The sequence below is a fragment of the Pseudomonas sp. RW10S2 genome (assembly GCF_014268985.1).
Classification (GTDB): Bacteria; Pseudomonadota; Gammaproteobacteria; order Pseudomonadales; family Pseudomonadaceae; genus Aquipseudomonas; species Aquipseudomonas wayambapalatensis.
The window spans coordinates 1-57,671 of record NZ_JABWRO010000002.1; the positions used below are offsets into that span (position 1 = coordinate 1).

Annotated in this window: 45 protein-coding genes, 4 tRNA genes and 1 pseudogene (1 of these 50 running past the window's edge); 18 read left to right on the forward strand and 32 right to left on the reverse strand. The window is 64.2% G+C overall.

Going from position 1 to position 57,671, the window contains the following annotated elements; all coding sequences use genetic code 11:
• Positions 1–60: 60 nt before the first annotated feature.
• Together xdhC and guaD are read left to right on the forward strand one after the other, a co-directional pair.
• On the forward strand, positions 61–906 hold the full coding sequence (xdhC, locus tag HU729_RS00800) for a xanthine dehydrogenase accessory protein XdhC (RefSeq protein ID WP_186707887.1): 846 nt from the start codon (positions 61–63) through the stop codon (positions 904–906).
• 10 nt (positions 907–916) lie between these two features.
• The gene (guaD, locus tag HU729_RS00805; RefSeq protein WP_054893626.1) at positions 917–2,221 is read left to right on the forward strand and encodes a guanine deaminase; all 1,305 of its coding nucleotides are present in this window, start codon (positions 917–919) and stop codon (positions 2,219–2,221) included.
• A 201-nt stretch (positions 2,222–2,422) separates the two neighbouring features.
• Here the strand turns inward: guaD and HU729_RS00810 are convergent, their stop codons facing one another.
• Positions 2,423–3,178 carry a GntR family transcriptional regulator gene (locus HU729_RS00810; RefSeq protein WP_186707889.1) on the reverse strand — a complete coding sequence of 252 codons (756 nt, stop codon included), beginning with the start codon at positions 3,176–3,178 and terminating at the stop codon, positions 2,423–2,425.
• A gap of 383 nt (positions 3,179–3,561) precedes the next feature.
• Here HU729_RS00810 and HU729_RS00815 point away from each other — a divergent pair, with 383 nt between their 5' ends.
• The 12 genes and pseudogenes from HU729_RS00815 to HU729_RS00870 form a co-directional block, all read left to right on the forward strand.
• Positions 3,562–4,881: an NCS2 family permease gene (locus HU729_RS00815; protein ID WP_189662270.1), complete on the forward strand. Its 1,320-nt coding sequence runs from the start codon at positions 3,562–3,564 to the stop codon at positions 4,879–4,881.
• Positions 4,882–5,040: 159 nt separating this feature from the next.
• A complete protein-coding gene (locus tag HU729_RS00820) occupies positions 5,041–6,000 on the forward strand; it encodes a MoxR family ATPase (RefSeq protein ID WP_186666748.1) in 960 nt (319 codons plus the stop codon).
• A 5-nt stretch (positions 6,001–6,005) separates the two neighbouring features.
• Positions 6,006–6,947: a DUF58 domain-containing protein gene (locus HU729_RS00825; RefSeq protein ID WP_186666749.1), complete on the forward strand. Its 942-nt coding sequence runs from the start codon at positions 6,006–6,008 to the stop codon at positions 6,945–6,947.
• Positions 6,944–7,438 (forward strand): DUF4381 domain-containing protein, encoded by a 495-nt coding sequence (locus HU729_RS00830; RefSeq protein ID WP_063543917.1) that lies wholly within the window; start codon positions 6,944–6,946, stop codon positions 7,436–7,438. Before HU729_RS00825 ends, HU729_RS00830 begins: the two co-directional genes overlap by 4 nt.
• The gene (locus HU729_RS00835; protein WP_186666750.1) at positions 7,431–8,507 is read left to right on the forward strand and encodes a VWA domain-containing protein; all 1,077 of its coding nucleotides are present in this window, start codon (positions 7,431–7,433) and stop codon (positions 8,505–8,507) included. Before HU729_RS00830 ends, HU729_RS00835 begins: the two co-directional genes overlap by 8 nt.
• A complete protein-coding gene (locus HU729_RS00840; protein ID WP_186707892.1) occupies positions 8,504–10,228 on the forward strand; it encodes a VWA domain-containing protein in 1,725 nt (574 codons plus the stop codon). Before HU729_RS00835 ends, HU729_RS00840 begins: the two co-directional genes overlap by 4 nt.
• On the forward strand, positions 10,225–11,850 hold the full coding sequence (locus HU729_RS00845; protein ID WP_186707894.1) for a BatD family protein: 1,626 nt from the start codon (positions 10,225–10,227) through the stop codon (positions 11,848–11,850). The genes HU729_RS00840 and HU729_RS00845 overlap by 4 nt, the downstream gene beginning before the upstream one ends.
• A gap of 446 nt (positions 11,851–12,296) precedes the next feature.
• Complete coding sequence (locus HU729_RS00850) at positions 12,297–13,532, forward strand: exonuclease SbcCD subunit D C-terminal domain-containing protein (RefSeq protein ID WP_186707896.1); 1,236 nt, start codon at positions 12,297–12,299, stop codon at positions 13,530–13,532.
• Positions 13,529–17,173: an AAA family ATPase gene (locus HU729_RS00855; protein ID WP_186707898.1), complete on the forward strand. Its 3,645-nt coding sequence runs from the start codon at positions 13,529–13,531 to the stop codon at positions 17,171–17,173. Before HU729_RS00850 ends, HU729_RS00855 begins: the two co-directional genes overlap by 4 nt.
• On the forward strand, positions 17,170–17,763 hold the full coding sequence (locus HU729_RS00860; protein ID WP_186707900.1) for a glutathione S-transferase N-terminal domain-containing protein: 594 nt from the start codon (positions 17,170–17,172) through the stop codon (positions 17,761–17,763). The genes HU729_RS00855 and HU729_RS00860 overlap by 4 nt, the downstream gene beginning before the upstream one ends.
• A gap of 203 nt (positions 17,764–17,966) precedes the next feature.
• Positions 17,967–18,704, forward strand: a complete 738-nt coding sequence (locus HU729_RS00865) for a hypothetical protein (RefSeq protein WP_186707902.1) — start codon at positions 17,967–17,969, stop codon at positions 18,702–18,704.
• A 45-nt stretch (positions 18,705–18,749) separates the two neighbouring features.
• Positions 18,750–18,890, forward strand: a pseudogene (locus tag HU729_RS00870) (glutathione S-transferase); the annotation flags it as partial.
• Positions 18,891–19,016: 126 nt separating this feature from the next.
• On the opposite strand, the gene HU729_RS00875 reads toward HU729_RS00870, so the two are convergent.
• From HU729_RS00875 to HU729_RS00925, 11 genes are all read right to left on the reverse strand, one after another.
• Positions 19,017–19,196: a hypothetical protein gene (locus HU729_RS00875; RefSeq protein ID WP_186666757.1), complete on the reverse strand. Its 180-nt coding sequence runs from the start codon at positions 19,194–19,196 to the stop codon at positions 19,017–19,019.
• A gap of 121 nt (positions 19,197–19,317) precedes the next feature.
• The gene (locus tag HU729_RS00880) at positions 19,318–20,448 is read right to left on the reverse strand and encodes a lactonase family protein (protein ID WP_186707904.1); all 1,131 of its coding nucleotides are present in this window, start codon (positions 20,446–20,448) and stop codon (positions 19,318–19,320) included.
• The gene (locus tag HU729_RS00885) at positions 20,414–20,704 is read right to left on the reverse strand and encodes a DUF5629 family protein (protein ID WP_186666759.1); all 291 of its coding nucleotides are present in this window, start codon (positions 20,702–20,704) and stop codon (positions 20,414–20,416) included. Before HU729_RS00885 ends, HU729_RS00880 begins: the two co-directional genes overlap by 35 nt.
• Before the next feature lie 126 nt (positions 20,705–20,830).
• Positions 20,831–23,227, reverse strand: coding sequence for an RND family transporter (locus HU729_RS00890; RefSeq protein WP_186666760.1), 2,397 nt, complete (start codon positions 23,225–23,227; stop codon positions 20,831–20,833).
• Positions 23,224–24,246, reverse strand: a complete 1,023-nt coding sequence (locus HU729_RS00895; RefSeq protein ID WP_186707906.1) for a YCF48-related protein — start codon at positions 24,244–24,246, stop codon at positions 23,224–23,226. Before HU729_RS00895 ends, HU729_RS00890 begins: the two co-directional genes overlap by 4 nt.
• A gap of 234 nt (positions 24,247–24,480) precedes the next feature.
• Positions 24,481–27,141: an aminopeptidase N gene (pepN, locus tag HU729_RS00900; protein WP_186707907.1), complete on the reverse strand. Its 2,661-nt coding sequence runs from the start codon at positions 27,139–27,141 to the stop codon at positions 24,481–24,483.
• Between the two features lie 13 nt (positions 27,142–27,154).
• Positions 27,155–27,985: a DUF2797 domain-containing protein gene (locus HU729_RS00905; RefSeq protein ID WP_186666763.1), complete on the reverse strand. Its 831-nt coding sequence runs from the start codon at positions 27,983–27,985 to the stop codon at positions 27,155–27,157.
• Positions 27,982–28,242: a DUF1315 family protein gene (locus HU729_RS00910; protein ID WP_065861159.1), complete on the reverse strand. Its 261-nt coding sequence runs from the start codon at positions 28,240–28,242 to the stop codon at positions 27,982–27,984. Before HU729_RS00910 ends, HU729_RS00905 begins: the two co-directional genes overlap by 4 nt.
• Before the next feature lie 14 nt (positions 28,243–28,256).
• A complete protein-coding gene (locus HU729_RS00915) occupies positions 28,257–29,135 on the reverse strand; it encodes a rhomboid family intramembrane serine protease (protein WP_186707909.1) in 879 nt (292 codons plus the stop codon).
• Positions 29,132–30,103, reverse strand: a complete 972-nt coding sequence (locus tag HU729_RS00920; RefSeq protein ID WP_186666765.1) for a metallophosphoesterase — start codon at positions 30,101–30,103, stop codon at positions 29,132–29,134. Before HU729_RS00920 ends, HU729_RS00915 begins: the two co-directional genes overlap by 4 nt.
• Complete coding sequence (locus tag HU729_RS00925; protein ID WP_054893119.1) at positions 30,103–30,993, reverse strand: NAD(+) kinase; 891 nt, start codon at positions 30,991–30,993, stop codon at positions 30,103–30,105. Before HU729_RS00925 ends, HU729_RS00920 begins: the two co-directional genes overlap by 1 nt.
• Here HU729_RS00925 and HU729_RS00930 point away from each other — a divergent pair.
• Both HU729_RS00930 and HU729_RS00935 read left to right on the forward strand, forming a co-directional pair.
• The gene (locus HU729_RS00930; protein WP_238348275.1) at positions 30,992–32,026 is read left to right on the forward strand and encodes a DUF1853 family protein; all 1,035 of its coding nucleotides are present in this window, start codon (positions 30,992–30,994) and stop codon (positions 32,024–32,026) included. The two genes, HU729_RS00925 and HU729_RS00930, sit on opposite strands and share 2 nt — an antisense overlap.
• Before the next feature lie 151 nt (positions 32,027–32,177).
• Complete coding sequence (locus HU729_RS00935) at positions 32,178–32,723, forward strand: cytochrome b (protein WP_186707911.1); 546 nt, start codon at positions 32,178–32,180, stop codon at positions 32,721–32,723.
• Here the strand turns inward: HU729_RS00935 and HU729_RS00940 are convergent.
• The 3 genes from HU729_RS00940 to HU729_RS00950 all read right to left on the reverse strand — a co-directional run bounded on the left by HU729_RS00940 (position 32,714) and on the right by HU729_RS00950 (position 39,695).
• Positions 32,714–33,613 carry a pyridoxal-phosphate dependent enzyme gene (locus tag HU729_RS00940; RefSeq protein WP_186667003.1) on the reverse strand — a complete coding sequence of 300 codons (900 nt, stop codon included), beginning with the start codon at positions 33,611–33,613 and terminating at the stop codon, positions 32,714–32,716. The two genes, HU729_RS00935 and HU729_RS00940, sit on opposite strands and share 10 nt — an antisense overlap.
• Positions 33,614–33,647: 34 nt before the next feature.
• Positions 33,648–37,589: a DUF6543 domain-containing protein gene (locus HU729_RS00945; RefSeq protein WP_186707913.1), complete on the reverse strand. Its 3,942-nt coding sequence runs from the start codon at positions 37,587–37,589 to the stop codon at positions 33,648–33,650.
• 69 nt (positions 37,590–37,658) lie between these two features.
• Entirely contained in the window at positions 37,659–39,695 is a 2,037-nt protein-coding gene (locus HU729_RS00950; protein WP_186707915.1) for an NADPH-dependent 2,4-dienoyl-CoA reductase, read from the reverse strand.
• Positions 39,696–39,881: 186 nt separating this feature from the next.
• Between HU729_RS00950 and HU729_RS00955 the strand changes: the two genes are divergently transcribed.
• Entirely contained in the window at positions 39,882–41,000 is a 1,119-nt protein-coding gene (locus tag HU729_RS00955; RefSeq protein WP_186666769.1) for a nitrilase-related carbon-nitrogen hydrolase, read from the forward strand.
• A gap of 4 nt (positions 41,001–41,004) precedes the next feature.
• Positions 41,005–42,045: an AraC family transcriptional regulator gene (locus tag HU729_RS00960; protein ID WP_186707917.1), complete on the forward strand. Its 1,041-nt coding sequence runs from the start codon at positions 41,005–41,007 to the stop codon at positions 42,043–42,045.
• A gap of 411 nt (positions 42,046–42,456) precedes the next feature.
• Here HU729_RS00960 and HU729_RS00965 read toward each other — a convergent pair whose 3' ends face one another.
• The 17 genes from HU729_RS00965 to asd form a co-directional block, all read right to left on the reverse strand.
• Positions 42,457–43,335: a DUF2242 domain-containing protein gene (locus tag HU729_RS00965; protein ID WP_186666771.1), complete on the reverse strand. Its 879-nt coding sequence runs from the start codon at positions 43,333–43,335 to the stop codon at positions 42,457–42,459.
• A 257-nt stretch (positions 43,336–43,592) separates the two neighbouring features.
• Positions 43,593–43,669: transfer RNA gene (locus tag HU729_RS00970), tRNA-Asp, on the reverse strand.
• Positions 43,670–43,808: 139 nt separating this feature from the next.
• Positions 43,809–43,885: transfer RNA gene (locus HU729_RS00975), tRNA-Asp, on the reverse strand.
• Between the two features lie 99 nt (positions 43,886–43,984).
• A tRNA-Asp gene (locus HU729_RS00980) sits at positions 43,985–44,061 on the reverse strand.
• A gap of 79 nt (positions 44,062–44,140) precedes the next feature.
• Positions 44,141–44,216, reverse strand: a tRNA-Val gene (locus HU729_RS00985).
• 167 nt (positions 44,217–44,383) lie between these two features.
• Entirely contained in the window at positions 44,384–45,157 is a 774-nt protein-coding gene (locus HU729_RS00990; RefSeq protein WP_186707919.1) for an SDR family oxidoreductase, read from the reverse strand.
• Positions 45,154–46,365 carry an O-succinylhomoserine sulfhydrylase gene (locus tag HU729_RS00995; protein ID WP_186707921.1) on the reverse strand — a complete coding sequence of 404 codons (1,212 nt, stop codon included), beginning with the start codon at positions 46,363–46,365 and terminating at the stop codon, positions 45,154–45,156. The genes HU729_RS00990 and HU729_RS00995 overlap by 4 nt, the downstream gene beginning before the upstream one ends.
• A 25-nt stretch (positions 46,366–46,390) precedes the next feature.
• Positions 46,391–47,896, reverse strand: a complete 1,506-nt coding sequence (gene purF, locus HU729_RS01000; protein WP_186707923.1) for an amidophosphoribosyltransferase — start codon at positions 47,894–47,896, stop codon at positions 46,391–46,393.
• 42 nt (positions 47,897–47,938) lie between these two features.
• Entirely contained in the window at positions 47,939–48,493 is a 555-nt protein-coding gene (locus tag HU729_RS01005) for a CvpA family protein (RefSeq protein ID WP_186666775.1), read from the reverse strand.
• A 196-nt stretch (positions 48,494–48,689) separates the two neighbouring features.
• Positions 48,690–49,367, reverse strand: coding sequence for an SPOR domain-containing protein (locus tag HU729_RS01010; RefSeq protein WP_186707925.1), 678 nt, complete (start codon positions 49,365–49,367; stop codon positions 48,690–48,692).
• Positions 49,351–50,658, reverse strand: a complete 1,308-nt coding sequence (gene folC, locus HU729_RS01015; RefSeq protein ID WP_186707927.1) for a bifunctional tetrahydrofolate synthase/dihydrofolate synthase — start codon at positions 50,656–50,658, stop codon at positions 49,351–49,353. Before folC ends, HU729_RS01010 begins: the two co-directional genes overlap by 17 nt.
• The gene (gene accD, locus HU729_RS01020; RefSeq protein WP_186707929.1) at positions 50,658–51,551 is read right to left on the reverse strand and encodes an acetyl-CoA carboxylase, carboxyltransferase subunit beta; all 894 of its coding nucleotides are present in this window, start codon (positions 51,549–51,551) and stop codon (positions 50,658–50,660) included. Before accD ends, folC begins: the two co-directional genes overlap by 1 nt.
• Before the next feature lie 252 nt (positions 51,552–51,803).
• The gene (locus HU729_RS01025) at positions 51,804–52,424 is read right to left on the reverse strand and encodes a phosphoribosylanthranilate isomerase (RefSeq protein ID WP_186666778.1); all 621 of its coding nucleotides are present in this window, start codon (positions 52,422–52,424) and stop codon (positions 51,804–51,806) included.
• 60 nt (positions 52,425–52,484) lie between these two features.
• The gene (gene truA / locus HU729_RS01030) at positions 52,485–53,333 is read right to left on the reverse strand and encodes a tRNA pseudouridine(38-40) synthase TruA (protein WP_346655279.1); all 849 of its coding nucleotides are present in this window, start codon (positions 53,331–53,333) and stop codon (positions 52,485–52,487) included.
• A gap of 101 nt (positions 53,334–53,434) precedes the next feature.
• A complete protein-coding gene (locus HU729_RS01035; RefSeq protein ID WP_186707933.1) occupies positions 53,435–56,095 on the reverse strand; it encodes a FimV/HubP family polar landmark protein in 2,661 nt (886 codons plus the stop codon).
• Between the two features lie 72 nt (positions 56,096–56,167).
• Positions 56,168–57,172, reverse strand: coding sequence for an aspartate-semialdehyde dehydrogenase (locus HU729_RS01040; protein ID WP_186707935.1), 1,005 nt, complete (start codon positions 57,170–57,172; stop codon positions 56,168–56,170).
• 108 nt (positions 57,173–57,280) lie between these two features.
• Positions 57,281–57,671: the final stretch of an aspartate-semialdehyde dehydrogenase gene (asd, locus tag HU729_RS01045; protein ID WP_186666781.1), read on the reverse strand. It continues 722 nt past the right edge of the window; the window shows 391 of its 1,113 coding nt (coding positions 723–1,113); its start codon lies beyond the right edge, outside the window — the gene reads right to left on this strand; its stop codon occupies positions 57,281–57,283.

The following is a 57,671-nucleotide window of genomic DNA, read 5'->3' on the forward strand; positions in this document are numbered from 1 at the left end:
CCTCTTCGCGGGCAAGCCCGCTCCTACAGGGTCCTCAGCATGGTTTAGAGAGGCTACATCATGCACCAATGGATCAATGCCCTCGCCGACCATCAGTCCCGCGGCGAACCCTGCATCCTGGTGACCATCATCGAGGAGCGCGGCTCCACGCCACGCAACGCGGGGTCGAAGATGGTGGTCAGCGCCAGCAGCCTGTTCGACACCATCGGTGGCGGACACCTGGAGTTCAAGGCCCTGCACATCGCCCGGCAGATGCTCGCCGAGCAGCGCAGCACACCGCATCTGGAGCGCTTCAGCCTGGGCGCGAGCCTGGGCCAGTGCTGCGGCGGCGTCACGGTGCTGTTGTTCGAACCCATGTCGCCGGTGCAGGCGCAGGTCGCGGTGTTCGGCGCGGGCCATGTCGGCCGGGCTCTGGTACCCTTGCTCGCCGCGCTGCCCTGCCGGGTGCGCTGGATCGATTCGCGCGAGCAGGAATTCCCACCGCTTGTCCCCCACGGGGTGACCAAGGTGGTCAGCGAAGAGCCGGTCGACGAAGTGGCCGAACTGCCGCCAGGCAGCTACTGCATCGTCATGACCCACAATCACCAGCTCGACCTGGAGCTGACCGCCGCCATCCTCAAGCGCAACGACTTCACCTGGTTCGGCCTGATCGGCTCGAAGACCAAACGGGTCAAGTTCGAACACCGCCTGCGCGAGCGCGGCTACGACGATGCCGTGCTGGCACGCATGCGCTGCCCCATGGGCCTGCCGGAGGTCAAGGGCAAGCTGCCCATCGAGATCGCGGTGTCCATTGCCGGCGAAATCATCGCCACCTACAACGCCTGCTTCGGCCAGCATGACGCTGGCGCCAATGCAGGCCCCATTGCCCAGTTGCTGCCGCCCTCCCGGCGCAGCCAAGCCATTTGACGAGCGCTTTATGACCGCAACCCGCAAAGCCTACCGAGCCGCCATCCTGCACAGCATTGCCGACCCTGCCGAGGTTGGCCTGGAGGCCTCCCACGAATACTACGAAGACGGCCTGCTGGTGGTCGACGAAGGCCGCATCAGCGCCCTGGGACACGCCACCGACCTGCTGCCGACCCTCGACGCCGATATCGAAGTGGTGCACTACCAGGACGCCCTGATCACCCCAGGCTTCATCGACACCCATATCCATTTCCCGCAGACCGGCATGATCGGCTCCTACGGCGAGCAACTGCTGGACTGGCTGAACACCTACACCTTCCCTTGCGAAAAGCAGTTCGCCGACAAGGCTCATGCCGACAAGGTGGCGAAGATCTTCCTGCAGGAACTGCTGCGCAACGGCACCACCACCGCGCTGGTGTTCGGCAGCGTGCACCCGGAGTCGGTCAACGCCCTGTTCGAGGAGGCCGAGCGCCTGGACCTGCGCCTGATCGCCGGCAAGGTGATGATGGACCGCAACGCCCCCGACTACCTGACCGACACCGCCGAATCGAGCTACAGCGAGAGCAAGGCGCTGATCCAGCGCTGGCATGGCAAGGCTCGCCTGCACTATGCGGTGACGCCGCGCTTCGCGCCCACCAGCACGCCTGAACAGCTGGCCATGGCCGGACAATTGCTCAAGGAACATCCGGGCGTGTACCTGCACACCCACCTGTCGGAGAACCTCAAGGAGATCGACTGGGTCAAGGAGCTGTTCCCCGAACGCAAGGGCTACCTGGACGTCTACGACCACTTCGAACTGCTGGGCGAGCGCTCGGTGTTCGCCCACGGCGTGCACCTGTGCGACGAGGAATGCCAGCGCCTGGCCGAGACCGGCTCGGCCGTGGCCTTCTGCCCGACGTCCAACCTGTTCCTGGGCAGCGGCCTGTTCAACCTGCCCCAGGCCGAGCGTTTCAAGGTCAATGTCGGGCTGGGCACCGACGTGGGTGCCGGAACCAGTTTCTCGCTGCTCAACACACTGAACGAGGCGTACAAGGTGATGCAGCTGCAGGGCGCGCGCCTGCACCCGTACAAGTCGCTGTACCTGGCCACCCTCGGTGGAGCCCGCGCCCTGCGCCTGGACGACCGCATCGGCAGCCTGCGCGCCGGCAACGATGCCGATTTCGTGGTGCTCGACTACAAGGCCACGCCGCTGCTGGACTACCGCATCCAGCAATCCAACAGCATCGAGGAGACCTTGTTCGTGCTGACCACCCTGGGCGATGACCGTACCGTGCGCGAGACCTTCGCCGCGGGGCGCTCGGTACATCGGCGCTGATGCACAAAGGGCCGCTGCGCGGCCCATCGCGGGACGAGCCCGCTCCTACAGAGAAAGCACCGGGCCCGAGGGATGTGCTGTACCTGAACTGCCGCAAAGGTTGGATTCATGTCCAACTTGGCAGCAGTCCATACCTGTGGGAGCGGGCTGGTCCCGCGATGGGCTGCACAGCAGCCCTCGGTCATTCATTCAGGCAAACGATCAACCCTTGGCGGCAGCCTTGGGTTTTTTCAGCAGGTGCGAGAACACCGCATGCAGGTCGTCCGATGCGCTGTCTTCGTCAAGGTTGAGCTTGCTGTCGATATGATCCATGTGATGCATCATCAGGCTCACCGCCTGCTCGGCATCCCGCGCCTCGATGGCGTCGATCAGTTGCATGTGCTCGTCGTACGAGCAATGCGAGCGGTTGCCGCTTTCGTACTGGGCGATGATCAACGACGTTTGCGACACCAGGCTGCGCTGGAAGCTGACCAGCGGCGCATTGCCGGCCGCCTCGGCCAGCTTGAGGTGGAACTCGCCGGAAAGGCGGATGCCAGCGCCACGGTCGCCACGCGAGAAGCTGTCGCGCTCATCGCGGACCATCTGGCGCAGCTCGTTGAGTTGCTCGTCGGTGGCATGCTGCACCGCAAGCTCGGTGATGGCGCGCTCGACCATGCGCCGGGAGAAGAACACCTGGCGCGCCTCCTCCACGGTGGGGCTGGCCACGACCGCGCCACGGTTGGGGCGCAGCAGCACCACGCTTTCATGGGCCAGACGCGACAAGGCGCGACGGATGATGGTGCGGCTGACGCCGAAGATCTCGCCCAGCGCTTCCTCACTCAACTTGGTGCCCGGCGCCAGGCGCTGTTCGAGGATGGCCTCGAAAATGTGCGCATAGACGATGTCGTCCTGGGTACCGCTGCGGCCGGCCTTGGCTGTGCGCGCAGGTTTCTTCAGAGGTTGCAGCTGTTCGTTCATGGGCACTCGAGCACAAGGGATCGGCCAGTGGAACCTCGACTGTAATACCTGTCAGAGGGTGGCTGGCAAGTCCTGGGGTGAAAAAAGGGATCAAGGTATCTGCGCATTGTACACAGGCTGAGCCGTTTCTGCAGGTGGCCAATTCCCATATAGCTGCGTTGACGCAGATTGTGCGCACAAAAGATAAAACATTATTTGCATTCTTTGTACACAAAAGCATAATCCACCGAGCAACTTCTTGACCCATAAGTCAACAAAACCGTCAGACGTCTGCCACCCCCTCGCGGAGCCGCCAAGTGCATGCGCAGGACCAAGGCTCCAGAACAACAAGAAAGACTTGAGGAGTACTCGCTGTGGAAAGCCGCAAATCCGAAGCCCCAACGCTGGATCTCGCTGCGTCGCCCCGACCGGGATGGCTGGAGCGGATCTTCAAACTCCGGCACCACGGCACGACCGTCAGGACCGAAATGATCGCCGGGATGACCACCTTCATCACCATGGCCTACATCATCTTCGTCAACCCCAACATCATGGCCGACGCTGGCATCGATCACGGTGCCGCCTTCGTCGCCACCTGCATCGCCGCCGCCCTGGGCTGTCTGCTGATGGGCCTGTACGCCAACTGGCCAGTGGGCCTGGCGCCCGGCATGGGGCTCAACGCCTTCTTCACCTACACCGTGGTCGGCACCATGGGCTACACCTGGGAGGCGGCGCTGGGCGCCGTGTTCGTCTCCGGCGCGCTGTTCATGTTGCTGACCCTGTCACGGGTGCGCGAGTGGCTGCTCAACAGCATTCCGGTGAGCCTGCGCCATGCCATGGGTGCCGGGGTCGGACTGTTCCTCGGGCTGATCGGCCTGAAGACCGCCGGCATCATCGTCGACAGCCCGGCGACGCTGATCAAGCTGGGCTCGCTGCATGAACCCGGACCGCTGCTGGCGGCCGTGTGCTTCCTGATGATCGCGGTGCTGAGCTACCACCGAGTGTTCGGTGCCATTCTCATCAGCATCATCGCCGTGACCCTGGCCGGCTGGGGCCTGGGCCTGGTGCAGTATGGCGGGGTGTTCTCGCTGCCACCGAGCCTGGCACCGACCTGGATGGCCATGGACGTGGCCGGCGTCTTCAACGTCAGCATGATCAGCGTGGTACTGGCCTTCCTGTTCGTGCATATGTTCGACACCGCCGGCACCCTGATGGGCGTGGCGCAGCGGGCGAACCTGGTGGCCCCGGACGGGCGTATCGAGAACCTGTCGCGCGCCCTGAAGGCCGACAGCGCCTCCAGCGTGTTCGGCGCCGCAGTGGGCGTACCGCCGGTGACCAGCTACGTGGAAAGTGCCGCCGGGGTTGCCGCGGGCGGGCGCACCGGCCTGACGGCGGTGGTGGTCGGCCTGCTGTTCGTCGCGGCGATGTTCTTCGCCCCGCTGGCCGGGATGATCCCCGCCTATGCCACGGCCGGCGCGCTGATCTACGTGGCGATGCTGATGATGGGCAGCATGGCGCACATCAACTGGGACGAGGCGACCGACAGCATCCCGGCGATCGTCACCGCGATCATGATGCCGCTGACCTTTTCGGTGGCCGACGGCATCGCCCTGGGCTTCATCAGTTACGTCGTGCTCAAGGCCGGGACCGGCAAGTACAAGGAAATTTCCGCAAGCCTGTGGGTGCTGTGCGTGATCTTCATCGCCAAGTTCGTGTTCCTCTGACACGTCGCCGGGCCCGCAACGGGCCCGGACCACCCCGGCCGTCAGGATTTTTTCTGACACCCAATTGGTCGCCGCCCCCCTGGATGGATTAAAGTATCACCCCCTGCCCGGCAACCGCCCTCCCCCAAGCGCCCGGCCCATTTCCAGGAACCGCCGACGATGGAACACCGTGAAGCGCTGATCGCGCTGCGCACCTTTCTCTCCTCCCAGATCCTTGGCCAGGAGAAGCTGGTCGACCGCCTGCTGATCGTCCTGCTCGCCGACGGGCACATGCTGGTCGAGGGCGCACCGGGCCTGGCCAAGACCAAGGCCATCAAGGAGTTGGCCGAGGGCATCGAGGCGCAATTCCACCGTATCCAGTTCACCCCCGACCTGCTGCCGGCCGATATCACCGGCACCGAGATCTATCGCCCGGAAACCGGCAGCTTCGTGTTCCAGCAAGGGCCGATCTTCCACAACCTGGTCCTGGCAGACGAGATCAACCGCGCCCCGGCCAAGGTGCAATCGGCCCTGCTCGAGGCCATGGCCGAGCGCCAGGTCAGCGTGGGCCGCAGCACCTACGAGCTGTCGCCGCTGTTCCTGGTCATGGCCACGCAGAACCCGATCGAGCAGGAAGGCACCTACCCGCTGCCCGAAGCGCAACTCGACCGTTTCCTCATGCACGTGAAAATCGGCTTCCCCGACGCGGCCGTCGAACGTCGCATTCTCCAGCAGGCCCGTGGCGAAGCGCTGGGCGGCGAGGTCAAGCCGGAGCGCCAGGTCAGTCAGCAGGCGATCTTCGCCGCACGCAAGGAAATCCTCGGCCTGTACATGGCCGATGCCGTGGAGGAATACCTGGTGCAACTGGTCATGGCCACGCGCACCCCGGCCAAGTTCGACGGCGAACTGGCCGACTGGATCGCCTACGGCGCCAGCCCCCGTGGCTCGATCGCCCTGGACCGCTGCGCACGTGCCCATGCCTGGCTGGCCGGGCGCGACTTCGTCAGCCCGGAAGATATCCAGGCCGTGCTGTTCGACGTGCTGCGCCACCGTGTCATCCTGTCGTTCGAAGCCGAAGCTGCGGGCATCGACCAGGACCGGGTGGTGCAGCGTATCCTCGACGTCGTCGCCGTCGCCTGACCCGCATGCCCGCCACGCACCTCGCCGAACCCGGCATCCGCATCGGCCTGGCCGAGCTGATCGACATGCGCCACCGCGTGCGCGAGATCCAGCTGTTCTCCCGGCCCGGCCAGCGCAGCCCGCTGGTGGGCCTGCACCACTCCAAGCTGCGCGGACGTGGGGTCGACTTCGACCAGGTGCGCGTGTACCAGGCCGGCGACGACGTGCGCAACATCGACTGGCGTGTCACCGCACGCACCCAAGAGCCCCACACCAAGCTCTTCCATGAAGAGCGCGAACGGCCGATCTTCATCATGGTCGAGCAGAGCCAGCGCCTGTTCTTCGGCTCGGGCCTGATGTTCAAGTCGGTGCTCGCGGCCCAGGCTGCGGCGCTGTTCGGCTGGGCGGCGCTGGGCCATAACGATCGCATCGGCGGGCTGGTGTTCGGCGACAACGAACACCACGAGATCAAGCCCCGACGCAGCAAGCAGAGCCTGCTGCAACTGCTCAACCGCCTGGCCAAGGTCAACCAGTCGCTGCACACCGAAGCGCTACCCCAATCCGACAGCCTGGGCCTGGCACTGCGCCGCGCGCGCGAAGTGCTGCGCCCCGGCAGCCTGGCCATCGTCATCTGCGACGAACGCGCACTCACCCCAGCCGTCGAACAGCACCTGGCGATGCTCTCACGCCACTGCGACGTGCTGCTGATGCCGGTCTCCGACCCGCTCGACCACGCGCTGCCCGCCGCCGGCCTGCTACGCTTCGCCCAACGCGGCGCGCACCTGGAGCTCGACACCCTGGACGCCAACCTGCGCCAGCTCTATCGCCAACAGGCCGAAGCACGCATCGAACGCTGGGAACTGCTGGCGCAGAAAATGCGCGTGGTGCTGATGCCGTTGAGCACCCAGAGCGAAATGATCGAGCAGTTGCGCGAGTACCTCAACCAGCGTCCGGGAAGCGGCCAATGAACCCGCTCGACCAGTTGCAACCGCTGATCGCCCCGCCGGCCATCGGTCTGTGGCCACCGGCGCCGGGCTGGTGGCTGCTGCTGGCCCTGCTGCCGCTGCTCGGCTGGGGGCTGTGGCGCCTGCGCCGCTGGCGGCCAGGCCGACGCCAGGCGCCACCCGCCGAACAGCCGCTGGACCCGATCCGCGTCGAAGCCCTGGCCGAGCTCGCCCGCCTGCCGCGCCCCTACGACGGCGCACCGGCCGGGGCCTGGTTGCAGCAGATCAATGCCCTGCTCAAACGCCTGTGCCGCAATCACTACCCTGGTGCCAACAGCCACACGCTCAACGGCCGTCAATGGCTGGCGTTTCTCGACAACCGCTGCCCGGCTGCCGGCCTGACCCGCTGGATGGTACTGGTCGAAGGGGCCTACAAGCCCGAGTGCAAGCTCGACGACAAGGCCATCGCCGGGCTCGCCCAGGCGGTCGAGACCTGGATTCGCAAACATGTTTGACCTGGCCTGGCCGTGGATCTTCGCCCTGCTGCCGCTGCCCTGGCTGATGCGCCTGCTGCTGCCTGCCGCCGACAGTGGCGAGCCGGTGCTCAAAGTGGGCTTTCTCGATGAGCTCGAAGGCCTTGCCGGGCGCCGCGCCCGCCTCAACCTGCCAACCTGGCGCCAGCAGGCGCCCTTCGTGGTGATCTGGCTGCTTCTGCTATTGGCGGCCGCCCGGCCGCAGTGGTTGGGCGATCCGGTACCGATCGCGGCAAGCGGCCGCGACCTGCTGGTGGCGGTGGACGTGTCGGGCTCGATGGACTTCCCCGACATGCAGTGGAAGGGCGACGAAATCAGTCGCCTCGACCTGGTCAAGGCGCTGCTCGGCGATTTTCTCCAGGACCGCGAGGGCGACCGGGTCGGGCTGATCCTGTTCGGCAGCGAGGCTTATCTGCAGGCCCCGCTGACCTTCGACCGGCGCACCGTGCGTACCTTCCTCGACGAAGCGCAGATCGGCATCGCCGGCAAGAACACCGCCATCGGCGACGCCATCGGCCTTGCGGTCAAGCGTCTGCGTCAGCGCCCCGCACAGAGTCGGGTGCTGGTACTGGTGACCGATGGCGCCAACAACGGCGGGCAGATACACCCCCTGACGGCCGCGCGCCTGGCGGCCCAGGAAGACGTACGCATCTACACCATCGGCATCGGCGCCAACCCCGACGCCAGCGGCACCCCGGGGCTGCTCGGCCTGAATCCGAGCCTGGACCTGGACGAAGCCTCGCTCAAGGAAATCGCTGAACTCACCCATGGCGCCTATTTCCGCGCCCATGACGGTGCCGAGCTGAACAGCATCGGTGACACCCTCGACCAGCTCGAACCAGTAGCCCAGCAACCGACCCAGGCGCGCACTGCCAGGGAGCTGTATGCCTGGCCGATGGCCCTGGCGCTGCTGCTCAGCGTCCTGCTGGTGATCGCCGTGCAGTGGCCAGACAATCTGCTGCAACGCCTGCTGCGTCGACCACGCTTTCTGCAACCCCACCCCGAATGGCGCCAGCGCCTCAAGCGCCTACGCCTGAGGAGGCGGCGATGATCGAACTCTGGCCACAATGGCTGCGCCCGCTCTGGCTGCTGGTGGTGCCCCTGCTCGGCTGGCTGCTGTTCAAGCTCTGGCATCGACGCAAACGTGCCGGCCGCTGGCAGATGATTCTGCCGCAGCAGTTCCATGCAGTGTTGCTCGGAGGCGGCAATGGCAGCACCAGCAAGCTGCCGTGGATCGCCCTGGGCCTGGCCTGGCTGCTGGTGCTCCTGGCCCTGCTCGGGCCCAGTTGGCAGCGCCTGGAAGAAACCCGCCAGCGCCCGGCCGACCCGTTGGTGATCCTGCTCGAACTGACCCCGCAGATGCTCGCCGAGGACAGCCCGCCCAACCGTCTGGAACAGGCTCGGCGCAAGGTCCTCGATCTGCTCGAACACCGTCGCGAAAGCCAGACCGCGTTGATCGTCTATGCCGGCAGCGCGCATACCCTGGTGCCACTGTCGGATGACCTGGGCACCACACGCAACCTGCTCGAGGCAGTCGACCCCTCGATCATGCCACAGCCCGGCCATCGCGCCGATCTGGCAGTGCAAAAGGGCCTGGCACTGCTCGCTCAGAGCGGCCTGGGGCAAGGCCGCGTGCTGCTGATCGGTAGCTCGCTCAGCCAGCAGGAGCGCCAGGGTATCGTCCAGGCCCTGGGTCGCCAGGGCCCCTCTTTATTGATGCTCGGCGTCGGCACCGCCGAAGGTGCCCCCGTGCGCCAGGCCAGTGGCGAGTACCTCAAGGACGACCAGGGCGCCATCCTCGTACCACGCCTGGACAGCGCCGAGCTCAAGCGCTTCATCGTCGGCACGGGCGGACGCTACCGGCATGCCCGTATCGACGATCTCGACCTGCGCGGTCTGGGCCTGTTCGACTCCCCCCGCGCCCTGCGCAACGACGGCCAGACCCTGCAACTGGACAGTTGGGCCGACCAGGGCTACTGGCTGCTGCTGCCGCTGTTGCTGCTGGCCGCCTGCGCCGGACGCCGCGGCTGGCTGTTCTGCCTGCCGCTGCTATTTGCCCTGCCCCAACCAAGCCAGGCGTTCGAATTCCAGGACCTCTGGCGTCGCCCCGATCAACAAGGCCAGTACCTGCTGCAACACCAGCGTCCCGCCGAAGCCGCCCAGCGCTTCGAGGATCCACAGTGGCGCGGCATGGCGCTGTACCAGGCAGGCGACTACACTGGCGCGGCCCAGGCATTCGCCCAGGGCAACAGCGCCGCGGCGCACTACAATCGAGGCAATGCCCTGGCCCGTGCCGGCGAACTGGATGCCGCCCTGGATGCCTACGAGCAGGCCCTGGAGCGCCAGCCCGACCTGCAACCGGCACTGGACAACCAGGCACTGGTGCAACAACAGCTGCAACAACGCGAGGCCAACGCCGAGCGAAAGCCGGACAACAGCGACGCGCAACCGACACCGAGCCGCGACACCGACGGCAACAGCAGCTCGGCTTCCAGCAGCGCCCAGGGCACGCCCGGCAACGACGAGCAGAGCCCAGCGCAGGACGGTGGCGACAGCACCCGCAACAGCAACAACCAGGCGTCGTCCGGCAACCAGGGCGGCGATGATGACAGCCTCACCCAGCCGCCGCAGCGGCCCACCTCGACCAGCCTCGACGCCGAACAGCGCCAGGCCCTGGAGCAGTGGTTGCGGGAAATTCCCGACAACCCGGCGCAACTGCTGCGACGCAAATTCTGGTACGAACAGCAATTGCATCAGGAACCCCAACGATGAGTCGCCTCGGCGCCTTCTTGCTCAGCCTTCTCTGGCTCACCCTGGCACAGGCCCAACCGGCGCTGCAGGCGAGCGTCGATCGCACCCGCGTGGAGGCCGGCGAAACCCTGGAACTCACGCTGGAAAGCCAGGATGTCACCGAGTTCGGCAAGCCCGATTTGCGCGCCCTGGAGGGCGACTTCGAAGTGCGCGGTACGCGCCAGCTCAATAGCCTGCATACCCTCGATGGCGAAACCCGGGCCAGCACGCGCTGGATCGTCACCCTGCTGCCCCGGCGTAGCGGCAACCTGCAGATCCCGGAGCTGCAACTGGGGCAGTCGCGCAGTCAGGCCATCGAGCTGCAAGTGGTGCAACCCGACCCCAATCGCCCGGACAGCGCCTCGCAGGTGTTCATCGAGGCAACCCTCGACAGCCCCGAAGTGTATGTCCAGGCCCAGGCCGTACTGACCCTGCGCATCTACCACTCGGTGTCGCTGTACGATGACAGCAGCCTGAGCCCGCTGCGGCTCGAAAACGCCAAGGTCGAGCCGCTGGGCGAGTCGCGCACCTACGAGAAAGAAATCAACGGCGTGCGCCATGGCGTGATCGAAACCCGCTACGCGCTTTACCCGCAACAGAGCGGCACACTGCTAGTGCCTCCCCTGACCTTCACCGCCACCGCTGCCGACAGCACAGAGCCGCCTGCCACAGGTGCTCGCAGCGGGCGCCAGGTGCAGGTCAGCTCACTGCCGCTGACCCTGCAGGTCAAGGCCATCCCTGCGGCCTGGCCTGCCGGTTTGACCTGGCTCCCGGCCCGCAGCCTCACCCTGGAGGAGCGTTGGAACCCCGACCCGACCCAGCAGCCGACGCAGATCGGCGATTCGCTGACACGCAGCACCACTCTGCGCGCCGAGGGGCTGCCCAGCACGCAGTTGCCACCGTTGCCGGCCACCGAGGTCACTGGCCTGCGCCGCTACCCGGACCAACCACTGCTGCGCAACGAGATCAACGAGCGCGGCATGACCGCCAATCGTGAAGAGCGCGAAGCGTTGGTGCCGATCCACAGTGGCAACCTGATGCTGCCTGCGCTGGAAGTCACCTGGTGGAACACCCTCGAAGATCATCTGGAGCACAGCAGCCTCCCGGCCCGAAGCATCAAGGTTGACGATAACCCCGCGCTGAGTGCCGACACGCCGGTGGGTGACGTTGCCAGCGGCGCCAATCCATTGTGGCCCTGGCAACTGGCGACGCTGGTCCTGGCACTGACCACGCTGCTCGGCTTTGCCCTGTGGTGGCGCGCCCGTTCGCAGCCTGCGGTGCTACGGGCGGCACAAAGCGGCCCAAGCCCCCGCACCTTGCTCGACGACCTCAAGCGCGCGACCCTCGCCAACGATCCCCAGGCCACGCGCCAGGCGCTGGACGCCTGGGCGCGCCAACAACCGGAGACGCTGGCAGAGATGGCGGCGCGCTTCGTGCCCTTGTCCAACGCCCTCGACGGCCTCAATGGCGCGCTCTACAGCGAGTCGGGCCAGCATTGGCAGGGCGAGGAGCTGTGGCGCGCGATTGGGAATATTCCTTCGGTGCAGCAGGGGTTGCCTGTGGGTGCAGATGGTGGGAGTTTGCCGCCGCTTTATCCCAAGTGATTTTTTCAGGTGCTCGTCGAAAGATTTTTGGGGCCTATGAGATCGAGCGCCGCCCGCGCGGCGCTTCGCGGGCAAGCCCGCTCCTACGTTTGTTTCGGGCCAGTGAGTCCTGTGGCATTTTCGCGCGCCCCCTTTGGCGCACGGCGCGGTACCGAGTCGTACACACCAGGCGGTCGCGCGCCTATGGCACAGGCATAACTGGCCCGAAACAAACGTAGGAGCGGGCTTGCCCGCGAAGCGCCGCGCGGGCGGCGCTCGATCTCATAGGCACCCAAAATCTTTCGGCAAGCACCTGTCAGCCTCTACACAACCACTTCGCCTGACGACTTCGGCAGCAACAGCAAAGCGAACCTCCACAGCCACTTGGGTTACCATACCCGCCCTCCGAGACCCCATCTCAAGCGCAGCCCCGACCGGTCGCTTGATTCGACACCAACAGGTCCTCCATGCGTCTGTTTCACACCTCCGACTGGCACCTGGGCCAGAGCCTCCACGGCCAGGAACGCGACTTCGAACACGCCTGCTTCCTCGACTGGCTGCTCGGCCAGCTACGCCTGCGCCAACCCGACGCGCTGCTGATCGCCGGGGATATCTTCGACACGGTCAACCCACCGGTCAAAGCCCAGGAGCGCCTCTACGACTTCATCGTCCAGGCCCACGAACAGCAGCCCAAGCTGGACATCGTGATGATCGCCGGCAACCACGACTCCGGCTCGCGCATCGAATTGCCCGCCGCCCTGATGCGCCGCCTGCGCACCCACGCCCTGGGCCGGGTGCACTGGCTGGACGAAGGCCAGCTCGACGCCGAGCGCCTGCTGATCCCGCTGACCAACGCCCGCGGCAAGGTCTGTGCCTGGTGCCTGGCCCTGCCCTTCCTGCGCCCGGCAGAAGTCACCGGTCCGCAACTGGGCGATGACTACCTGCAGGGCATCACCCAGGTGCACCAGCAGCTGATCGCCGCCGCCCTTGGCAAGCGCAAGAAGGACCAGGCGCTGATCGCCATCAGCCACGCCCACATGGCCGGTGGCTCGATTTCCGAAGACTCCGAGCGCAGCCTGATCATCGGCAACGCCGAAGCCCTGCCGGCGCGGTTGTTCGACAAGGCCATCAGCTACGTCGCCCTGGGCCACCTGCACAAGCCCCAGAAGGTCAACCGGGAGAACCGCATCCGCTACAGCGGCGCGCCTATCCCGCTGTCGTTCGCCGAGATCAACTATCCGCACCAGGTACTGGAGATCGAGCTGGACGGCACCGAGCTGCTCAGCGTCGAACCGCGCCTGGTACCTCGGGCCGTGGCCTTGCAGCGCATGGGCCCGGCACCGCTCGGCGAACTGCTCGAGCAGCTTGCCGACCTGCCGGTGATCGACCTTCTCGAAGACCCCAATCGCCAGCCATGGCTGGAAGTGCGGGTACGCCTGGACGAGCCGCAGCCCGACCTGCGCCAGCAGATAGAAAGCGCACTGCAGGGCAAGGCGGTGCGCCTGGTGCGCATCAGCGCCGAATATGCCGGGCGCAATGCTCAGGACGAGGACGAACAGGCCTTCGTCGAGCTGTCGCAGATGACCCCGCAGGACCTGTTCGGCCGCGCCTGGGAGCAGGCCTACGGCAGCCCCGTCGATGAACAGACCCTGAGCGACTTCGCCCTGCTGCTGCAGGACGTGCAACTGGAGGAGCAGCCATGAAGATCCTGGCCATCCGCCTGAAGAACCTTGCCTCCCTGGCCGGTCCCATCGATATCGACTTCACTGCCGAGCCCTTGGCCAGCGCCGGGTTGTTCGCCATCACCGGCCCGACCGGCGCCGGCAAGAGCACCCTGCTCGACGCCCTGTGCCTGGCGCTGTTCGGCACGGTGCCACGTCTGAACGAGATCGGCCGCGAAGCCAAGGTGCCGGACGCCGACGGCGAAATCCCCACCTCCGATCCGCGCAACCTGCTGCGCCGGGGCACCGGCAGCGGCTTTGCCGAGGTCGATTTCGTCGGCATCGATGGCAAGCGCTACCGCGCCCGCTGGGAGGCCAACCGCGCGCGTGACAAGGCCAACGGCAAATTGCAACACAGCCGCCAGAGCTTCTACGACCTGGACGGCGAACAACTGCTGGCCAGTGGCAAGAACGAATACAAGCAACTGGCCGAAGCCCGCCTGGGGCTGAATTTCGAGCAGTTCACCCGTGCGGTGATGCTGGCCCAGAGCGAGTTTGGAGCCTTCCTCAAGGCGGACGATCGCGAACGTAGCGAACTGCTGGAAAAGCTCACCAACACGGCCATCTATACCCGCCTGGGGCAGCGCGCCTTCACCCGCTCGCGCGAGGCCGCCGAGGCGCTCAAGGCACTTGAGGAGCGCGCCAGCCACTTGCTGCCGCTGGCCGCTGAGGCCCGTGCCGAACTTGACCAGCGCCTGGAGCAGGCGCAACAGCACTTCAAGGGCGAACAGGCGCGCGAGCGGCAGCTTGAACAACAGTGCATCTGGCTCAGCGAACAGCAGCGCCTGCTGGCCCAACACGCCGAAGCCAGTGAAGCGCTCAAGGCCGCCGAGCACACCAGCGCCCAGCTCAGCGAGCAGCGTATCGATTTGCAACGCCTGGAGCGCCTGGCCCCCCAGCGCCATCAGTTCCACCGCCAGTTGACCCTGGCCGCCCAGCTCACACCGCTGGCCGCCGAAATCGCCGAGCAGGTACGCCAGCAGACCGAACTGCACACCCGTATCGGCGAACTGGAGCAGGCGCAGCTCAGCGCACGCGATGCGCTCGCACAAAGCCAGGCGCAGCACAGCGAGAACGCCCCCCGCCTGCGGCAGGCCTTTGCCGCCCAGGACGGCCTCGCCCGCCTCGACCAGGACCTGGCGAAACAGCACTCGGCCTGCCAGCAGGCTGAGCAGGACCTTGCCGAAAGCCAGCAGCACCTGCAGCAGCTGGAACAGAACCAGCAGCGCAGCCTGGAACAACTGGCCCTGATCGACACCGCACTGGCCGACAGCCAACACCTGGCGGGCCTGGCCAATGCCTGGCAGGCCTACCTCCCGCAACTCAAGCAGGTGATGCTGATCGGCAGCCGCCTGGCCAAGGGTCGCGAAGAACTGCCAGGCTTGCAGGCACAGGCCAGCCAGGCCAATACCCAACTGCAAACCCAGCGCGACAGCTTCGAGTTGCTGTTCCGCGAAGCCAAGGCCGAGCCCCAGGCCCTGGCCGAACAGATCGACCTGCTCGGCGGCATGCTGCAGGACAACCGCAAGCAGCAGCGCGCAGTCGAGGAACTGTCGCGCCTGCACGGTCGCGAGATGGAACTGCGCCAGCAGCTCGACGCCCTGCGTGAGCGGCAGCAACAGGCCATGCAGCAGCGCCAGCAACTGATCGGCGAAGGCACATCGGCCAAGGCCAGGCTGGAAACGGCAGAACAGGCACTCGCCCTCACCCGCCAGTTGCTCGATCGCCAACGCCTGGCGCGCAACACCAGCGTCGAAGAATTGCGCGGCCAACTGCGCGACGGCGAACCCTGCCCGGTCTGCGGCAGCGCCGAGCATCCGTTCCACCAGCCCGAAGCGCTGCTGCAGAGCCTTGGCCGCCATGACCAGGCCGAAGAAGACGCCGCGCAGAAACAGGTCGAGACCCTCAACTGTCAACTGGTGGAACTGCGCACCCAATTGGGCGTGGTCAACGCCCAGCTCAAGGATTTCCAGCAGCAGCAACAGCAACTCGGCGAACAGTTGCAACCCTTGGTGGCACAGGTGCAGGCCCACAGTCTATGGCCAGCCCTGGCACCACAGGACGACAAGGCACGCAGCGTCTGGCTCGACAGCCAGCTGCGGCGCCTGGACGAGGAAATCGGCAAGGACGAGAAACGCCAGAGCGCCCTGCTCGCCCTGCAGAAGGACGCCGCCCGCCTCACCCAGCAGTTGCAGGCGGCACAAGAAGCCCAGCAACAGGCCCAGCGCCATCTGGACCAACAACACCAAGCCTTGGCCAACGACGAGCAGCAACTGGAGCAAGGGCTGAAGGACCTCGCCAGCGTGCTGCCGGGCGACGTGCTCAAGGCCCTGAGCGACGATCCGACCCACGCTTTCGTCGCCCTCGACCAGCAGATCAGCCAGCGCCTGCAGCAGCTCGAACAGCGCAAGGACGAACAGGAAGAACAGCAGGCGCGCCAACGCCAGTTGGACAAGCTGCGCGATCAGCATCAAGCACGGCTGGACACCCAGGAACAACTGCGCCAGCAACTCGCCGCCCTCGAGGCCCAGCGACAGCAGGCCCAGGCCGCGCTGGCCGAGTTGCTCGGCGAACAGCCCAGCGCCGAAGCCTGGCAACAGCATATGGATGCGCAACTGGAGCAGGCACGGGCGCTCGACGCCGATACCGCACAACACCTGCAGACGCTGCGCACCCAAGGCGTGCAGTTGGCCAGTGAGCTCAAGGCCAACGGCAATCGCCAGCAGGCACTGGAACAGGAACACCAGCAACTGCACGGCGACATCGCCCAATGGCGCGCCGAACACCCTGAACTGGACGACGTCGGCCTGGAGCGCCTGCTGGCCATCGATGAGGCCGCCGTCAGCGCGCTGCGCCAGCACCTGCAAGATGCCGACAAGGCCGTCGAGCAAGCGCAGGTGCTGTTGCACGAGCGCGAACAGCGTCTGCAACAGCACAGCGTCGAGTCCGCCGTCCAGGCTTCGGCCCAAGACCTGCAGCAGAGCCTTGACGAACTGCGCGAGCAACTGGCCATCCACGAACAGCACTGCGCCGAGCTGCGTGCCCAGCAGGCCGACGACCAGCGTCGCCAACAGGCGCACCAGGCACTCGCCGAGGACATCGACAAGGCCCGTGGCGAGCGCCAGCGCTGGGGTCGGCTCAATGACCTGATCGGCTCGGCCTCAGGCGATGTGTTCCGCAAGATCGCCCAAGGCTACAACCTCGACCTGCTACTGCACCACGCCAACAACCAGTTGCGCCAGCTGGCCCGGCGCTACCGCCTCAAACGCGGCGGCAGCGCCCTCGGCCTGCTGGTGCTGGATACCGAGATGGGCGATGAAATGCGCTCGGTGCACTCGCTGTCGGGCGGCGAGACCTTCCTGGTCTCGCTGGCATTGGCCTTGGGGCTGGCATCGATGGCCTCCAGCACCCTGCGCATCGAATCGCTGTTCATCGACGAAGGCTTCGGCAGCCTGGACCCCGAGTCACTGCAACTGGCCATGGATGCGCTCGACGGCCTGCAGGCCCAGGGTCGCAAGGTCGCGGTGATTTCCCACGTGCAGGAAATGCATGAGCGTATTCCGGTACAGATCCAGGTGCGTCGCCAGGGCAACGGCCTGAGCGATGTCGAGGTCTGCGGGTGATTCTCTATTCGTTCCGCCGTTGCCCCTGGGCCATGCGTGCGCGCCTGGCCCTGCGCTATGCAGGCTGTGACGTGGAAATTCGCGAGGTGTCGCTCAAGGACAAGCCGGCCGAGCTGCTGGCTCTGTCGCCCAAGGGTACGGTGCCGGTGCTCGATACCGGGGAGCGGGTGCTGGAAGAAAGTCTGGATATCATGCGCTGGGCACTGGCGCATGACGATCCGCAGGACTGGCGGCTGCTGGCCGATCCGCTGGCGGCTGAACGAGGCGAGGCGTTGATCGCGCGCAATGACCGGGATTTCAAGGCACAGGTCAACCTGTACAAGTACGCCGAGCGCTACCCGGAGCATTCACGCGAACACTACCGCCAGCAGGCCGAGGCCTGGCTGGCGGAGCTCGAAGGCCTGCTCGAGAACAGGCCTTTCCTGCTGGCAGACCACCCAAGCCTGGCCGATGCCGCGTTGCTGCCACTGCTGCGCCAGTTCGCCGGGGTCGAACCTCAGTGGTTCGCCGAGGCGGCTTATCCGCGGGTGCGGAGCTGGTTGCAGGGATGGCTGGACTCAAGCCTGTTCAAGGCAGTCATGGCTCGGTGAAACAACCTTTTCTGTGCCAGGTCGGACTTGTTTCCAGCCGTCCGGCGGCCTGAACCGATAGGGAATAAACCCATGTCAGTTCGGCACCGTCCAAGTTGACATGCCCATGACCTGTCATTTTTGCCAGTGGTCAATAACGCGCATAGAGCAGTAGATTCCTCGTAAACCGCATCAACATGCGGTGTTATCTGAGGATGGATCCGATGAAAAAACTACTCGCCAGCCTGGCACTTCTCGCTGCCACCAACGCTTGGGCAATGGATGCCAACGAAGAAGCCGGCCCATCACCCTCTGAATTTCCCACCGATTTCCTGGTGTATTCGGTGACTTGGCAACCCTCTTTCTGTGAAATGGAAAAACTCAGGAAGCCCCAGGACAAACGGGCTGCGGGTTGTGAGAACGCGCCACAGGCCTTCCTCACCCATGGAATCTGGCCTTACAGCAAAAGCATTGAGCCCAAGAACAATCGCCACCCACAATTCTGTGAGGCCCTGTCCAAATGTACGGGCAAGGAATGCACGATCTCCGACGAGCAGATGCAAGCAGTCCTGAAGATTCCCAAGCTGGCCAACATGGTCACGCAGCGACCAGAAGGTATGTTTCGCCATGAGTGGAGCAAGCATGGCAGTTGCTCGGGCCAGGAATTGCACAGCTATTTCGCGGACTTCGTGAATTTGCGCACCGTGGTGAAGTACGACCAATCCAAGTTCAATCAAATGATCGGGAAAGACACGCCTTTCGCCGAGATCAAATCCGCTTTCCCAGAGAACACCTCATTCCGCTGCTACCAAGAGCAGGGTAAGCAATACCTGCATGAAGTCTTCTACTTGATTGATCGCCAAGGAAACCCCTACAACGGCGAAAAGAACCTGCAAATCGGTGTCGCTTGCAACGACAAGGCACCTACCCATATTCCTGGCGGCAAGCCGCATGAAATCTGAAAGGTCTTTGCCAACGGCGAACACCTTTCACGCATTACTGGGCTGAACACCGCGTTGCTGCCATTGCTGCGCCAGTTCGCCGGGGTCGAACCTCAGTGGTTCGCCGAGGCGGCTTATCCGCGGGTGCGGAGCTGGTTGCAGGGATGGCTGGCATCGGACCTGTTCAAGGCGATCATGGTCCGCTGAAAAACCGATTGACCAGGTTCCTGTGGGAGTAGGCTTGCTCGCGAACACCGGCGGAGTCGGTGCCATGGCACCGTGGTGACTGCTTCGCCAGCAAGCCCGCTCCCACAAGAACCTGTCAGGGGTCGATCAGTTGCTGTGCTTGGCACTCAGGGCTGCGTGGAAGTGGGCACTCTGGCGCAGGTACTGCTCGGTGTAGCTGTGGGTTTCGGCAGCCTTGCTGCGGCTTTCCGACTGGGCATGGACCGGCAGCACGACGGAAGCGGAAATGGCGGAAGCGGCAATGACCGGGAAGAGATTGAAGTTCATCGGAGTGTCCTCGTCTTCGGTGTTTGACAGTGGCCCTCTTGGGCCTTGGGTCAAACTTACGCCGACGAGGCGCTTGGCTGAAATTCATTGCAGCAGTAGCGATTATCACGCCGATTGATAGTCAATCGAGAAACTTCAGGTCCGAAGGCGCGTCCTGGGGCAGTGTCTGCACCGTTTCGCCAAGCTTGCCAGTACGCGGATCGCAGCGCATGACCACGATCTGGTTGCTCTTCTGGTTGGCCACCAACAGGAAGTTGCCGCTTGGGTCCAGAGTGAATTCGCGTGGGTGATCGCCTTCCACCGAGCGACGCTGCAGCAAGGTCAACTGGCCGTCGTCCTTGCCCACGGCGTAGACCACGATCTGATTGGCGCTGCCGCGGTTGCTGACGTACAGGAAACGTCCGTCGGCGGACAAGTGCAGGCCACCCGCGGCCTTGGCGGCAGGATCGCTGCTGTCGGTCAACGGCAGGCGCTGACGCTCATGCAACGCACCGTCCAGAACATCGAAGGTCACCACCTCGGCACTCATTTCCAGCGTGAGGTAAGCATGCCGGCCCTTGGCATCGAACAGCAGGTGCCGTGGCCCGCTGCCTGGCGGCAAGCTGACGAATGCGGGTATCGCCGGGCTCAACGGCCGGTCGGCACTGGCGCCGTCGTAGCGGTAGATGAACACCTTGTCGGCCCCCAAGTCACTGGCATACAGGTGGCGGCCATCGGGCGACTGGACCACCGAATGCACATGAGCACCGGCCTGGCGCTCGGGGTTGACCTTGCTCGGGGCATGGCGCAACTGCTGTAGCGCCGCCTTGAGCTTGCCGTCACGCGCCACCGGGACCACCACCAGGCTACCGCCAGGATCGGGCGCCACGGCGTAATTGGCGACGAACAGGTAGCGCTGGTCGTGACTGAGGCTGGCGTGGGTCGGTTCGTCACCCAGGCTGGCGACCTGGTTCAGCGGCGTGATCTCGCCATTGGCACTCACCGCGAAGCTGCTGAGGTGCCCCATGGGCGTTTCGTTCACCGCGAACAGTTGCCGCTGGTCGGCCGACAGCACCAGCCACGACGGGCTGACAGCCTTGACCACCTGCCGGGCTGGCGTGGCGATCTGACCACTGCGCGGGTCGAATTGATAACGGTAGATGCCTTGGCTGGCACCCTCGGTGTAACTGCCGACCAGCAAGGTGGCAGCCTGGGTGTGGATCGACAGGCTCATCAGACTAGCGGTCAGCAGGCGCTTCCAGGTCAGCTTCATCTTCGTCATCTTCCGGGGCGCGAAACGCACTCATCAAGACTAGACGGTGTTCTGCTTGGGCGTCGTGGAGCAACCAATCGTTCCCTTCTGCGCGGGCGGCAGCCATTTGCTCGGGGGTGAAACTCCAGCGGCGCAACTGGCGGCCGTCCATGCATTCAATCATGAGGCCGGAAGTGTCGCAGGTGAACTCGAAGGCGTGCAGGCCATCGATCAGGAGCATGTCGCAGGTTTGCAGGGCGGTCGCGAGAGGGGGCATGGGGGCACCTTGGGCTAGGAAGGTGGCCATTATATCTTCGGATCACTTCTTCGGATCACTGCAAGAAGCCTTGAAACCGTGCAGGAGCGGCCTTGCGCCGCTCCTGCACCAATAGCGTCGGTTTCCTCAATGGGCGAAGATCGAGCCACCCTCCTTGCCCACCATCTTCTCGGGCTTGATCAGGAACCGCGCCAGGGCCGGCAGCAGCCACAGCGCGCCGAACATGTTCCACAGCAGCATGAAGGTCAGCATCAGGCCCATGTCGGCCTGGAACTTGATCGCCGAGAAGATCCAGGTGCACACGCCGATCGCCAGGCACAGGCCAGTGAACAGCACCGCCTTGCCGGTGGAGCGCAGGGTCTCGTAATAGGCTTCCTGCAGCGGCAGGCCCGCGCGCAGGAAGCTTTCCAGGCGGCTGTAGATGTAGATGCCGTAGTCCACACCGATGCCCACGCCCAGGGCGACCACCGGCAGCGTCGCAACCTTCACGCCAATGCCCATGAACGCCATCAGGGCGTTGCCCAGCACCGAGGTCAGGACCAGCGGCAGGACGATGCACAAGGTGGCGGCGAAGGAGCGGAAGGTGATCATGCACATCACCGCCACGCAGATGTACACCAGGATCAGGATGGTCAGCTCGGCCGACTTGATCACCTCGTTGGTGGCCGCCTCGATGCCGGCGTTACCGGCCGCCATGAGGAACTGCAGGCCTTCCTTGTTGTGCGCATCGGCGAAGGTCTTGGCTGCAGCGGTGACGCGCTCGAGGGTCTCGGCCTTGTGGTCGTTGAGGAACACCAGCACCGGCGCCAGCGAGCAGTCGGCGTTGTACAGGCCATCGGCACGGGCGATGGAGTTGTTGAGGATGTCCGGGTTGCGCGAGAGGGTCTCCCACTTCAGGCTGCCCTCGTTCATGCCCTTGATCACCTGCTTGGACACGGTCACCAGGGAGATGGTCGACTGCACCCCCGGGGTGTTGTCCATGGTCCACATCAGTTCGTCGATCGGCGCCATGGTCGAGTGGATCGAGCAGCTCTCGGCCGGGGTCTTGACCATGATCACCAGTACATCCGAACTGGTCGAGTAGTTGTTGATGATGAAGCTGTTGTCCTGGTTGTAGCGCGAATCCGGACGCAGCTCCGGCGCGCCTTGGTCGAGGTCGCCGATCTTCAGGTTCTGGCTGTACCAGAGCCCGCCGGCAAAGGCGACCAGCGCGAGTGCGATCGACACCGGCGCCACCTTGGGGCTGGCGAAGTTCGACAACAGGCGCCAGAACGGATGCTCGCAGACCGCATCCTTCTTGCTGCGGGCGATGGCCTTCTGGCTGATGCCGACATAGCTGATCGCGACCGGCAGCAGGATCAGGTTGGTGAAGACGATCACCGCCACACCGATCGAGGCCCCGATGGCCAGCTCACGGATCACGCCAATGTCGATGATCAGCAGGGTAATGAAGCCCACTGCATCGGCGAGGATGGCGATCATCCCCGGCAGGAACAGCTGGCGGAAGGTGCGCCGCGCGGCGGTCAGGGCGTTGTCGGCATCGCTGGACTGCAAGGCGATACCGTTGATCTTCTGCACCCCGTGGGAAATGCCGATGGCGAAGATCAGGAACGGCACCAGCATCGAGTACGGATCGAGACCGAAGCCGACCGCGTGCATCAGCCCAAGCTGCCACACCACCGCCACCAGGGTGGTGATGAGCACGGCGATGGTGCTGCGGATGCACCAGGTGAACCAGTACAGCAACGCCCAGGTGATGACCAGCGCCACCCCGAAGAACATCGCCACCATCACCAGGCCGTCGATCAGGTCACCGACCTTCTTGGCGAAACCGACGATATGGATCTTCACGTTCGGGTTCTGCGCCTGGAACTTGTCGCGGATCTTCTCTTCCAGCTGGTGGGAGAATTTCTGGTAGTCCAGCTTGGTCAGCTTGCCCGGGTCCTGCGGGTCGGGGAAGTTTTCCAGCAGCGGAATGTCGACGATGCTCGACTTGAAGTTGTTGGCCACCAGCCGCCCGACCTGGCCAGACTTGAGCACGTTGTCACGCAAGGTGTCGAGGCTGTCCTGCGAGCCGTTGTAGGTGTTGGGGATGATTTCGCCGCCGGAGAAACCTTCCTCGGTCACTTCGCTCCAGCGCACGCTCGGGCTCCACAGCGACTTCAACCCGGCACGGTCGACGCCGGGGATGTAGAACACCTCGTCGTGGATCTGGCGCAAAGTCTCCATGTAGTCCTTGTCGAAGATGTCGCCATTGACCGCCTCGACCGAGATGCGCACGGTGTTGCCGAGGTTGGCCAGGTCATTGCGGTGCTCCATCATCTGTTCGATGAACGGATGCTGCAGCGGGATCATCTTCTCGAAGCTGGTGGAGGGGCGAATCTGCGTGGCCTGCCAGAACAGGAAGATGCTCACCAGCACGCACAAGGCGATGACCACGGGGCGGTTGTTGAAGATCAGCCGCTCGAGCAGGGTGGCCTTGTCCTTGTGGTGGGGCATGTTGAAATTCTCCGGACGGGTCATGGCCGAGCCTCCTCGGCGCCTTCAGCAGTGGCCAGGTGTATGCCACCCTGCCCCACCAGCAGCAGGCCGCCATCGGCCAGGCCGCTGACACCGGCCAGCGCGATGCGGTCGGCGCGGTTGTACATCGTGAACGTCTGGCCATCGTCGCGGCTGCGCAGCACGCTGCCACCATTGCCGACCACGACGAGGCTGCCATCTTCGAGAAGCGTAGCGTTTGCCAGGCCGAATTCGAGCGGACCCCGCCCGGCCTCCAGCGGGATGGCTTGCCAGGTGTCGCCAAAGTCGGTGGAGCGCAGCAGGTTGCCGCGCAGTCCGTAGGCCAGCAGCGTGTGCGCTTGCCCGGTGCCGGTCACGCCGAACAGCGAGCCCTCGTAGGGGCTTTCGACATGCGACCAGGTCTGGCCGTCGTCGCTGGAGCGGAACATGCTGCCCTGCTCGCCCACGATGAACAGGCCGGCATCCTTCACCTGGGTGATGCCATTGAGGTGCAACTGGTCGGGGTTGTCGAGACGCTCGGCGACGTCCTGCCAGTTCTGCCCACCGTCGGTGGTTTCCAGCAGCGCGCCATAGGCGCCGACGGCGAAGCCGTGCTGGGCATCGATGAAACGCACATCGAGCAGCGGGGCTTCACGGGAGAGGTCTTCGAACTGCTTGCTCCAGGTCGCACCGCCGTCGCTGCTGGCGAGAATCTGCGCGTCATGACCGACCGCCCAGCCACGCTTGTCGTCGAGGAAGAACACGGCAGTGAGCAGTTGACGGGTGGGTACCCGGGCCTGGGTCCAGGTCTTGCCCTGGTCGTCGGAGAACAGGATATGGCCGCGATCGCCGACCACCACCAGGCGTTTGCCGGCGTGTACGGCGTCGATCAGCAGGCTCTGGCTGGCCTTGGCCGATTCCACCGAGTATTCAGCGACGGCCGCGGCCTGTGCGGTGCCTGTCCATGTGCCCAGCGCCAGTAACGCGCTGGCCGTCAACGCCAAGGCTCCGCGCCTGGCATCCGCCTTCAGCCATTCCCTCATGACCGCCCCCTGTTGTGTTCTTGTAGTGGGTCAATGCCTTGCAGGTACTGCGAAAACCCTTGATCCAGAGCCCTGCAATAGCTTTGGGCCATCCTATCGGGGAAGATCGCGCGAACACAACGGGCGGGACGTTATGTTTTGTTAACCGCCAAAAAGCATCGCGGGCAAGCCCGCTCCCTGATCCTTGTGGGAGCGGGCTTGCCCGCGAATCGGCCAGCCCGGTTTAAAAATGAATCAAGCCAGGCTCTTGCTCACCACTTCATACACATCACTGGACAGCGCACCGGAGGCGAGGATTCGCTCGAGCTCGCCCTTCATGAGCGCCTGACGCGCAGCATCGTACTTGCGCCAGCGGGTCAACGGCGCCAGTTGGCGCGAGGCGATCTGCGGATTGAGCGCGTTGAGCTCGATCACAAGGTCCGCCAGGAAGCGATAACCCGAGCCGTCGGCGGCATGGAAGTTGACCAGGTTCTGCCCGGCAAAGGCGCCGACCAGCGCACGCACCTTGTTCGGGTTCTTCAGGGTGAAGGCCGGGTGCTGCATCAGCGCCTTGACCCGCGCCAGCCCGCCCGGCAGGCTGCTTGCCGCCTGCACGCTGAACCACTGGTCCATGACCAGGGGGTTGTCCTTGAAGTGCTCGGCGAAGGCCTGCAGCGCCTTGGCGCGCTCGGCTTCGAACGGCGAATTGACCAGCACGGCCAGCGCGGTCAGGCGCTCGGTCATGTTGTCGGCGTGCTCGAACTGCTCCAGCGTAGCCTCCAGCACCTGCGCCTTGCCGCTGAGCATCAGGTACGACAGCGCGATGTTCTGCAGGCTGCGGCGGGCGAAGTGCTCGGCTGCAGCTACATAAGCGGTGTTGCGCGACACTTCGCGGTTGGCCTGGTAGCGCGCCCACAGCGCATCGAACAGCTGCTCGGCGATCTGCTTGCGGGCGAACTCGCGGGCCGCATGAATCGCGTCGACATCCGCCACCTGGCTGATTTCGGTGAGGTAGGCCTCGCCTGGCAGCGACAGCATTTCGGCGACCATGGCCGGGTCCAGCGACTCGTTGGCCAGTACCGTACCCAGGGCAGTGATCAGCCGAGGGTCGAGTTTCAGCGCTTCGCCGCGCTGATGCTGGCCGATCAGCTCCTGCAGCACCTGCACGGCCAGCTGCTGGCCCGCTTCCCAGCGGTTGAAGCCATCGCTGTCGTGCTGCATGAGGAACATCAGCTGGTCGCGGTCATAGGGGAAGCTCAGCTTGACCGGTGCACTGAAGCCACGCAGCAACGACGGCAGCGGCTTGGCGACGATGCCCTGGAAGGTGAAGGTCTGCTCGGCTTCGGTCACCGAAAGTACGCGTTGGGTCGCGGCGTTGGCAGCCGCTTCACCGGCCAGTTGCAGCGGCAGGTCATTGCCCTCGGCATCGAGCAGGCCCAATGCTACCGGGATCACGAACGGCAGTTTGTCGAGCTTGTCCGGCGTCTGCGGGCAGCTCTGGCGGAAGGTCAGGCTGTAGGTCTGCGCCGCGCCATCATAGGCTTCGCTGACCTCGAGGCGCGGCGTGCCGGCCTGGCTGTACCAGCGCTTGAACTGGGTCAGGTCGACGCCATTGGCGTCTTCCATGGCCTTGATGAAGTCGTCGGTGGTCACCGCCTGGCCATCGTGACGCTCGAAGTACAGGTCGCTGCCCTTGCGGAAGCCCTCGGTGCCCAGCAGGGTACGGACCATGCCAACCACTTCGGCGCCCTTTTCGTACACGGTCAGGGTGTAGAAGTTGGAGATCTCGATGAAGCTGTCCGGGCGCACCGGATGGGCCATGGGGCCGGCGTCTTCGGCGAACTGGTGGGTGCGCAGGTAGGCGACGTCCTCGATGCGCTTGACCGTGCGCGAGTTCATGTCGGCGCTGAACTCGGCGTCGCGGAACACCGTGAAGCCTTCCTTGAGCGACAGCTGGAACCAGTCGCGGCAGGTCACGCGGTTGCCCGACCAGTTGTGGAAGTACTCATGGGCGACCACCCCTTCGACGCGCTGGTGGGCAGCATCGGTGGCGGTTTCGGCGCGGGCCAGCACGCAACTGGAGTTGAAGATGTTCAGGCCCTTGTTTTCCATGGCGCCCATGTTGAAGTCGTTGACCGCGACGATCATGAAGATGTCCAGGTCGTACTCACGGCCGTAGACCTCCTCGTCCCAGCGCATGGACTTCTTCAGGCTGACCATCGCGTGGTCGCACTTGTCGATGTTCTCGGGCTCGACGTAGATGCGCAGGGTCACATCGCGACCCGACTGGCGGGTGAAGCTGTCCTCGACGCACCAGAGATCGCCCGCCACCAGCGCGAACAGGTAGGCCGGCTTCTTGAACGGGTCTTCCCAGGTTGCCCAGTGGCGGCCGTCTTCTGCCGGGCCGCTGCCGACCGGGTTGCCGTTGGACAGCAACACCGGGTAGCGGTGCTGCTCGGCGATCACCGTGGTGGTGAAGGTGCTCATCACATCCGGGCGGTCGAGGTAGTAGGTGATCTTGCGGAAACCTTCGGCTTCGCACTGAGTGCAGAACATCTTGCCGGACTTGTACAGGCCTTCCAGCGCGGTGTTGCTTTCCGGATGGATCTTCACGCTGGTGTCGAGGATGAAGCGCTCAGATTTGGGGTGGAGGGTCAGGCTGCTGTCATCGAGCTGGTAGTCATCGGCCTGCAGCTCCTGGTCGTCCAGCGCGGCGCGCTGCAGCGCCAGTTGCTGGCCATCGAGCACCAGTGGCGGCAAGCCGGCACCGCGCTCGGGGTTGCGGCGCATGACCAGTTGCGCATGGACCAGGGTGTGGTCCTCGAACAGCTCGAAGGTCAGGTGCGTCTCGTCGATCAGATACTCGGGCGCCTGATAGTCCTTGAGGTAGATCACTTGCGGTTGTTCGGTACGCATGGTGACGATCCTTTTACTGGAGCACGGCCAGCTGGTAGGCCGTGTACTTGCGAATATTGATCACGCCGGTGTCGAAGATCAGGTACTGGCCCTTGATGCCCAGCAGCGTGCCTTCCACCACCGGGTCCTTGTCCAGGTTGAAGCTGACGATCTTCTTCGGGTAGGCCTGGACCGGGTAGCGCATCTCGACCACTTCGGCATCGGGCAGTGGCTGGATCGCCTGCAGGCCGAAGCGGCCTTGCAGCTCGCGCAAGCCTTCGGCGCAGGCATCGAAGATCTGCTCGCGCACCGCGACCAGGTCCAGCGCTTCGGCATCGCCCTTGAGCAGGGTGCGCCAGTTGGTGCGATCCGGTACCTGGCTGCGCAACAGGTCTTCGACCAGGCCCGACTGTTGGCGGGTGGCCACGCGCATGATCGGCAGTGCCTGGCTGGCGCCCTGGTCAAGCCAGCGGGTGGGCAATTGCGTGGCACGGGTGATTCCCACCTTGATGCCCGACGAGTTGGCCAGGTACACCACATGGTCGGTCATGCAGAACTGCTCGCCCCACGACGGCTCGCGGCAGGTGCCGGCATCGTAGTGGCAACGTTCCGGGGCCATGATGCACACATCGCACTGGGCCAGTTTGGTCATGCAGGGGTAGCAGTAGCCCTGGCTGAAACTGGTCTTGGTGCGCTTGCCGCAATGGGTACAGTGGATCGCACCGAGGTATTCCAGACGCAGCGACTGGCCGATCAACGGGTTGACCGGCACCTGCTCTTCACCGAGGCGAAAGCTGTACTGCACGACCGGTGCCTCGAGACGCACCGCCATCTTGCTCAAGGAGCCACGAGCGAGTTCGATCAATGTACCGAGTCCGACTTGAACAGAATGTTGGGGATCGGCGCGGATTTGGAGGCGCATTCCTGCGGCCCCATGTAGCCGGTGCGCTCTTCCTCGGGCAGGTTCTGGATTTCCCAGGCGATCACTGCCTGCAGCGACAGCTCCTTCTGCTCGGCGGTGAGCTTGCGGCCATCGGACCATTTGCCGAGTTCCACCGCCGTCTTCAGGCTCTGGTAGATCTCGGGGGTGATGTTTTCGATCATTTGCGCGAAAGTGGACATGAGCGTCTCCTAAATCAAGCCGACAGTTTACGCCGGGCCAGCAGTCCACCCAAGAGGCCTGTCAGGCATCCGATGAGCAACCCGCCGACATGGGCGGCATTGGCGATCTGGCCGAAGCCGAGCTGGCCGACCACGCCACTCAGGCAGATCACCAGCCAGATGAGCATCATCACCAGCACGCCGCGGGGCAGGCTGAACAAGGGGTTGGGCGCCAGCCACTGGTAGAGCCAGAGGTAACCGAGCAAACCGTAGAGCACTCCGGACAGGCCACCGAACAGGTTTGGGCCGCCGATGAAATGCTGGGCCAGGTTCGACACCAGGCTGAACACCAGGGTCAGCGCCAGCAACGCCCAAGGCCCTTGGCGCAACTCGATGCGCCGCCCCAGCTCCCAGTACCACAGCCCGTTCATGGCCAGGTGCAGGACGCCGAAGTGCAGCAGCATGGGCGACACCAGGCGCCACCACTGGCCCTCACCCAGGCTTTGGGCCAGCGGCACGAAGTAGAGGTAGTCGCCCTGTACCTGGTAGTCCTGGAAGGTGAACCAGCTCAGGGTCGAAAGGTTTTCGCCAAGGCCGGTCAAGCCGACCACGGCAATGCACAGCAGCAGGATCGCAGCGGTGACCTTGCAGGCGCGCAACTGCTCCTTCAGCGGGGGCCGGGTCGGCTCGCTCGCGGGCGTTTGCGCACCCACGAGCGAATCCGCATCGGCATTGCCGTCAGGGTAGCGGCGATAGAGCTCGAGCACCTGCGCGGCCATGGCGGGCGGCACCCAGAGCACTTGCTCACTGCCCTCCTCGACCACCCGGTGCGGCACCTCGAGGCGCCGCAACAAGGTGACGAAGCCACTGAGGTCGACACCCAGCGGCAGACGCATCACTTCGATCACGTTCATTGGCTGGCCTGCGGTCGGTCGACATCGACCCAGACGAACTTGTGCGGATCGATGCGGGTTTCGTCGTCCAGCCGGTAGGCGGCCAGCTTGCCGTAGAGCACCGCGCTGTAGTCCAGGCAGGCCAGGTTGGCGCGGATCGGCGCGGGGTGGCCGCTGCGCCAGTAATGACCGACGAACAGCAGTGGTTCATCCTCCGAATAACGCAGCAGCGCGTTCTTCTGGCTGTGGCTGAGCGGCGCGCGGGCCACTTCCTCGGGCAGCGCATCGGGCTGGAACACGATGTCGCCATAGGTTTGCGGGTCTTCCTCCCAGAATTTGGTGCGGAAGAAGGCGCGGGTCAGGCCGTCGCCGCCGGTCAGCGTGAGGCCGTCTGGCAGGCGCATGTCGGTGCCGCGCAGCAGGCGGTTGCACACGGTCGAGGCAAAGCTTCCCGAGACCGCAGAGGCCTGCACGAAGTGCTCGTCGATACGGCCGTTCGGGTATTGGGCGCGCAGTTGTGCGATCAGTTGGTGGTCCCAGCAGGCATGCACCAGGCGGAAACGCCCGGCGTCGACGAACAGCGGCAGGGTGTAGAACCACTGGATGAAATCATGCCAGTCGCCGGGATGCTGGGCGAATTGGGTGAGGGTCTCGTCGATCAGGCGGGCATGGCGCGGCGTGTGCTCGCGCACGAAGGCCTTGCCGCTGCCGGGAAGCGCCGGCGTGACCCAGCCCAGGGCGTTGTACTCGTGATTGCCCATGATGCAGTGGGCCTGGCCGGCTTCGACCATGTCATGGACGATGTGCAGCGCCTCGCGGATGCGCGGGCCTCGATCGACGATGTCGCCGAGGAACAGTGCCTGGCGCCGCGCATGGCGCCAGACACCACCCGTGCGCGTGTAGCCAAGGGTGTCGAGCAGGCGTTCGAGGGTCAACGCACAACCGTGAACGTCGCCGATGATGTCGAAACTGCGTGCCGGATCGAGCATCAGTCGTCCCTGCCCCCCAGACGACTGCCCCAGCCAAGCTTGGTGCGGCAGACTTCGTAGTAGTTATGATCCAGCGGATGGATCAAGCGCAGCTTCTGTGGCTTCTTGCTCACCGTGATGGTGTCGCCTGGAGCGCAGGTGAAGTGGTTCTGCCCGTCGCAGGAGACCTGCGGGTAGATCTGCAGGTCCTTGGCGACCACGATCTTCAGCTCGCTGTTGCCATCGACCACGATCGGCCGGCCAGACAGGGTGTGCGGATACATCGGCACGATGACGATGGCATCGAGCTTGGGGTGCATGATCGGGCCGCCGGCCGACAGCGCGTAGGCGGTGGAACCCGTGGGCGTGGCGACGATCAGGCCGTCGGCCTTCTGGCTGCAGACGAACTGGCCGTCGATGTAGATCTCGAACTCGATCATCCGCGTCGACTTGCCCGGGTGCAGCACCACATCGTTGAGCGCGTCGCCCTGGCCAATGGCTTCGTTGTGGCGGCGAACCTCGGCCTGCAGCAGGAAGCGGTTCTCGACCAGATAGTGGCCGTCGAGCACCTCGGCGACCTTGGTTTCCAGCTCGTCGGGGCGAATGTCGGTGAGAAAGCCCAGGTTGCCGCGGTTGATACCCAGCACCGGGATGTTGTGCCGGGCCAGCGCTCGGGCGGCGCCCAACAGGCTGCCGTCGCCACCGACGACGATGACCAGGTCGCAGACCTCGCCCAGCAGCTTGCGCGTGGAGGTCTGCAGGCCGTGGCCGGGCAGCACTTCGGCGATAGTGTCCTCGAGGATCACGTGCAGGTGGCGCTCGAGCAGGAACTTCTTCAGTCGGCGAATGGTGTCGAGCACCTGCGAGCTACCGAGGCGTCCGATGATACCGATATTGCGAAATTGCTCCATGGGGCTCCTGCAAGGCTCTGCGGCGGGTGACAATGCCTGGATTATGGGCGAAACGACCGGCCAGCAGCAAACCGGCTATGCTCGCAGGATGACGCCCTTCACCGACCTCCATGCCCTGCCCCGCCAGCTACGCCACCCTGGCGTGCGCGATCTGGCGTGGACGCTGCTGTCGTCGCCGCTGCTGAGCGAACCGCCCTGCCCGCAACGCCATCCGCTGGCGGCCAGCGGCTGGGCGGACGATCCCGGGCAGTTGCGCGACTGGCTGCTCGCCCTCGACCGCGATCCGCAGCCCTTGCAGGCGTGGCTGGCGCGCCTCACCAGCCGGCGCTTGGGGCTGTACTACGAAAGCCTCTGGCAATTCGCCCTGCAGCAGGCACCCGGCGTCGAGCTGCTGGCCGCCAACCTGGCAATCCGCCAGGGCCGGCAAACCTTGGGTGAGCTGGATATCCTGCTGCGCGATCGCACGGGCGACCATCACCTGGAACTGGCGATCAAGCTCTACCTCGGGCCGGATCAGGCTGATGCCCGCGACCCGGCGCAGTGGCTGGGTCCAGGTTGCCACGACCGGCTTGGCAGCAAGCTGGCGCATCTGGTCGCACATCAACTGCCGATCTCGGCTCGGGCCGAAAGCCGCGAAGCCCTGAATCAACTGCAGGTGGGCGATGTGCAGTCGCACCTGTGGCTGGGCGGCTATCTTTTTCATCCATGGCCGGGACAAACCACATCCCCCTTCGGGGCCAACCCTGCGCACCTGCGCGGGCGCTGGCTGCATCGACGCGAGTGGGCGCAGTATGCCAGCGCTCACCCGACGGCACTCTGGCAACCGCTGCAACGCCATGCCTGGCTGGCACCTGCACGGGTCGAGGCTGGGGATCGCTGGGGGGCGGCGGGTTTTGCAGCCTGGCTGTGGCGCCTGGAGGAAGGAGCCGCGGCACAATTGCTGGTGAGGTTGGAGGAGGATGGTGAAGGCGCCTGGCAAGAGGCGGAGCGAGTGTTTCTGGTGCGTGACAGCTGGCCAAATTTATCGGGATGACCCAGAACCAGTGCTCGAGAAAATGCCGTTCCGAGCCCAAAAATCATCGAAACAACCGACCTGAAACAACGAAAAATTACCAATCGACGCGCTAAAGTCCACACCAGGCGCCAGCAAGAGCGCCCACCCAACCTGATGACGAGGACCGACCATGGTTTCATCCACTCCCGAGCCCCACTATGCGCGCCTGTCCATCACCCTGCACTGGTTGATGCTGGTGCTGCTCGCCGCCGTCTATGCCTGCATCGAGCTACGCGGGCTATTCCCCAAGGACAGTGCCGAGCGCGACCTGATGAAGAGCCTGCACTTCATGCTCGGGCTCACAGTGTTCGTGCTGGTATGGCTACGCCTGGCCATGCGCCTTGCGCGCCCGACACCGCCTATCGTGCCCAAGCCACCCGCCTGGCAGACCGGCCTCTCCCATCTGGTTCACGTGCTGCTTTACCTGCTGATGATCGGCATGCCATTGGCCGGCTGGCTGATCCTCAGCGCTGCGGGCAAGCCGATACCATTCTTTGGGCTGGAGCTGCCTGCACTGATCGGCCAGGATCCGGACCAAGCGAAGTTCATCAAGGGCTGGCATGAACGCATCGGCACCTGGGGCTACTGGCTGATCGGGCTGCATGCCATTGCCGGGCTTTACCACCACTACATACGCCGGGACAACACACTGCTGCGCATGCTGCCCTACAAGTAACCGCGCCGCCCCTGCAGGCCACCGGTATGAACGAAGATCAGGCGGGTGCCGGGCGAAAATCGCCCGGCCTCGACCTGCTCACGCAGGGCCAGCAGCGCCTTCCCCGTGTAGATCGCCTCGAGCGGCAGACCGCTGTAACGCTCGCTGTCTGCAATGAATGCCAGCAACGCCTCATCGCGCCGGGCGAATCCAGCGCGGCTGGCGTCGTGCAGGCAATAGCCAGCTGTACCCGCCAACTGCGCAATGCCCTGCTCCACACCATGGTCGCGCGGCACCGCCAGGGCGCCATGCACCGGATGCGCGCCCTGCTCGGCCAGCACCAGGCCTGCCAGCGTGGTGCCGGTGCCCACCGCCAGCCACCAGGCGTGGTAATCGTCCCAACCGATAGACGCCAGTTGCGCCCGCGCCTGCTCGACGATCTGCCCACACCCCAAGGCGCCCTCCACGCCGCCCCCTCCCTCGGGGATGCAATGCCAGCCTGGATAGCGCGCCTGCCAGGGTTGCCAGAAGCCCTGCTCATTTCGCGCCCGGTAACCACCGTAGCCCAACCAGTGCAAGGTCATGCCCAGCGCCTCCAGGTCACGGACGGTCGGGGTGTCTTGCCGCTGACCACGCAACAACCCGGCGGTGGCGAAGCCGAAGCGCCTGCCCGCAGCGGCCAAGGCATGCAAATGATTGGAGTGGTTGCCGCCCAGGCTGATCAAGCCGGGTGCACCTGCCTTCTGGGCAGCACGCAGGTGGTGCTGCAGCTTGAACCACTTGTTGCCACTGACCAGTGGGTCGATCAGGTCCAGGCGCAATACTGCGCACGCCACGCCAGCCTGCACCAGCCAGGGCAGGTGCAGGCTTTGCAGGGGCGCGGCGGTGGAGCCGGGAAATCCATCGAACATCTGCAGCATCCCGAAAAACCTGCACGTTAGCAGGTCAACGGCGCCCCGTCTTCCAACTGTGGGCATTGCCGGTATCGATGAAGTCCTCCAGCGGCGTCAGCAGTGCAGAGACGCGTTTCACCCATGCTGATACCGAAATTTCGGGACGCACACCGTTGTCCTGTAGTTCGAAGATATACATCTTCGCTTCGGTCAAGGCCTTATCGATCGCACTGGCCCGATGCCGCACGGAATTGAGCAGATCGGGGCCGGTCACCCTGGATATCTCGCGCATGTACGCGGTGAAACCCGGGTCGGAGAACTTCGGGCGATAGCCAAGCTTCTGGCTCTCGCTGAAACGCTTGGACATTTCACGCAACACCGCATCGAGCAACGGGTTGCCCTTGAGCGAGGCGAAATGGCTGTTGTTGGGGCCGTAGAGCTGCAGGGTCATGTTGCTCACCACCCCGCCTACCGCCAGTTGCCCGGGCTGCAGCATGAAGCCTGGCAGCGGGCTGAGCAGTACATCGTCCATGTCCATGTACACACCGCCCAGTTCGTGTATCAACCTGTAGCGCAAGGCGTCGCAGGCCGCTGCGTAGTTACGGGTTTCCGGCCGGAGGAAGAACTTGAACACTTCGCCCTGCGGGCTATCTTCGAAAGGTTTGAAGAACACCTCCTGCCTCACCGCCGTGCAGGTCGCTCCCGGGTAGCGCGAGCGCAGCTTGCGCAACTGCACCACATTGCCCAACCCCCACCTACTGAGGCCCAGGAAGTGCAGATGCAATTTGTAACCGCCCTGTTGTGCCATCTCGATGTTGGCCTTGAGCGTAGCGTCGTGCGCCTCTATCAGAGCGTCTGCACTTCCGATCCAGATCTGGTGGATATCCTTGGGCAGCGGCTCCAGCCCACTGCTCGGCGGCTGCTCCGGCAGCACTGGCCGCTGGGGACACTCCAGCTCCATACGCGCCTGCTGGCGCACCATTCGAGACGCCTTCGGGCCAGGATCGGCAGCGCCCACATAGCGGCTTGTCTGTTCATCCCACCGGTAGTACAAGCGTTTGGACGACGAGTACCAACAGCAGTGCTCCAGATCGAACATTACCTTCAGTTCCTGGGCGCCGTCCATGATGCGGAAAACCCGGCCACTGCCATCGGCGCTTTCACTGACCCCACGCAGCGCGTTCACCGGCATCGTCCGAACCGGCAGTGGCTGGTCCATCCCCCCCAGCAGCCCCGGACGGCGCACGATCAGCCAGTCACCTGTGCGCGGATCACGTTCGATCCTCGGATCGGGATTGGAAAACAGCGAGCGGCTCTGAGTGTCGCCGCCTGATCCGATATGGAAACTCGAGGTCCGTTGCAGCGGGTCACGCACCTCATAGACAGGGTAGTAACGGCCCTGCAAAGACACGTTCAACCGGCCGTCGAAGACCAGCAACCCCTGCCGCGGCCCCTCGGAAATGGCAAAGGGTGAGCCCTGTGGCTTGGGCGCCTCGCTGATCGCAGCGACCGTCCGCGTACCACTGCCTCCCGCCAGGCGCAGCGGCACTCCCGAGGCGACGGGTGCCCTGAACCTGTAGAACTTGGCATTGGCCAGTCCGCTCAGGCTGCTCAAGAACTCGATGGCATAGGCTCCGGCCTGCTCACGCTCCCCACTGGCTAGCGCCGCGTAACTGTTGAACAGGTAATAACCAAGCTCTGCGAGGTCGAGCATGGTCATGACCCGCGCGGGAATCAGCGTACTCAACACGCGGAACACGGTGACAGCGATGTCCAGCCCACGCTCCAGTCGCAACTCGGCATCGGATACCGCCAGGCTGTTACCTTCGGCCAGCAGATAAGCGATCCGATAATCGAAAACAGCCATGCCCACCGATTGGCTGAGGGTTTGCGTGTCCAGGTCTGCGCCGGCCTTGCCATCCGCGATGCGAAGCAACAAAGGAAAGGCCTGCCCAAGCTGATGACGCCCGAACCGCGACACCCAGTACTCGGTGCTTGCGCTCCACTGCGCCGGATCTCGGATGCCTTCGAGCTCCCGGGTCATCACGGCGCGCAGGGTACTGCGGGAGCTGTGGCGCCTGAACGGCTTGCCGGACGGATGGCCGGGGGTGTAGCAAACCAGCGACGACTCGCCGGTTTCATGGAAGATCAGCACGTCACGCAAAGAGTTGCCACCCAGCTTGAGTACTTGCAACTCAGCGCGTTGTCCTTCGCGCAGAGGCCGCTTGCCAGGCGATGGATGATCCAGAACATCCTGGATAGCCTGATACCCGGAATCGTCCAGATCACCCGTGGCATGGGCCAGAAACGCATCGAGCCGCAGGCGTTTCTCGAACAGGGCTGTCGCGGCATCGCGGCGCCGTTGGTGCAGATCCTTGGTCTCGCCAGCAGCGGGTGTCGTCAACGCCTTGTTGATTGCTTGCTGATAGTGCTTCTGCAGGTCCAGTCGACGGCTCAGGGCCGTCAGCCGCGTGCTGGAGAGATAGCGCGACTGTGCCTGCGTCACGCCACTGAAACTGACCGTCCAACTGGCGTCGGCCCTGGCGTCCATGCGCATGGCAATGTATTCGACCAGCGAGCACTCGCTCTGCACGCTTTGCGACTGTGCAAGATCAGGGGTGACACCCGGTGCAAGTTCCACCTCCGGCAATTCAGGGCTGTACTCAACGATTTCGATCTCGACGGTGACTGCCCGGGGGTCCAGATCCTGCCCTTCCTCGCGCAACTCGGCGCGGATCCGATCACGGGCGAAATCCTTGAACGCGGGCAACTCCTTCCAATAGCCTTCGGCGAGGCTCTGCTGCCGGGCAATGTCGAGCAACATACCATCCAGTACCTTCTGCTGCGCTTGAGCGAGGTTGCGCAGCCCTTCCGGCAACTGTGCCCGCAGCAATTGGCGCTCGGCTTCGAACGCTAGCAACACCCGCGTGGAGCGTGCGCGTGACACATCCAGACCATTGCGGTCATCCCATACACCAGAATGTTCGCTGGTCGCGCTGGCATACCAGGTGTCACGTTGCTGTTTGGCCAGATGCTCGAACGGATTGCCCTCGATCAACCCGGCTCGTACCTCGAAGCTTGCACCTTCACGCTCCCACTCCTCGAGCAAGTCCCGTTGCGCCTGCGGTGTCAGGCGCATCAACAAGGCCAGGCCCCAGGCGCGGTCCTCCAACAGCGCCTTGCGCACCTCATTCAGGGTGGCCTGGAGGTTGTCGTGACGAAGGACAAACCCAAGATATCCGCTGCAATACAACACAGCTTCGCCGGTCAGGGCCTGCCGCTCGGTCACATAGGAAAGTGCCGGATCGTAGCCGGCCGGGATTTCGGTGAGAACCAGCATACCTGGCAGGGAGAAGGACTTCGCAGCGCCACCGGTGTGGACTGTCAGGTCGTAGACGCCACGTGCCAGGCTGCGGTCGGAGAAACGAGGGTGTTCGACGATGTCTTCGATCAGTGCCCTGGCTTCGGCAGTGAGCGTTCCGACGCTCTCCAGCAGCTGTACATCGTCCGCCAGGCTCGAGCGCACCTGCTGCTCCATGGCCAATTTTCGAGGAGCCGAAGACAACTGCGGGGGCACCTCCCAGTAGGTTTGCGCATCGTCCTCGAAACGGCTGAGCACAGCCTTGGCGTCGATAAGCTGCAAGGCGTCGAGCACCTGCTTCAGGGTCACGTCAACGAGCAGATCATCTTCGGCCAGCGAACTGGCGCTCGACGAAAGCACCGCCTGCGCCGGATCGAAGAGGTCGGCTTTCGTCTGTCCCAATCGTGCGGATTCGACCAAGGTTGTCAGGGCATGCGCATGGGCAAGCGAGCGTTCAGCAGCGCCATCGCCGCCGGTGAATTGCAACAGGTGCGGCGTACGCGCCAGCAGGCCCGGCAAGTGCTCCTCGAACAACGCGAGGGCTGCTGCCCGAAGCGTGGGCAGCGTGTCGATTTCAGGTAGTTGATCAGGCAGTTCGGCGGTAAGCGGCTGGGGCTGCGAGGTACTGGTCATGGCGGCAATCTCTCTGAAAACCGAGAGGTTGCCGCCACCGTGCGAACAAACGGTACTAACTATGTCTGCCTAGAGTTCTGCCGCCAGGCGCGACCCCTGGTTGATCGCACGCTTGGCATCGAGCTCGGCGGCGACATCCGCACCACCGATCAGGTGCACCGATTGCCCGTTCGCCAGCAGCCCCTCATACAGCTCGCGCTGGGGCTCCTGGCCGGCGCATATCACCACGTTGTCCACCGCCAGCAGCTGCGGTTCGCCTTCGCCAATGCGCACATGCAGACCAGCGTCATCGATCTTCAGGTAATCGACGCTGTTGAGCATCTGCACCTGCTTGTTCTTCAGGCCCGTGCGGTGAATCCAGCCAGTGGTCTTGCCCAAGCCGTCGCCGACCTTGGTCTTCTTGCGCTGCAGCAGATAGACCTGGCGTGCCGGAGCATGGGGCTCAGGCTTGACCCCCGCGATACCGCCGCGGGCTTCAAGGTGGGTATCGATACCCCACTCCTTCCAGAACGCCGCACGATCCTGGCTGGTCGCAACACCCTTGTGCACCAGGTACTCGCTGACGTCGAAACCGATACCTCCGGCACCGATCACGGCAACTCGCTCCCCTACTGGCTTGCGCTCGAGCAGCACGTCGAGGTAGCTCAGCACCTTGGCATGCTCGACGCCGGGGATGGCCGGCGTACGCGGGGTGATGCCGGTCGCCAGGATGATCTCGTCGAAGCCGCCCGCCGTCAGGTCGTCGACACCGACACGGGTGTTCAGGCGCAACGTCACGCCGCTGCTCTTCACTTTGTTGGCGAAGTAGCGCAGGGTCTCGAAGAACTCTTCCTTGCCGGGCACGCGCTTGGCCACGTTGAACTGCCCGCCGATCTCGGCGCTGGCATCGAACAGGGTCACCTCGTGCCCACGCTCGGCGGCGACCGTCGCCGCGGCGAGGCCAGCAGGCCCTGCGCCGACCACGGCGATGCGTTTCACCGCACGTACCGGCAGGTAGTTGAGCTCGGTCTCGTGGCAGGCACGCGGGTTGACCAGGCAACTGGTCAACTTGCCGCCGAAGGTGTGGTCGAGGCAGGCCTGGTTGCAGCCGATGCAGGTGTTGATCTCGTCCGCGCGGCCCTCGGCGGCCTTGTTGACGAAGTCAGGGTCGGCAAGGAAAGGCCGAGCCATCGACACCATGTCGGCATCGCCTTCGGCCAGCACCGCTTCGGCCACTTCGGGCGTGTTGATGCGGTTGGTGGTGATCAGCGGAATCTGCACTGCGCCGCGCAGCTTGGCGGTGACCTTGCTGAACGCCGCGCGCGGCACCTTGGTGGCGATGGTCGGGATACGCGCCTCGTGCCAGCCGATGCCGGTGTTGATCAGGGTGGCGCCCGCCTGCTCGATGGCCTTGGCCAACTGCACGATCTCCGCCCAGTTGCTGCCACCTTCGACCAGGTCGAGCATCGACAGGCGGAAGATGATGATGAACTCGCGGCCCACCGCTTTGCGTACGCGCCCGACGATCTCTACTGCAAGACGCATGCGGTTCTCGTAGCTGCCGCCCCAGCGGTCAGTCCGGTGGTTGGTGTGCGCGGCGAGGAACTGGTTGATGAAATAGCCTTCCGAACCCATGATCTCGACGCCGTCATAGCCGGCACGCTGGGCCAGTACCGAACAGTTGACGAAGTCGTCGATCTGCTTCTCGATACCCGCCTCGTCCAGTTCCTTGGGCTTGAACGGGTTGATCGGTGCCTGGATGGCACTGGGCGCCACCTGCCGCGGGCTGTAGGCGTAACGACCAGCATGCAGGATCTGCAGGCAGATCTTGCCTCCCGCCGCGTGCACCGCCTCGGTGACGATCCGATGCTTGTCGGCTTCTTCCTCGGTGCTGAGCTTGGCCGCGCCCGAGTACACGCCACCCTCGTCGTTCGGTGCAATACCGCCGGTCACCATCAGGCCGACACCGCCACGGGCACGTTCGGCGAAGTAGGCGGCCATCCGCTCGAAGCCCCCCGGGCGCTCTTCGAGCCCGGTGTGCATGGAGCCCATCAGGGTGCGGTTACGCAGGGTGGTGAAGCCCAGGTCGAGCGGGGCCAGCAGGTGTGGGTAGCGTTCGGCAGCCATGGAGGGACTCCAGATGAGGCGTGATCACGGAATGCGGGTGCCTCACACGGGCCCCGTCGTTTGTCTGCCGTCGACATTAAACAGGCGTTTGAACCGGCTCAATGATCGAAACTGACAACTTATTGATCCTGCTGCACAGCGGGACTACCCTAGGACACCCTTGGCCTAAAGATGCCGTACCGTTTCATGCGCAAACTCCTGGCAAGCGCCCTGGCGCTGGTGATGATCGCCGCCCTGTTCAGCTATGGCTTCTGGACCCAGCAGCGCCCGGAAGGTCATTACCTATCCGATTTGCGCATCCAACTGGCGCTCAACCAGGGCGTTCCCGGCGAACACGGCAACCTGCTGGGCATCGAGCCGCTGCTCTACCCCAGCGACTACCAGAACCTCGAGCGCCTGCACCGCAAGCTCTCGGCCTATCTGGAACAGGCACGCGCCCAAGGCTTGGTCAACCCGCGAACGGTGGTGGTGCTGCCCGAGCATATCGGCACCTGGCTCTGGGCCCGCGGCGAGAAAAAGGAGCTGTACCAGGTCACCCAGTTCCGTGAAGCCTGGCAGTGGCTGGAACTGAGCAATCCCGTGCGCTACGGCCTGGCCATGCTGGCGGCCACTGGCGATGACCGCCGCTCCGACGCACACCTGCGCATGAAGGCGCGGCAGATGGCCGCTGACTACCAGCAATTGTTTGGCGGCCTGGCCCGCGAGTTCGGTGTCACCCTGGTGGCCGGCTCCATCGTGCTGCCGGCGCCCTATGTCGAAGAGGGTCAGTTGCATGTCGGCAAAGGACCGCTGTTCAACAGCAGCCTGGTGTTCGCCAGCGATGGCACACCACTTGGCCAGCCACAGTTGCAGCAATACGCCGACAGCGAGGTCCGTCGCTTCATCGAGGATGGCCAGGCCCAGCCGCTGCAGGTCGTGCAGACCCCGGCCGGACGCCTGGGTGTGCTGGTGGGCAGCGACAGCTGGTATCCGCGCAACCATGAGCTGTTGGCTCGCCAGTCGGTGCAACTGATCGCCAATCCGGTGTTTCTCAGTGGCAAGGGAAGTTGGCAGGCACCCTGGCGTGGCAACCGCCACCAACAGGCGGCCAACCAGTTGCCGTTGAGCAAAGGCGAAGTCAGCGAGGAGGCGGCCTGGCGTCAACTGATCCTTGCCGCCAACCCCAAGCTGCCAAGCATCAGTGTCTTCCTGCGCGGCCAGTTCTGGGAGCTGGGCAGCGACGGCCAAGGCTTTGTCAACCAGGCGGGCGCACAACTGGCTGGCAATCCCAGCCAGGGCGCCCGCCTGCTTAACCTGTGGCTGTAAGGGCATGCGCCAGCCACGCGTGCGCCTGGGTGACCTCTCGGTAGGTTTCGTCCAGCCGCTGACCGAAGCCCTGCAGGAACTGGGTCATGACCCGACGCCGCTGTTGCAACGTTATGGGTTGGATGCCGCGCGTGTGAATAAAGCCTGTGCCCGCCTGTCGATTCCCCGCTACATGCACCTGGGGCACGCAGCCATCGAGCTCAGCGCCGAGCCCGCGCTGGGGCTGCGCATGGGAAGCCTGAGCCGCCTGGCCCAGGCCGGCCTGGCGGGCGTGACGGCAGCACAGGCCCCGAACGTGCGGGAGGCTGCGCGTACTCTGCTGCGCTTCGAGCCGCTGTACGCTGCCAACTATCGTGGCAGCTCGGCCTTCATCGAAGACGCCCAAGGAGCCTGGCTGCGCTTTTACTCGATCAGCCCGTACAACACCTACAACCGCTTCGTGGTCGACTCGTTGCTGGCCGGCTGGCTGGCACAGTTGTCGGGGCTGGCCGGCACGCCGGTGCTGGCAGAACGCATGGAGATCGAGTTCGAAGCACCCGCCTACAGTGCCCTGTATCAACCGTTGTGCAGCACGCCCGTGCAGTTCGGCGCTGCCAGCAACCAGCTACGCCTCGGCCAGGCCGCACTCGCGCTGGGTAACCCACACCACTGCCCTAGCACCTGGCAGCACCTGCTGCAGCTGTGCGAAGCGGAGCTGGCACAGCGCACGCGTGTGCGCAGCCTGGGCGAGCGCATCACTCATCTGCTCGGCCCGTTGCTCAACGGCGGACGGGAACCTGATCTGGAGGAGGTTTCACACCATCTGCAACTGCCCACCTGGACATTGCGTCGCAAGCTGGCCGAGGAAGGCTCGAGCTTTCGCGGCCTGCTCAACGACACCCGACGCGACCTCGCCGAAACCTACATCCGTGATACGGAGCTGGCCTTCGGTGAGATCGCCTATCTGCTGGGGTTTGCATCAGCCGAAGCCTTCCAGCGCGCATTCAAGCGCTGGACGAGGCTGACACCGGGGGAGTTTCGCCGCCATCAGCGGCAAGTGGGCTAGAGCTCGGTGGCGTCTTCTGCCGGCTCCGGAGTGTCCAGTTCATATGCCTGGAATTCGAGAAGCTCTTCCTGATAATCGTCCATTGGCCTGCGTCCTCTTGCATTCATTTTTTCACGGGTCTGGCCATCAAGCTATGCGGGCCGGATGAAGGAATCATGACATCCCCATGAGGAATAAACGTAGCAGGCGTTCGAGTCGTTAACAGCAGCTCTTGTGTAACAGCGGATGAAGCATTTACCTAGGGTCTGTATGAAAAGCCTTGAGACGAAGGTCAGGCAAGGCGAAAACAGCCGAGGAACGGCCGGGGTCGCGCTCGACTTTACGGGTTGTAAATGAGCATTCCGACCGGGCTGGCGCACCAGGCTGTTTTCAACGCAGCATCACCGAGTATCAAGGTTTTTCATACAGAGCCTAGAGTGACGAGGGGGCCGGCTCGCTGGTCGGTGCTGCTTGCTGCACCTGGATCGGCGCAGCTTCGACCGGCGGCGCGATAGGCTGCGAGCCCTGGCTATCGTCGACCACAGGCGCCGCTGGCGCCTCGCTGGCGGCTGGTGCGGCTGGTGCTGCAGCGGTCGGCGATGGCGCTTGCTCCGAAGGAGTCACCGGCGCTGCCGGCTCGACCTGTGGCGCGCTGCCAGACACCGGTACCGCCGCTGGCTGAACGGCCGGGGCCAATGCTGCAGGCTCGGGCAAGCCCAACTCCTGCGCCGGTTTTTCAGGCTTGGGCGGCTCCACTTGAGGGGTGGCCTTCTTCTGCTTCTTCGGCTTTGGCAGGTAGCTTTCGACCAGGGAGAAATAACGCTCGTAGAACTGCGGCGAAGTCACGGTTTCGCTGGCCACCTTGACCATGGAGTCGTCGGTGGAGCCGATCGGCATCGACACCGAGCCGAGGATGCCCACTCCGAGGCTGGCCGAGGTATTGGATTTTTTCAGGGTGTAGCGATCCTGCAAGGCGTTGGCAAAGATAGTCGAGCGCTGATCGTCGCTGCTGTCGGGAGCACAGGTGATGTTGAAGCTGATCTGCAGGTGGTTCTCGGCGTTCTGCTGGAAGCTCTTGTTGCCGGCCACCTGGCTCGCGTCACTGCTGGTGATGATATAGCCCTGGCTCAACAATGCCCGGCGCGCGGCTTCGCACGATCCGGCATCGCTGACCTGGAAACTGCGCGAGAACGTCCCCGAGTCGTCGAAGTTCTCGTGTTCGTAGATCGCTGCCTTTTTCGAGGAACAGCCGGAAACACCCGCCAGCACCAGGGCCAGCCCGAGCGCTACTGAGACGGTAGATCTGGACATTGTCAATTCCGGGAAGAACGAATGGTGCCTATTGTGCAACACATCGCTGGGTCGCTGAAACCGCTGGTCGGTGAAGAGTCTGTCAGCATCAGGTAAATGTTCAAACTGACCCTGTCAGCTCCACGCCGATGTCTAACAGCACTGGCGATTGATATAAAGGCAGGTACTAGCCATTCACCAGGCCACAGAAACAAAAAAAGCGACCCGAAGGTCGCTTTCTTTGTGCCTCGAGGTGTTCAGTGACCTCGAAGCGGATATGGCGCAGCGGACGGGACTCGAACCCGCGACCCCCGGCGTGACAGGCCGGTATTCTAACCGACTGAACTACCGCTGCGTATCGCACAGACCGAAGCCTGCTTGAAACTGGGATCTGCGTGCCAGCGCATGACGCTGGTATTGCAGGCACAAAAAAGGCGATTGGTTCATCGCCTTCAATGTCGCTTCGAGGAGTTCTAGGGCCTCAAAGCAGAAGATGGCGCAGCGGACGGGACTCGAACCCGCGACCCCCGGCGTGACAGGCCGGTATTCTAACCGACTGAACTACCGCTGCGTATCTTGCAGGCCTTAACCTGCTTGAAACTGGGATCTGGCAGAAAGGTCTTGCCTTTATGCCACAGACCGGTGAATCTCACCCATCTGTTAAAGTAAGTGGCGCAGCGGACGGGACTCGAACCCGCGACCCCCGGCGTGACAGGCCGGTATTCTAACCGACTGAACTACCGCTGCGCATGTGGACTTGCGTCCTGTTCCTCTCTGGTAGGAAGCCTCTTTCGAAGCGTCCCGGGCCAGGAACAATCTCAGGAAGTGGTGGGTGATGACGGGATCGAACCGCCGACCCTCTGCTTGTAAGGCAGATGCTCTCCCGGCTGAGCTAATCACCCTCGCGATGTTGCTTGTTGCGTTTGCTTCGCTGAGGCCGCGAAATTTACGCAGGTACCGATGCTAAGTCAATAGCCCCGTTGAATTTTTTTTCAAAAACCTGAAAAAGCGCCAGAACGAAAAAGGAGCCTTGTCGGCTCCTTTGCTTTGCACAGCGGCAAGTGACGCGTCAGCTGTAGATCATCTTGCGGCTCATGCCGCCATCGACCACAAACTCCTGGCCGGTGACGAATCCAGCCTGACGCGACAACAGCCAGGCCACCAGTGCCGCAACATCCTCCACCGTCCCTACCCTGCCCGTTGGATGCTGGGCATGGTCGGCTTCGGTGAGGGGTTCAGCGCGGCGCTGGGACGGATCGCGCGCGTCGACCCAGCCAGGGCTGACGGCGTTGACCCGGATCTCCGGCCCCAGGCTCATCGCCAGGGCGTGAGTCAGTGCCAGCAGCCCGCCCTTGCTCGCGGCATAGGCCTCGGTGTCCGGCTCCGACTGACGTGCACGTGTGGAGGCCAGGTTGACGATCGCCCCGCCATGCGCGCGCAGGTAAGGCGCACAGTGCTTGGCCAACAGCATCGCGCCACTGAGGTTGACCGCCAATACACGATTCCATTGCGCAAGACTCAGGCTCTCAAGCGTATGGTTGTGCGGGTTGGCGATGGCCGCATTGCACACCAGCGCATCCAGACGCCCGAATTGGCCCAGCACCTGCGCCACACCAGCGCTGACCTGGGCCTCGTCGGAGACGTCCATGGCGATGAACAAGGCGTTGCTGCCCAGGGTCTTGGCAACCTTGGCACCGCGCTGGCGGTCCAGGTCACTCAACACCACCTGCCAACCTTCGCAGATCAGCCAGGCGGCGATGCCCAGGCCGATGCCGCGGGCGGCACCGGTTACCAAGGCCACCCGACCGTTATGGTCTGGCTCGCCACCTGTCCAGTCGATCACAGCGCTGCCAACCCACGCGCCAGGTCGGCCTGCAGATCGGCGACGTCCTCAAGCCCCACCGCAACACGAATCAGGCTGTCGCGGATGCCGGCCGCCTCACGCTCCTGCGGGCTCAGACGACCGTGGGAGGTGGTCGCCGGATGGGCGATGGTGGTCTTGCTGTCACCCAGGTTCGTGGTGATCGAAATCACCCGGGTGGCGTCGATAAAGCGCCAGGCGCCCTCTTTGCCGCCCTTGACCTCAAAGCTGACCACCGCGCCGAAGCCACTCATCTGGCGCTTGGCCAGTTCGTGTTGCGGGTGGCTTGGCAGGCCGGCGTAATGCACCTTCTCTACACCATCCTGCTGCTCCAGCCACTCAGCCAAGGCCTGCGCGCTCTCGCAGTGTGCACGCATGCGCAGCTTGAGGGTCTCCAGGCCCTTGGTGAAAATCCAGGCATTGAACGGGCTGAGGGTCGGCCCCGCGGTACGCAGAAAGCCCACCACTTCCTTCATCTGCTCGGCACGACCGGCAACCACACCGCCCATGCAACGACCCTGGCCGTCAATGAACTTGGTCGCGGAGTGGAAGACGATGTCGGCACCCAGCTTGAGTGGTTGCTGCAGCGCCGGAGTGCTGAAGCAGTTGTCCACCACCAGCATCGCGCCACCGGCATGGGCGATTTCGGCCAGTGCAGCGATATCCACCAGTTCTGCCAGCGGGTTGGACGGCGACTCGACGATCAGCAGCTTGGTGTTGGCCTTGAGGGCGTTCTTCCAACCGCTGAGATCGACCAGCGGCACATAGTCCACCTGCACGCCGAAGCGCTTGAAATACTTCTCGAACAGGCTGATGGTCGAGCCGAACACGCTCTGCGATACCAGCACGTGATCGCCAGCGCTGCACAGCGACATGACCACGGCGAGAATCGCCGCCATGCCGGTGGAAGTCGCCACGGCCTGCTCTGCGCCTTCCATGGCCGCCAGGCGCTCCTCGAAGGCACGCACGGTCGGGTTGGTGTAGCGCGAATAAACGTTGCCCGGCGTTTCGCCAGCAAACCGCGCAGCCGCATCGGCGGCCGTGCGGAAGACATAGCTGGAGGTCAGGAACAGTGCTTCGCTGTGCTCGCCCTCAGGCGTACGGTGCTGACCGGCACGCACTGCCAGGGTGTCGAAACCGACACCCTCCAGGTCGCTGTCCAGCCGTCCGGCATCCCATTGATCCGTCATGCCGTTACTCCTAAAAAGCCCAAAGTCAGTTGTTGTACAGGTCGATGATCGCGCTGACAGCCTGGGTCTTGACCTTGGCCGCATCGTTACGAGCCTGCTCGATACGTTCCAGATAGGCATCGTCGATGTCGCCGGTGACGTATTCACCGTTGAACACCGCGCAATCGAAGTGATCGATCTTGATCTTGCCACCACCGACCGATTCGATCAGGTCCGGCAGGTCCTGATAAATCAGCCAGTCGGCGCCAATCAACTCGGCCACCTGTTCGGTGGTACGGTTGTGGGCGATCAGTTCGTGAGCGCTCGGCATGTCGATGCCGTAGACGTTGGGGTAACGCACAGCCGGCGCCGCGGAGCAGAAGTAGACGTTCTTCGCGCCTGCCTCACGGGCCATCTGGATGATCTGCTTGCAGGTGGTACCACGCACGATCGAGTCGTCCACCAGCATCACGTTCTTGCCACGGAACTCGAGTTCGATGGCGTTGAGCTTCTGGCGTACGGACTTCTTGCGCGCAGCCTGGCCGGGCATGATGAAGGTACGGCCGATGTAGCGGTTCTTGACGAAGCCTTCGCGGAACTTCACACCCAGGTGGTTGGCCAGCTCCAGGGCCGCGGTGCGGCTGGTGTCCGGGATCGGGATGACCACGTCGATGTCGTGCTCGGGGCGCTCGCGACGGATCTTCTCGGCCAGCTTCTCGCCCATGCGCAGACGCGCCTTGTACACCGAGACGCCATCCATGATCGAGTCAGGACGGGCCAGGTAGACATGCTCGAAGATGCAGGGCTGCAGTTTCGGGTTGTTGGCACACTGCTTGGTGTACATCTGCCCTTCTTCGGTGATGTATACCGCTTCACCCGGCGCCAGGTCACGGATCAGGGTGAAGCCGAGGACGTCCAGGGCAACGCTTTCGGAGGCGATCATGTACTCGACGCCTTCGTCGGTGTGGCGCTGGCCGAACACCACCGGGCGAATCCCGTTGGGATCGCGGAAGCCGACGATGCCGTAGCCGGTGATCATCGCCACCACCGCATAGCCACCGACGCAGCGGCTGTGCACGTGAGAGACCGCCGCGAACACGTCTTCCTCGGTCGGCTGCAGCTTGCCGCGTACAGCCAGCTCATGGGCGAACACGTTGAGCAGCACTTCCGAGTCGGAATTGGTGTTGACGTGACGCAGGTCGGACTCGTAGATCTCCTTGGCCAACTGCTCGACGTTGGTCAGGTTGCCGTTGTGCGCAAGGGTGATGCCATATGGCGAGTTGACGTAGAACGGCTGGGCCTCGGCCGAGGTGGAGCTGCCCGCGGTCGGGTAGCGCACATGGCCGATGCCCATGTGGCCGACCAGGCGCTGCATGTGGCGCTGCTGGAAGACGTCGCGCACCAGGCCATTATCCTTGCGCAGGAACAACCGGCCGTCATGGCTGGTAACGATACCGGCAGCGTCCTGGCCGCGGTGCTGGAGGACCGTTAGCGCGTCATACAGCGCCTGATTGACGTTCGACTTACCGACGATACCGACGATGCCACACATGCGACGCAACCCCTACTTTGACGAAACTTGAGTGAAAAGCGCTCAGGGCCGGGATGGACCGAGCAGCTGTTCCTTGAACGGAAGATCAACTGGAGAGCTGATCCCACTGGACATCCACTGACCGGCAAAACCGAGAATCAGGTTCTTCGACCAGTCAGCGACCAATAGAAATTGTGGTATCAGGCGTGATTCCTGCCACCACGGATCCTGTTGTACCGGGCCCAGGCTGAGCAGCCCGACGGCCACCACCACCAGCAAGGCCCCGCGCGCGGCGCCGAACGCCATGCCGAGGAAACGATCGGTGCCGGACAGCCCGGTCACGCGGATCAGCTCGCCGACGAGGAAGTTGATCATCGCCCCCACCAACAGGGTGGCGACGAAAAGAATGGTACACCCGGCGATGATTCGTGCCGACGGTGTCTGGATATAGCTCTCCAGGTACTGCGACAGCGACCCGCCGAACATCCAGGCGACCGCGCCGGCAATGATCCAGATGAGCAAGGACAAGGCTTCCTTGACGAAGCCGCGCTTGAGACTGATCAGTGAGGAAACGGCGACGACCGCAATGATCGCCCAATCAACCCAGGTAAATGCCACGGTGCTGCCTGCAGACGTTTGAGGCGGCGCATTTTAACAGAGCGAAGGGCTTGGGGTAAGCGGAATGTCACGTCGCTGAAGGCCTGCAGCCTGACTTCCAGGACAACTTTGCCGCATTCGCGAAGGATGGAATCCGAACGAAAAACGGCCCTGCCCGACCTGCATCAATGCGCAGATCGGGCAGGGCCGTCCGGATTCAGCCTCGTTCCGGCTGGAAACGAACCACGATACCCTTGAGATTCTGCTGGCGGTTGATCACATCACGCACACGCTCGGCTTCAGCGCGGTCGATCAGCGGACCGACGAACACCCGATTCATCCCGTCAGCCGAACGGATGTAGGCGTTGTAGCCCTGACTGCGCAGGGTCTTCTGCAGGTTATCGGCCCCAGCGCGGTTGGACAGGCTGGCCAGTTGGATCGACCAACTTACCGGCAGGCCGTTGGCGTCGATCTTCGACGCTGCCGCCGGCTTGCTTGCACTGGCGGTGGCAGCAGGTGCCGGAGTGGCAGGCTGCACCGGGCGCGTTTCAACTTTAGCGGCAGGCGCTGGCGGCTTGACCACCGGCACCTGGGCGACCTGCGAAGGCGACGGAGTGATCGGCTGGCTTGGCGCGCTGACCGGCGCAGTGGACTCATCGACCACCACCGGCGCTTGCTCCGAGGGATCGGGCAGCGCCTGGGGCTCCGGCACCTGCACAGGCTCCACCTTGACCTCAGGCAGGCTTGCCATGGCCGGCGCCTGGGGCGCCTCGACACGCACCTGGCGCATCTCGTCCTCGCGGGTGAACAGCATCGGCAGGAAGATCACCGCCAGCGCCACCAGCACCAGCGCACCGACCATGCGCTGCTTCATCCCTTTATCCAGCACTGCCATCTACTCCATCCTCCGGGGCCTGCCGCTCGAGCCATTCCAAGGCTTGGCCGACGCAGAAAAACGAACCGAACAGCAGGATCTGGTCATCCGCCGTTGCCTGTGCACACTGCCCTTCGAGGGCTGCGGCGACACTGGCATAAGACTTCACCGTAGCACCTTCGTTCGTCAAGGCGGTGGCCAGTTCGGCAGCGGTGCGGCTGCGCGGGGTGTCCAGAGGGGTTACCGCCCAGTCGTCGACCAAGCCCTGCAATGGCGCGATCACGCCTTCCAGGTCCTTGTCTGCGAGCAGGCCGAAAACCGCCAGGCGACGCCCCTTCAGCGGGCGTGCAGCCAGGCGGCGAGCCAGGTACTCGGCGGCATGCGGGTTGTGCCCGACATCCAGCAGCAGCTCCACCGCCTTGCCCTGCCAGGTCAACTGGCGACGGTCCAGGCGACCGGTAATGCGGGTATCGAGCAATGCCTGGCGAACTTGCGCTGCCTGCCACGGCAAACCCATCAGCAGATAGGCCTGCAGTGCCAGGGCAGCGTTTTCCATGGGCAGGTCGAGCAGCGGCAGGTCATGCAGCTCCACCGACTGACCATCGGTCGCAGTACCACGCCAGCTCCAGCGGCCTTCAGCGCTGCCAAGGTCGAACTCACGCCCACGCAGGAACAGCGGCGCAGCCAGTTCGGCGGCCTTGTCCAGCAGCGGCTGCGGTGGGTCCAGGTCGCCGCACAGCGCCGGCTTGCCCGCACGGAAGATGCCAGCCTTCTCGAAGGCCACCAGTTCGCGGGTATCACCCAGGTAATCGACATGGTCGACACCGATGCTGGTCACCAGCGCCAGGTCGGCATCCACCACGTTCACGGTGTCCAGACGGCCACCAAGGCCCACTTCGAGCACCACGGCATCGAGCTGCGACTGCTGGAACAGCCAGAACGCCGCCAACGTACCCATCTCGAAGTAGGTAAGGGAAATCTCGCCCCGCACCGCCTCGACGGCGGCGAAGGCTTCGCACAGTCGCTCATCGCTGGCTTCGACGCCATCGATCAGCACCCTTTCGTTGTAACGCAACAGGTGCGGCGAGCTGTACACGCCGACCTTCAGCCCCTGGGCACGCAGCAGCGAGGCGACGAACGCGCAGGTCGAGCCCTTGCCGTTGGTGCCGGTAACCGTCACCACCCGCGGCGCCAGCCGACCGAGCGCGAGGCGCGCCAGCACCTGCTGCGAACGCTCCAGGCCCATGTCGATGGCCGAAGGGTGCAACTGCTCGAGGTATGCGAGCCACTCGCCCAGAGTACGCTGGCTCATCACGCGACGACGGCCGCTTCTTTCGCCTGCTCGGGGGTCGGTTGGCCGGTCATCTGGGCCAACAGGCGGGCCAGGCGTGGACGCAGCTCATGACGGGAGATGATCAGGTCGATGGCGCCGTGCTCCAGCAGGAACTCGCTGCGCTGGAAGCCCTCTGGCAGTTTTTCGCGCACGGTCTGCTCGATCACACGCGGGCCGGCAAAGCCGATCAACGCCTTCGGTTCGCCAACGATGACATCGCCCAGCATCGCGAGGCTGGCGGATACACCACCATAGACCGGGTCGGTCAGCACCGAGATGAACGGGATGCCCTCTTCACGCAGGCGCGCCAGCACCGCCGAGGTCTTGGCCATCTGCATCAGCGAGATCAGCGCTTCCTGCATGCGCGCACCGCCGGAGGCGGAGAAACAGATCATCGGGCAACGGTTTTCCAGGGCGTAGTTGGCTGCGCGCACAAAGCGCTCGCCGACGATGGCACCCATCGAACCACCCATGAAGGAGAACTCGAAGGCGCTGACCACGATCGGCATGCCCATGAGGGTACCGCTGACCGAGACCAGCGCGTCCTTCTCGCCAGTCTGCTTCTGGGCAGCGGTCAGGCGATCCTTGTACTTCTTGCCATCACGGAACTTCAGGCGATCGACCGGTTCCAGGTCGGCACCCAGCTCGGCGCGGCCTTCGGCATCGAGGAAGATGTCGATACGCTCACGGGCGCCGATACGCATGTGATGGTTGCACTTGGGGCAGACGTCGAGTGTTTTTTCCAGCTCCGGACGATACAGCACGGCTTCGCAAGCCGGGCACTTGTGCCACAGGCCTTCCGGCACCGAGCTCTTCTTCACCTCGGAACGCATGATCGAAGGGATCAGTTTGTCTACCAACCAGTTGCTCATGCTCTATTCTCCCGTTTTGGCCGCTGGCGGGCTTGCTGTCGCCTGCCCTGCCCCGACCCTTGAGCTCAAATTCGTGTTCGAAACGACGATGGACCGGTCACGGGGACCACCCGCGCACCACTGCACCTTCAACCTGTACGCCGACGCCCCTGGCGTCGCGTGTTCTGATGACCAGCCCCACGGGGCCAGCCGGGCAGCACCGGGCTGCGATAGCTATGGACGATGGCACGCCGCCAACCGTCACATCCACCGTCACGCCGCGCGGACCGCGCGCATGAAGGCTTCGATCTTGCTGGCATCCTTGATGCCCTTGGCCTGCTCGACGCCGCCACTGACGTCCACCGCATAGGGTCGAACCTGGGCAATGGCCTGGCCGACGTTGTCCGCCGACAACCCGCCCGCGAGGATGATCGGCTTGCTCAGGCGCTTCGGCACCAGCGACCAATCGAAGGCTTCGCCAGTCCCCCCCGGCACGCCGGCCACGTAGGTGTCCAGGAGAATGCCACGGGCGCCGGAGTACTGCTGGCAGGCAGCCTCGATATCATCCCCGGGGCGCACTCGCAGGGCCTTGATCCACGGGCGATGATAGCCTCCGCAATCAGCGGGGGTTTCGTCGCCGTGGAACTGTAGCAGGTCCAGTGGAACCACCTCGAGGATCTCGTTCAGCTCACAGCGTGACGCGTTGACGAACAGCCCCACCGTGGTCACGAAGGGCGGCAACTGCTCGATGATCGCCCGCGCCTGGCGCACATCCACCGCGCGCGGGCTCTTGGCATAGAAGACGAAGCCAATGGCATCGGCACCGGCCTCGACGGCGGCCAGCGCATCTTCGATGCGGGTAATCCCGCAGATCTTGGTGCGGACGTTGCTCATGGACGACGAACCTTGAGTGATCGGTGAAGGGCCGGATGTTAGCAAATGACGTTTCGCCCGTCAGTCTGCCAACGCCTCGTAGCCTGTAAGAAAGTGTGGGCCGATGTAACGCTGCGGCAGGGCGAACTCTTCCGGATACTCCACCTGCACCAGGTACAGGCCGTAAGGGTGCGCCGTCACGCCCCCCTCCCGACGGTTGCGCCCCTCGAGCACCTCACGGGCCCACTCCACAGGGCGCTCGCCAGCACCGATGGTCATGAGCACACCAGCGATATTGCGCACCATGTGATGCAGGAAGGCCGTGGCACGTACATCGAGCACGATCATCCGACCATGGCGGGTAACACGCAGGTGGTGGATATGCTTGATCGGCGACTTGGCCTGGCACTGGCTGGCCCTGAACGCGCTGAAGTCATGGGTGCCGAGCAAGTATTCGGCGGCCTCGGCCATCGCCGCGACATCCAGCGGGCGGTGATTCCAGGTCACCTCTTCGGCCAGGTGCGCCGGACGGATCGGATCGTTGTAGATGACGTAGCGGTAACGCCGGGCGGTGGCCTTGAACCGCGCATGGAAGTGCGCAGGCATCGTCCGCGCCCAGGCCACGCTGATGTCATGGGGCAGGTTGAAGTTGGTGCCCAGGGTCCAGGCACGCTCGTCACGCACTGCACGGGTATCGAAGTGCACCACCTGGCCGCAGCCGTGAACGCCTGCGTCGGTGCGCCCGGCGCACATGACACTGATCGGCGAGTCGGCGACCTTCGACAATGCCTGCTCCAGCGCCTGCTGGACACTGGGCACGCCGCTGGCCTGGCGTTGCCAGCCGCGGTAGCGCGAACCTTTGTATTCCACGCCCAGGGCGATGCGCGAGTACCCTTCAGCCGCCGATTCGGCCGTGTCGATGTCGTTGATGTCCAAGAAAGCCAAACCTGTGGATGAAACGAAAAGGTGGCCATTATAACGACAACGGCAGCCCTCAGGGCTGCCGTTGTCCGATCAGGGCCAGCTACGCGTCAGACCAGACGCGACAGCATGTCCTGCGCCTCCTGGCGCTGACCGTCGTCGCCATCCTTGACCACCTCGTCGAGGATATCCCGGGCGCCCTGGTGATCGCCCATGTCGATGTAGGCGCGAGCCAGGTCGAGCTTGGTGGCCACTTCGTCGGTGCCGGAGAAGAAGTCGAAGTCCAGGTCATCCAGGGCTCCAGGCTCGAGCGCCGCATCCTCGGCAGTGAAGTGCGGCTCCAGCGACGGCGATGCCAGGCTCTGCGACAACTTGTCGAGCTCGGCGTTGACGTCACTGAGCTCCGAGGCGAAGTGCTTGTCGGCCGGCGATTCGTCATCCAGCGACAACGACAGGTCGAAGTCGTCCGGCAGCTCGAGCTCGGAAATCGGGTCGAATTCCGGAATCTCGTCGAAGGCAGCCAGCTCGGCAGCGACATCCACGGGCGCCTCCGGCTCGGCAGCAGGCGGCGCGGCTACCGCAGACTCACCGACATCCAGATCGAAGTCCGCCAGATCATCCAGGCTTTGTGGCTCGGATTGCGCCTGAGCCTGCGCCAGCAACGCTTCGAAATCGTCGTCGGCATCACTCTCGGCGACCGGCTCGGGCTGAATCGCCGGCTCAGCCACGACCTCGAGCGCTTGCGTCGCCTCAGGTGCATCCAGCACCGGGGCATCGAGCGGGTCGTCGAGCGTCAGGTCATCGTCCAGACTCAGGTCGAACGCGCTGTCCAGATCGTCCGTGGCGGTGGCGGTCACGTCGTCGAGGTCCGGCACGCTGTCCAGCTCAGGCTCAGGCTCGGGCGCCACCGCTACCGCTTCGTCGACAACCGGCTCGGGCTCTGCGGCAGGTGCAGCCTCGTGCTCCTGAAGCAGCTCCTGCACATACTGCTCGTCCATCTCCGCCGCCAGCGCAGCCGCGCCGAGCCCTGCCACCGCTGCAACACCGAGCATGGCCGGATAACGCTGCTTGAGCCCCTCGACTTCGCCCTGGTTCTCAGGTGTACCGGGCAACTGACGCTCCTGGCCGGCGAACGCGTCCTGATCACCTTGGCGGGCGTAGACTTCCATCAGTTTCAGGCGCAGGTCGCTGCGCTGCGGCTCAGCAGCCACCACCGGCTCCAGCAGAGTCGCGGCGTGGTTCAAGCGCCCCTTGGCGACACTCTCGTCGACCTCGGCCAACAGCGCCGCGTGCGGATCGGCATCAGCCGGAGCGCTGGCAACGACTGGTTTTTCCGCCGCAGCCGCGGCTGCAGCAGAGGCCGCCACCACGGCAGGCGCCAAGGTCACGCTCGGCGCCGAGACATCCAGCCCATCGAAACTGCTGGGCGGCAGGTCCAGATCCGGACCGCGCTCACCTTCCTCGGCCAGGGCCCGCGCCATGCGCAGGTGCTTCTCTGCTTCCTGCTGGGCCTTGCGCTTGCGCGCCAGAAGCAGCAACAGGAGCAGCAACACGAGGAAGGCCGAGCCCGCCAACAGCGCCAGCAGCAGCGGGTTGCCCAGCAGTTCGTCGAGTACGCTCGGCTGCTGCTCTGGCGCCGCCGCTGCTTGCGGCGCAGTATCCGCCGCTGCTGGCGGTGGCGTGACCGCAGGTTCGCCAGGCGCCAGCTGGGCGTTGACCACCGGCTCGACCGGCGGCGTCGCGGCTACAGGCGCTGCCGGCTCGGCGGCACCTTGCGCCTCGAGACGCGCCAGTTGGTCGTTCTTCAATTCGATCAGACGCTGCAGCTTGTCCAGCTGGCTCTGCAGGTCGGTCATCCGGCTCTTGAGTTCTTCGTTGTCGCGGCGGCTGGTATCCAGGCTTTCCTGGGCCACGGCCAGCTTGTCGCTGAGGGCCTTGGCACTACCGGCACCCGCCTGGGTGCCGGGCGCAACCAGCCGCAGGTTATCGCCCTGGGCGATACGTGCAGGCGCGGCTTCGGCGGCACCTCGACGGGTAGCGTCCAACTGCCGCGCACGCGGCCCCAGGCGCCGACCTTCGCGCCAGGCCGCGTACTGCTCGGAAACCTCGCGGATCGCCTCGCCCTGGGCGATGCTGCGGATCTGCTGCTGGTCAGGAAGACGCAGGACCTGAGCGGTCTTGAGCTGGTTGATGTTGTTGCCGATGAAGGCATCGGGATTCAGGGCCTGGATCGCCAGCATGGTCTGCTGGATCGAACCGCCGTGGGTGTTGCGCGCAGCGATCTGCCAGAGCGTGTCGCGCTGGCGCGTGGTGTAGCTGGCGGCGCTCACCGCCGGGCTGATGGTGCCCTGGGCAGGCTTGGCGTTGGCCTGTTGCGGCTTGTCGAGCGCCACGTTGTAGTCACGCAACAGCCGCCCTTGGGGCCACATCACCTGAACCAGGAACTTGACCACCGGCTCCGGCAGCGGCTTGCTGGATGTCACGCGCAACACGCTGCGACCGTTGGGGTTGATCACCGGCGTGAACGTCAGGTCTTCCAGATAGGCGGGCAGCGTCACCCCAGCCTTGGCGAACTCCTCGGGAGGGGCCAGGCTCGGCGCCACTTCGGCGGCGGTGAGGTCGCGCACATCGAGCAACTCGATCTCGGCATCCAGCGGCTGGTTCTGCGCCGACTTGAGGGTCAACTCCCCCAGGCCAAGGGCATTGGCCATGCCGGACGACAGCGCCGAGGCGGCCGCGATGGCCAGAACCAGTTTGCGAATTCGAAGCATGACCTCTTCCCTTGTATGAATCGTCCTAAAAACCTGCCAGTGGTGTAGGACAAAATTGCTGGCCAGTATCTTTTACGCCATTTTTTTTATCAACAATTGCGCCAATTGTACGGCGTTGAGCGCCGCACCCTTGCGCACGTTGTCGGTGGTCAGCCACAGGTTGAGTTGCTGATCCTCATCGACGCCATGGCGTACACGACCAACATAGACCACGTCTTGGCCCACTGCGTCACCGACAGGGGTCGGATAATCGTCATTTTCCACACGCTCGACGCTGACAGCGGCATCCAGCGCCTGGTTGACCGACTGCAGATCGACCGGCTGACGGCTCTGCACCGCCACACTGAAGCTATCGCCGAAAAACACCGGGACTTGAACGCAACTCACGGAAATCTTCAGTTCAGGCAGCCCCAGCAGCACGCGCAGTTCGCTGACTAGGCGACGCTCCAGCGTTGCATGCCCCTGCTCATCGGTGGCACCCACCTGCGCCAGCAGGTTGAACGCCACCTGGCGATCGAAGAAACGCGGCTCCAACGGGCGGGCGTTGAGCAGCTCGGCCGTCTGCCGCGCCAGCTCGTTCACCGCCTCGCGCCCCTGGGACGAGATGGCCAGGCAGGCCATCACCTGGACCCGCTCGATATCCAGCACCCCCTTGAGCGGTGCCAACGCGACAGCCAGAGCAACAGCGGCGCTGCTTGGGCTGGCCAGCAAGGCTGGCAATGCAAGGCTGTCCACGACCTCGCCATTGGCCTCCGGCACCAGCGCCAGCGCGTCATCCAGCCCGCCCGACAGATCGATCACCGAGCAGCCGGCCTCGCGTGCCTTCTGCGCAAAACTGCGGCTGACGGCAGCACCTGCTGCGAAGAACGCCAGCTTGACCTGGGCGAAGTCGAAGCTGTCCACCTCACGCACTCGCACCTTCTTGCCGGCGAACATCACACTGCTGCCCGCCGACTCCATGCTGGCCAGCAGGTGCAGGGTCGCGACCGGGAACTCCAGCTCCTCGAGAATCTGCACGAGGGTCTCACCGACGCTGCCGGTGGCGCCGACAACGGCGATATCTAGGGGTTGGCTCATGGTTTGGCTCCTTCTGCGGGTACGGCGGGAGCGGCACTTTACTTGATTGCCGCACAAACAAAAAACCCGCGCTGTCTCCAGCACGGGTTTTCGCTCAGCTTGAGGCGATCAACGCTCCAGCAGAATCCGCAACATGCGACGCAGTGGCTCGGCAGCGCCCCACAGCAGTTGGTCGCCGACAGTGAAGGCCCCCAGGTACTGGGAACCCATGTTCAGCTTGCGCAGACGACCGACCGGAATGTTCAGGGTACCGGTCACGTTGGTCGGACTCAGTTCCTGCATGCTGATCTCGCGCTGGTTCGGCACCAGCTTCACCCAGGGGTTGTGCTGGCTGATCATGCCTTCGATATCGGCGATCGGCACGTCCTTGTTGAGCTTGATGGTCAGGGCCTGGCTGTGGCAGCGCATGGCGCCGATACGTACGCAGATGCCATCGACCGGAATCGGGCTCTTGAAGCGGCCGAGGATCTTGTTGGTCTCGGCCTGCGCCTTCCACTCC

What these genes read in the sequence shown, in the direction of transcription:
- HU729_RS00940 (WP_186667003.1), bottom strand. Translation starts at nt 33,613, where the DNA reads ATGTTCGATGGATTTCCCGGCTCCACCGCCGCGCCCCTGCAAAGCCTG.
- HU729_RS00880 (WP_186707904.1), bottom strand. Translation starts at nt 20,448, where the DNA reads ATGAAGCTGACCTGGAAGCGCCTGCTGACCGCTAGTCTGATGAGCCTG.
- HU729_RS01010 (WP_186707925.1), bottom strand. Translation starts at nt 49,367, where the DNA reads ATGGCAGTGCTGGATAAAGGGATGAAGCAGCGCATGGTCGGTGCGCTG.
- HU729_RS00885 (WP_186666759.1), bottom strand. Translation starts at nt 20,704, where the DNA reads ATGCCCCCTCTCGCGACCGCCCTGCAAACCTGCGACATGCTCCTGATC.
- HU729_RS01025 (WP_186666778.1), bottom strand. Translation starts at nt 52,424, where the DNA reads ATGAGCAACGTCCGCACCAAGATCTGCGGGATTACCCGCATCGAAGAT.
- HU729_RS00875 (WP_186666757.1), bottom strand. Translation starts at nt 19,196, where the DNA reads ATGAACTTCAATCTCTTCCCGGTCATTGCCGCTTCCGCCATTTCCGCT.
- HU729_RS00960 (WP_186707917.1), top strand. Translation starts at nt 41,005, where the DNA reads ATGCGCCAGCCACGCGTGCGCCTGGGTGACCTCTCGGTAGGTTTCGTC.
- HU729_RS00865 (WP_186707902.1), top strand. Translation starts at nt 17,967, where the DNA reads ATGAAAAAACTACTCGCCAGCCTGGCACTTCTCGCTGCCACCAACGCT.
- HU729_RS00890 (WP_186666760.1), bottom strand. Translation starts at nt 23,227, where the DNA reads ATGACCCGTCCGGAGAATTTCAACATGCCCCACCACAAGGACAAGGCC.
- HU729_RS00910 (WP_065861159.1), bottom strand. Translation starts at nt 28,242, where the DNA reads ATGTCCACTTTCGCGCAAATGATCGAAAACATCACCCCCGAGATCTAC.
- folC (WP_186707927.1), bottom strand. Translation starts at nt 50,658, where the DNA reads ATGAGCCAGCGTACTCTGGGCGAGTGGCTCGCATACCTCGAGCAGTTG.
- HU729_RS00820 (WP_186666748.1), top strand. Translation starts at nt 5,041, where the DNA reads ATGGAACACCGTGAAGCGCTGATCGCGCTGCGCACCTTTCTCTCCTCC.
- HU729_RS00895 (WP_186707906.1), bottom strand. Translation starts at nt 24,246, where the DNA reads ATGAGGGAATGGCTGAAGGCGGATGCCAGGCGCGGAGCCTTGGCGTTG.
- HU729_RS00995 (WP_186707921.1), bottom strand. Translation starts at nt 46,365, where the DNA reads ATGACGGATCAATGGGATGCCGGACGGCTGGACAGCGACCTGGAGGGT.
- xdhC (WP_186707887.1), top strand. Translation starts at nt 61, where the DNA reads ATGCACCAATGGATCAATGCCCTCGCCGACCATCAGTCCCGCGGCGAA.
- HU729_RS00825 (WP_186666749.1), top strand. Translation starts at nt 6,006, where the DNA reads ATGCCCGCCACGCACCTCGCCGAACCCGGCATCCGCATCGGCCTGGCC.
- HU729_RS00810 (WP_186707889.1), bottom strand. Translation starts at nt 3,178, where the DNA reads ATGAACGAACAGCTGCAACCTCTGAAGAAACCTGCGCGCACAGCCAAG.
- HU729_RS00935 (WP_186707911.1), top strand. Translation starts at nt 32,178, where the DNA reads ATGGTTTCATCCACTCCCGAGCCCCACTATGCGCGCCTGTCCATCACC.
- HU729_RS00930 (WP_238348275.1), top strand. Translation starts at nt 30,992, where the DNA reads ATGGGGCTCCTGCAAGGCTCTGCGGCGGGTGACAATGCCTGGATTATG.
- pepN (WP_186707907.1), bottom strand. Translation starts at nt 27,141, where the DNA reads ATGCGTACCGAACAACCGCAAGTGATCTACCTCAAGGACTATCAGGCG.
- HU729_RS00965 (WP_186666771.1), bottom strand. Translation starts at nt 43,335, where the DNA reads ATGTCCAGATCTACCGTCTCAGTAGCGCTCGGGCTGGCCCTGGTGCTG.
- HU729_RS00840 (WP_186707892.1), top strand. Translation starts at nt 8,504, where the DNA reads ATGATCGAACTCTGGCCACAATGGCTGCGCCCGCTCTGGCTGCTGGTG.
- accD (WP_186707929.1), bottom strand. Translation starts at nt 51,551, where the DNA reads ATGAGCAACTGGTTGGTAGACAAACTGATCCCTTCGATCATGCGTTCC.
- HU729_RS01035 (WP_186707933.1), bottom strand. Translation starts at nt 56,095, where the DNA reads ATGCTTCGAATTCGCAAACTGGTTCTGGCCATCGCGGCCGCCTCGGCG.
- HU729_RS00830 (WP_063543917.1), top strand. Translation starts at nt 6,944, where the DNA reads ATGAACCCGCTCGACCAGTTGCAACCGCTGATCGCCCCGCCGGCCATC.
- HU729_RS00845 (WP_186707894.1), top strand. Translation starts at nt 10,225, where the DNA reads ATGAGTCGCCTCGGCGCCTTCTTGCTCAGCCTTCTCTGGCTCACCCTG.
- HU729_RS00850 (WP_186707896.1), top strand. Translation starts at nt 12,297, where the DNA reads ATGCGTCTGTTTCACACCTCCGACTGGCACCTGGGCCAGAGCCTCCAC.
- purF (WP_186707923.1), bottom strand. Translation starts at nt 47,896, where the DNA reads ATGTGTGGCATCGTCGGTATCGTCGGTAAGTCGAACGTCAATCAGGCG.
- HU729_RS00925 (WP_054893119.1), bottom strand. Translation starts at nt 30,993, where the DNA reads ATGGAGCAATTTCGCAATATCGGTATCATCGGACGCCTCGGTAGCTCG.
- HU729_RS00955 (WP_186666769.1), top strand. Translation starts at nt 39,882, where the DNA reads ATGCGCAAACTCCTGGCAAGCGCCCTGGCGCTGGTGATGATCGCCGCC.
- HU729_RS00920 (WP_186666765.1), bottom strand. Translation starts at nt 30,103, where the DNA reads ATGCTCGATCCGGCACGCAGTTTCGACATCATCGGCGACGTTCACGGT.
- HU729_RS00835 (WP_186666750.1), top strand. Translation starts at nt 7,431, where the DNA reads ATGTTTGACCTGGCCTGGCCGTGGATCTTCGCCCTGCTGCCGCTGCCC.
- HU729_RS01040 (WP_186707935.1), bottom strand. Translation starts at nt 57,172, where the DNA reads ATGAGCCAACCCCTAGATATCGCCGTTGTCGGCGCCACCGGCAGCGTC.
- HU729_RS00855 (WP_186707898.1), top strand. Translation starts at nt 13,529, where the DNA reads ATGAAGATCCTGGCCATCCGCCTGAAGAACCTTGCCTCCCTGGCCGGT.
- HU729_RS00915 (WP_186707909.1), bottom strand. Translation starts at nt 29,135, where the DNA reads ATGAACGTGATCGAAGTGATGCGTCTGCCGCTGGGTGTCGACCTCAGT.
- HU729_RS00945 (WP_186707913.1), bottom strand. Translation starts at nt 37,589, where the DNA reads ATGACCAGTACCTCGCAGCCCCAGCCGCTTACCGCCGAACTGCCTGAT.
- guaD (WP_054893626.1), top strand. Translation starts at nt 917, where the DNA reads ATGACCGCAACCCGCAAAGCCTACCGAGCCGCCATCCTGCACAGCATT.
- HU729_RS00950 (WP_186707915.1), bottom strand. Translation starts at nt 39,695, where the DNA reads ATGGCTGCCGAACGCTACCCACACCTGCTGGCCCCGCTCGACCTGGGC.